The following is a 47,290-nucleotide window of genomic DNA, read 5'->3' as shown; positions in this document are numbered from 1 at the left end:
ACATCCTCTAACCGCGGTCTGTCTTCCGAGAAAGTACGTCGATAGACGTTTTTCTTATGGTTTCGTGAAAATATTGGGAGATCATGTGTCCTGTACGGATAATCGTCCATACCAAATAGCCCTTGGGATAATAAGCTATAATCATCAACGGAAAGGAGATGCAAAAAACATGTCTTGTCATAAAGAAAATCCATGTCCTCCTGTGTCACCGATTGTGTGCGAGCCGATCGTTGTCGTTAGAGACCACTATGTACCGCAAATCGTACCCGTTATTCATCCGATTAAAGTGGTGGATAAGATTCACTGCGTACCTGTAGAAAAACATATATACACGTACAGCGAAGAAGAAGTTGTGAGCGACAATGGAGGCTACGGTGGAGTTACGGTCTCCGGTAAGCGTTCGAAGAAAGCTGCAGTACGTACTAGCCGTTCTCGCCGGAAGAAATAAATGTAAGAGCTCCTTGCCTCCGAGATGAATAAATAAAGCAGCTACGCGATCGAGGCGGAAGCTGCTTTATTTCGTGTATTTTATTCGTTGGGACCGTTTAATTTGCGAAGCTCCTGCTCCAGATTTTGCAGCGTTTGACCCGGCCACATTTGAAGAGGGACTTCAGGTGCGCCAACTGCTTTCAAGGATTGGAAAATATCAATCTGACCATGACCGTAATATTTATCTTTTCCTTTATCGCCAAGATCGACCGTTTGGTTTATCATGACGTCCATGACTTCCTGATTGGTCAGGTCAGGGTTAAGGGAACGAATGAGACCCGCCATGGCAGCTGCATGAGGGCTGGCCATGGAGGTTCCGGATAATGCCGCATATTGATTCCCAGGAAACGTGCTCGCAATATTGGTCCCGGGAGCAGCCACATCGATATAATCGCCGTAGTTGGAGTATTCCGCCCGCTTCTGATTGGAATCCGTTGCGGCGACAGCCAGCACTTCCGGATAGGCAGCAGGATAACCAGGGCGCTCCGTGTTGTCATTGCCTGAGGCAGCAACAAGAACAACGTCGCGATCATAAGCATATTTCACGGCATCGTGCAGAAACTGGGAGTCCGCATAGTTGCCGAGACTCATATTGATCACCTTGGCTCCGTGATCCGTGGCCCAAATTATGCCTTCTGCCACGGCATAGGTTGTTCCTGAGCCGGATCCGTCAAGCGCTTTGACCGGCATGATTTTGTTGTACCAGCTTATCCCGGCAACACCTTCACCGTTGTTGACCAGGGCACCGATGATCCCGGCTACATGCGTCCCGTGCCCCACATCATCCAGCGGCTGCTTGTCCTTCTCAACGATGTTGTATCCTTCTACCAATTGTCCATCCAAATCGGAATGCTGAAGATCCACACCAGTGTCAATAACGGCGATGATGACATCTTCACTGCCTTTGGACAGATCCCAGCCCCGGTTCGTCTCAATGACGGGCAGATTCCACTGATATTGAGAAAACAGCAAATCATTCGGGATATTGACCTGCGCGTTCGCTCCATCCGGCAAGGAATCCGAGTTGATTCTGGATTGAGGCGGGCGGTCATTGGTTAAATAGATGTAGTGAGGCTCAGTATACTTCGTTTTCCACTTCTGCTCGAAATAGGAGCGGAGTTTATGGTAGTCCATATCCTTGGAACGAAAAACATAGGCATAACCAAGTTTCCTCGGAGTTTCACAAGATATCTCCTTAGAGATGTTGAGGAGCTGCTGCTTAGACGGCTCATTTTGAAAGGACACCACAATTTCATTTTCGTAAAAGTGACTGGCCTTTTCATTATCGTGTCCGGTTTTGACGGTAATATCGGAGAGGGTATCCGCATGAATGGATTCGACCTTGAATTTACCTTCCTTCGGGTACGGAATTAAGCGAAGATTCCGCTTCTGGTGATTGCTTACTTCGTGCAGTACGCCTTGATTAACCAAAGCGGCGGCGCCATATTTGCCATCCTTGGACGGCTCGGCAACAACAAAATAAGGCTGCCCCGCGACATTGAACTTGGGTGAATCGTAAGATTCTCCCCGTTTCAGCTTTTGCTGTGCCATTTGGAAATGATGGGTGATCAGATTTTTATCTTTTTTGTTCAGTTTGGGAAGCAGACCCTGTACATCCGTCATTTTGTTTTGCTTGAGGTTATACCACCGTACTTGCTGAAAATGCTTGTGCAGCTTTTGTTCTTTTTGCGTATAGGCTTTTATTTGACCCGAACTGCGCAAAGCGTTATTGTTCAGCATTTTGCGCAGGTGACCTTTTGCATCAAGACGGTTGAGTTGATCCGTCGCATGGAGATCGCTTTGCATGGTAAAGTGTTTAGCCTTGTTCTCCTGCTGGGGCCTTAAAGGCTGTGTTGGTTCAGCCGTGGGAGCAGGCTGTTTTGAACCGGGGATGAACAGTAAGATCAGAAGCGCGCCAATAACTGACGCTGCACCTAAGATGCTCCACAGGGTACGAGATTTCACAAGTTTTCCTCCTCGCCGCGTTCATGATTGAAGTAGTCTTAGCGTGGGGAGAGTGAATCCTTTTTATGCGTTCCATATCATGAGTAAAACGGAGGGGAAGGCGCAAAATGAAAAGTACTAAAAATAACCTTGTAAGTGTATTCATGATAGGGATTTCGTTATCCCAAAATTTGTGTTAGGATAGTACATATTATAACGACCATCAGGCTATATAACCTGTAGGTCACGACCATTTAAGGGGGATCTATCGTAATGCCAGCAGACAATCTTCAGAATTTATGCTCGGAGTCCAGAGAAAAGTTGAAATCTGCTATTTCGATTATGGAAACGTTTTTGAATGAACATGCTTTATCTCAATTGGTAACGGAACAGGACGAGGAAACCGTTCGTTTTTACAAAGGATTTCTGTCGGATGTTCGCCATTTGCTTGTGTTTTCTGAAGTTTCCTATGAGAAGCTGGGTGTTGTACAGCGTCGCCCTAATTTTGATATCGATTTTGCCGAGAAGGCTTTGTATAATTTGTATCACCGCTGTGTCAACAGTTTCTTCTATCCCAAAAATGAAAGTTATTCCGAAGATGGTCGTTACGCCTATACCGGACAGGATGCGATTCGTTTCCGGAAGAAGCCGGTTCGTCCTGCCCGTGATGTCATTATGAACATTACCAAGATTTATGAAGAGCTCCGCGATGATCTTGCTTACTACGAAAGCGACTATTTGACGGAACGCCGCATGCAATCAGAGAAAAGACACGCATAGCATATTAAGGAACATTCAAGAGATGCCAACCATTGGCATCTCTTTTTGCGTTTCGGGCCTGAGGCACCAACTGACAATCGTTCTTGTGCATACCGGCAGTAAACTAAGGAAAAAATGTTGACGAGGTGATGCTAAAATGGCCAACGAAGCCAAACCATTAGTGAAGTGCAGTGTCAGCAATTGCCATTACTGGGGAGAACAAAACCTATGTCATGCCGAGATGATCATGATCGAAATTGACCGTCATGCAAATGTAAAACTCAATGAAGAGTATGGAGCAGAGCCTTATGTAGACGACCATCAGGATATTGCTGACAAGTCTTCCGAGACCTGCTGTTTGACCTTCAAGCCGAAGGGCTGACGGGATATAAGCCGGATAAAGTCCGGGTGCCGGGCACTTTAGGATGATGGAAATGGAGGAGGCTAGTTTATGGATAAAAAACATCGCAAGCATAAAATGAAGGTTGTTGAGGGCAAGCGAAACAGGGTAGACTTCCCGCGCAAGGATCACCGTGAAGAATATGCTGCCGAGGTGGCTCCCCCTGTCGATGCATCGGCACGAAGAGTGGGCGAGGATAAGGCAGACGTCTCTACCGGTCGCACCGTCGGATATGTGGGCTTGGTATTAGGCATCGCCTCCTTGTTCATGTGGTCGGTAATCCTGGGACCCATCGCAGCGGTTGTTGGATATTATGCCTACAGCAAAGGCAGCAAAACGACAGGCGCGTGGTCGATCGGTCTCGGCATATTGGCAACGCTCAGTTATTTTATCTTGATTCCTTTCAGTAGATAATTCATTAAATTATGGTGAACATAGGGCGGGTCAACCTGAACAGTTGATTCGCTTATTTTTTTGTCGAAGAGGTATAGCAGATTGTTCCAGTTCCATGATAAAATAAGGGACAAGTTTGAAATTTTGCTGCAGAAAGTGAGTTAAACGATGCAAATAGATCCGATATCATGGAAGCAAATGACGGATGTACCACAGATGAATACGAATTCCACCGAGTCGGCAACCGGATTTGTCAATGTGCTAAGCAGCCTGCTTACCGATGATTCCACCTCCAAGCCGGTCGAACGTTCGATTACACAGCTTGCGCCTGGCGTAACCTTTAAGGATGGGCTGTTATGGCAGCAGCTAGGGGCTGCAGATGAATCTGCTTCGTCTCTGCCACTGGAGGGGGTCGTGCATGACACAGGAGCAACAAAGCCAACGACCTTTGAGGATTTAATTACGGCGGCCGGGGAACGCTATGGCGTGCCGGTATCGCTGATCAAAGCGGTCATTGATGCGGAATCTTCCTTTAATCCGAACGCGGTGTCCTCTGCAGGTGCCAAGGGGCTGATGCAGCTGATGGATGGCACAGCAAGGGGACTTGGGGTAAGCAACTCTTTTGATCCGGCTCAGAATATCGAAGGTGGTACTAAATACCTATCCAATCTGATTCAGCGGTTTGGCGGAGAAATGGCTATGGTACTTGCAGCGTATAATGCAGGTCCAACCCGTATCGCGAATATGGGTGTATCCAGTGATGAAGAGCTGATGTCCGTTGCTCATGAATTACCCGAGGAAACCCAGGCATATATCGCTAAAGTTCTGAATGCACAATCAAAGTACACGTTATAAACCCGCATGGGGATAAATAGGAAGTTGATAGAAGATCAAACGATACGCGCCGCTTTCCGGTCTAAAGACGGAGTGCGGCTTTACCGTTTGGTCTTTTTGTGTAAATATAAAGGTCTGGAATAAGTTTTACAACGTGCGATGCGTATGATGGAAAGGGGAAATTACCTTGATATATTGGGATCACGCTGCTACGACCCCTCCCTATGATGAAGTAGTGGATACGTTGGCAGAAGTCATGAAGATGCACTATGCGAATCCGTCAGCACTTCATCGTTCAGGCGAGGCTGCCGCTAAACTGCTGAAAAAGGCAAGAGAGGTGTGCGCAGCCGCGCTGGACGTTCAGCCGACGGAGATCGTATTCACTTCCGGGGCAACCGAAGGCAATAATATGGCGATTAAAGGGGCTGCGATGCAGTACAGCAGCCGGGGCCGGCATATCATCACCACGGGAACAGAGCATCCTTCCGTATATGAAAGCTGCAAGCAGCTGGAAACACTTGGATGGGAAGTGACTTATCTGCCGGTCAATGCCGACGGCGTGGTGGATCTGGCTGCCTTGACGGAAGCTGTGCGCAAAGATACCGTGCTCGTCAGCATCATGCATGTGAATAATGAGACCGGGGCTGTCCAACCGCTGACTGAAGTGGGGCGTATCGTTAAGGAGCGAAATTCACGAACGCTGCTTCATATCGATGGGGTGCAGGGATTTGGCAAATTGCCGGTGACACTTTCCCGGTGGCAGGCCGACTTATACAGCCTGTCTGCCCATAAATTTAACGGTCCGAGAGGAATGGGCGTGCTGTATGTTAAGCAAGGCGTGCAATTGTTCCCGTTGGTATCGGGCGGATCGCAGGAGAATGGACACCGGGCAGGAACGGAGAATGTTGCCGGAGCGGTAGCGATGTCGAAGGCCATGCGATTATCCAGAGAACGCCAGCCGGAATTTTATGCAAGGGTTACGGAATTAAGGGAGCTTATGGTTCAGGGCATCCGCAAAATCCCGGGATTGGTGTTAAACAGCAGCGAGCAACATGCGCCTCATATCATTCATTTTTCGTATCCGGGACTAAAACCTGAGGTGATGGTCCATGCTCTGGAAGAGATGGGCATGCTCGTATCGACCAAATCCGCTTGCTCTTCTAAATTAAGCGAGCCCAGCCGGGTCCTGTTAGCGATGGGGAAGGACATGGACGTTGCTTCCTCCGGAATTCGCATCAGCCTCGGCAAAGAGCATCAGCTCAGCGATGCAGCGCGGCTTGTCGAAGTCTTGGCAAAAGTTTGCGGGAACCTGCGTCCCGTTATAGAAAGAGAGGGTAACCGAAGATGACTTACGATAAACTGCTGCTTCGCTTTGGCGAATTTACTCTAAAAGGCAAAAACCGCAACCGATTCGAGAGATCGGTCTTGAATCATATTCGAAGCGTGCTCAAACCGTTTCCGGGAGCGACAATCGTTAAGGAATACGGCCGCTTGTACGTCGAGCTTAACGGAGAATCTCCAGAGGCCTTGATCCATGTCCTTAAAAAAGTATTTGGCCTTGTTTCCATCAGTCCCGTTCGTGTATGTCCTTCCGAGCTTGAACGTATTATCGAAACCGCGGTTGATTTTGTGGGACAGAAGGAACTGGCTGACCCGTCGACCTTCAAAGTCAATGCGAGAAGGGTGTGGAAACAATTCCCTCATTCCTCGCAAGAGATGAATCATTTAGTCGGATCGCCCTTGCTGCGAACCTATCCTCAGCTTAAAGTAAAGGTGAAGCAGCCCGATATGGAGCTTCGGGTGGAAATACGGGAGAACGAGACGTATTTGTATTATGAAGTGATTCCCGGCGCCGGGGGATATCCGATTGGTACGAATGGGAAGGCCATGCTGCTTCTCTCGGGGGGGATCGACAGTCCTGTTGCGGGCTGGTCGGCCATGCGCAGAGGACTTGAAATTGAGTGCGTACACTTCTACAGTTTTCCCTACACCAGCCAACTTTCGAAGGAAAAGGTAATGGAGTTAACAAGGCTGTTATCGGGCTACACAGGAAAAATCAAGCTGCACCTCGTTCCGTTCACCGATGTACAGACTTCATTTGTCGGTATCGGCCAGGATAATCTGATCATTACGTTTATGCGCAGAGCGATGCTGCGGATTGCTTCCTCGCTTGCTGAGCGGGAAGGGGCATTGGCGATCGTGACGGGTGACAGTCTCGGACAAGTTGCCAGTCAGACGCTGCCCAGCATGAATGTGATCGGCAGAGCCACCGAGCTGCCGCTGCTGCGGCCGCTCGTTATGATGGATAAAAACGATATCATCAACATTGCGATGGACATTGGCACATTCGAGACATCGATATTGCCTTATGAGGATTGCTGTACGCTGTTTGTGCCTAAATCGCCCACAACCAATCCGAATTTGAAGATCATCGAGAAGGTGGAGGCCTCCATTCCCGAGCTGCCTGCACGGATTCAAGCAGCCATTGAAGGTACGAAGACGGTGGTTATTACCCCGGATAGTAACATCGGCGAGCTTGAAGAAAAGCATGCGGAGCCCGTGGTAAACGAAGACTGGTTTTAATCGAGCATCAAGCGAAGGTAGAAGGTAACAGCGGGTTGAATAAGCGGACGAGTGTGCGCCGTTTTAACAATAACAACACCCCCAAGGCTAGAAAGCCTTGGGGGTGTTGTTATTTAACCTTGCGTATGGAGCTTTATTTATGACTGGCTGGATGACTGGCGGCGTCCGGCAGATCTTTTTTTCAGATGTCCTGCAGTCAGCACACCGACAATGATGGCAGCAATGAAGAGATATTTAATGATCTGATGCGCTTCGAAATATCCCATAAAATGCTTCTCCTCGGTAATCATGGAGGATGCCGTGTACGCAAGTACCGCAGAACCTACATAGATAATCCATGGGAAACGGTTGATCAGTTTGATAAACAGCGTGCTGCCCCATACCACGATAGGTACGCTGATGAGCAGGCCGAGCGTTACAAGGATCATATTGTGTTTGGCCGCGCCGGCCACGGCAATGACATTGTCCAGGCCCATCGCGGCATCCGCTACAATAATCGTACGAATAGCAGCGCCTAGGTTTTTTCCGGCTTTGATACTGCCATGGTCATTATTGTCGTCGGTCATCAGCTTGTAAGCAATGCCAATCAGGAGAACGCCTCCCACAAGCAGTAACCAAGGGATGTTAAGGAGCCAGACAACGAGAATGGTGGCGATGATACGAAGAATAACGGCTCCGGCAGTGCCGTAGATAATTGCTTTTTTCTGGGTTTCCTTCTGAAGATTGCGTGCTGCAAGACCGATAACAATGGCATTGTCCCCGGCCAAGATCAGATCCAAAAATACAATGTTGATTAATGCAAGAAAAAACTCAGCGGCTGTGGTTTCCATGAATGTCACTCCTCTTAGAATACGGTTCCACCATTAAACAAAAGTGGATTTATTATAGGCCTATTTTTCCCGATGTGCAAGCATAGCCTGGACAATGTCCACATATGTGTAAAGTGGGGGGTGTTGTTTTAGTGGAGACGATTTTTTTGTTGGGACAAATATTGATGATCAATCTTGTACTCAGTGGCGACAATGCACTGGTCATTGCGATGGCCAGCAAAGACCTTCCCGAAATACACCGCAGACGGGCGGTCTGGATCGGGACTGCGGGGGCTGTTCTCTTACGGTGTATTCTGACTTTTTTGGCGGTTTTACTGCTGAAAATTCCTTTTTTGCAGGCTGGCGGCGCCTTGCTGTTGATCTGGATCGCAGTCAAACTCATGATGCAAAAGGAGCATGACCATGCAAACTTGGCCAAAGCTTCAACGATATGGGCCGCAGTCAATACGATATTGATTGCCGATTTCGTGATGAGCCTGGATAATGTCTTGGCCATTGCGGGGCTTGCCAAAGGCGATCTCGCCTTGATTGTCATCGGAATATTATTAAGCATTCCCATCGTTGTATGGGGAAGCGGGATGATCTCAAGCCTGCTTCACAAGTTTCCCGTGCTGCTTTACATAGGTGCCGGTATTCTAGCTTTTACAGCAGGCGAAATGCTCATACAGGATTCCCGCGTAGGGCTTCTCCTGGCTTACTGGATGCCTTATGCCCACAGTCTGCTGCCGATTGTCGTTGCAGGTGCCGTCGTCCTCATTGGCGGATTACAGACGGTAAGGCGGCCCTTGTAACGGGTATTTATTTTAACAACGCTTTGGCATAAGTGGATAGATTAAGGGAAAATGGATGACTGCCCGGTGCAGTCGTCCATTTTTTGTTGGGTCCATACAGGTATATGGGACGGGGCAAGGTTATTTCAAGTGGAACAAGCTCGGGATATGGTTTTTTTTGTCGGTTTGGGCTAAAATTAACGTAACTGCTTCTTTTAGAAACCGCTATTTTTGGTGATACATATATTGAAGAGAGGGTGATCAAATGTCCTCCAGAAAAGATTTGGCGCTGGGTATTTTCATCGTTGCTGCTGGAGTCGTTATTTTGCTCGGCAAGCTTGGTGTATTTGGGTTTTTGGGAAGAACGTTGTGGCCTCTCATCCTGCTGCTGCCGGGCATTTTTTTGCATCTCATGTTTTTTGGTCGCCGTGCCACTGCCGCGGTTCTCATTCCGGGCGGTATTCTGACGGTGTACGGCCTTCTGTTCTTCATATGTATTATTGGGGGATGGGGACTGATGGCTTCATTATGGCCTGTGTTAATTCTCGGCGTGGCCGTCGGCCTGTATGAATATTATCTGTACGAGAGCCCGCGACCAGGCGCTGCGCTGCCGGTTGCGCTTGGACTGACGGTGCTTTCCGTTTTGATTTTCTTCTTCACCTGGCTTGAGACGGGAGCGTTCTACATTATTGCCCTGATCTTGATCGCAGCGGGCGTTTGGATGATCTTCGGGCGCAATCGTTCCGGGCGCAATAATAAATGGAGCAGAGGCTGGTAATTGGTAAGAGGTAAAAGTTGCTGGAAGTTTTCTGAAAAGACTTGATTTTCCCGCTCGTTTACCTATATTATAGGATGTATGTTGAAGCGTCGGCATGTCGTCCGGCGCTTTCTTTGTGGCTCATTCGAATAGAAGGGATTTGAGATATATTTATGCAATCAAGAGATCAGATTCGCAACATTGCCATTATTGCTCACGTTGACCATGGCAAAACAACACTTGTAGACCAACTGCTGCAGCAGTCCGGTATTTTCCGGGAGCATGAGACGCTGCAGGAACGCGCGATGGATTCCAATGATTTGGAGCGCGAACGCGGAATAACCATCCTAGCCAAGAATACGGCTATTACGTATAAAGATTTCTTGATTAACATCGTGGATACACCGGGACACGCCGATTTCGGTGGTGAAGTTGAGCGTATTATGAAAATGGTTGACGGCGTTCTGCTCGTTGTTGACGCTTATGAAGGATGTATGCCTCAGACCAAGTTTGTGCTAGGTAAAGCTCTTGCACATAACTTGACTCCTATCGTCGTTGTGAACAAGATTGACCGTCCCGCCGCCCGCCCATCTGAAGTGATCGATGAAGTGCTGGATCTGTTCATTGAGCTTGGAGCGAATGACGACCAATTGGACTTCCCCGTTGTATATGCATCTGCCCTAAACGGTACTTCCAGTATGGATCCTGAGAAGCAAGATGATAACATGCTTGCACTTTACGAGACCATTATTGACCATATCCCTTCCCCTACAGAGAAAGTGGACGAGCCTCTCCAGTTCCTCGTTACCTTGATGGATTACAATGAATATCTTGGACGTATCGCCGTCGGACGCGTGAACCGCGGTGTCATTAAGCAAGGCCAACCGGTTACCGTTATGCTTCGTGACGGCTCGACCAAGAATGCTCGTATCGAGAAGCTGTTCGGCTTCCAGGGATTGAAGCGGATCGAGGTTGCCGAAGCAGGCGCAGGCGACATCGTGGCGATTGCAGGGATCAAAGACATTAACATTGGAGAGACCATTGCAGATCCACAGCATCCGGAGGCATTGCCTGTCCTTAAAATTGATGAACCAACCCTGCAAATGACGTTCCTTGTTAACAACAGTCCTTTTGCCGGACGCGAAGGCAAATGGGTAACATCCCGTAAGCTGCGTGACCGCCTCTTTAAAGAACTGGAAACGGACGTAAGTTTGAGAGTGGATGAGACGGACAGCCCTGATGCTTATATCGTATCGGGACGCGGTGAGCTTCACCTCAGTATATTGATTGAGAATATGCGTCGTGAAGGTTATGAACTTCAAGTCTCCAAACCTGAAGTTATCGTTAGAGAAATTGATGGCGTCAAAATGGAGCCGATCGAACGTCTTTTGATCGATGTACCAGAAGAAAGCATGGGTTCAGTTATGGAAAGCCTTGGAACACGCAAAGCCGAAATGGTGAACATGGTGAATAACGGAAATGGCCAAGTGCGTCTGGAATTCTTGATTCCTGCTCGCGGACTTATCGGTTACCGTACCCATTTCCTGACCCTCACACGCGGTTATGGCATTATGAACCACGCGTTCGACAGCTACGGTCCGCTTATCGGCGGGCAAGTGGGTGGACGTCACCAAGGCGTGCTGGTTTCCACGGAGAACGGATCTTCAACGTTCTATGGCATGATGTCGGTGGAAGATCGCGGTACCCTGTTCTTGGAACCGGGGACTGAGATTTATGAAGGTATGATCGTCGGGGAGCATACCCGAGATAATGATATCGTCGTTAATATTTGTAAAGAGAAGCAATTGACCAACGTTCGTTCGGCAACGAAGGACGACACGGTTAAATTGAAAACACCGGTTATTTTCTCGCTGGAGCAAGCTCTTGAATACTTGAACGACGACGAGTATTGCGAGATTACGCCGAAGTCCGTTCGTCTTCGCAAGAAGATTTTGAACAAGAGTGAGCGCGAACGCGCAGAAAAACATCGTAAAATGGCGCAAGCAAATCTATAATAGATAGAGATCTACTTGTCCAAAAGGAGTGAACCTATCATGCAAGAATGGTTTGCCTCGCACCCACTCATCTCTTATATCGTGATTTTTGTGCTGATCACCTACGTTTACAACAAGGTATTCCGGGTGAAGCAGAAGCTCCCTCTGATGAAGGAGATTCTCCTGTATATCTTGATGGCCTTGGGCTCGGCGATACTGCTTGTGTTTCAGATTGATAAGCTGCCGATTATCCAGTGCTTGTTAGTAGCAGTGGCATTGATGCTGATGGTGCGTATTCGATATTTTGTTGAAGATCGTCAGAAGAAGAAGGCTCAGACCGAACCAAAATCATAAGTTGATGTAGAGTTTTAAAAAAGTGCCAAGTTATTGAATCCGGCAACTTTTTGTCAATCCCCTTCGTTTATAAGAGAGAGATGTTAACCATGGTCCGGTAAATGCTTCGTATTTTGAAGCGTTTATCGGACATTCATCTAATTTGAATGAAATCAGGTGTTATGATATGAATCCTAGTCATACCAATCTCCCTCCGAGAGCCAAAAGTGGGGGGAAGGGCAAGAAACAGCCAGTTCCGAAAAAGAAAAAAAGCGCATGGAAATCATTTTTTAAATTCATTCTTATCGTCTTGTTACTCGCAGTTCTGACTGCAGCAGGTTACGCCGGATATTTGTACTTCAAGGGCAATGAGATCATTGAAAAAAGCGGGATCGACAAACCTGTAGCTCCCGGCCAATCCGCAAAAGAAAAACCGATCACGGTGCTTCTCTTGGGAACGGATCATCGCCCGGAAACGGGAACTTACTTGACGGATGTGGTCATGGTCGCTACCATGCATCCGGAAACCAATACGTCGACGCTGGTATCTCTGCCGCGGGATACGCTCATTGAACTCGATGGATATAAAGCGACGAAGCTGAACGCTTATTACCCAAGGTTTAAAGCGGCTTACAATGCTGCGGAAAAAAAGGAACCGGGCAGCGGCATTCCGGCTGAAGAAGAAATGAAAGTCATGATGAGCAAGTATCTTGGCGTTAATATCGACTATGTAACGGTTATCGATTTCCAGGGTTTCCGTGATGTGGTGGATACTTTCGGCGGCGTAGATGTTAACGTTCAATACAATATGTGTTACCGCGATACTGCAGACGGGACCGACATTAACCTCACGGTGGGTCCTCAGAAGCTGGATGGCAAGAAGGCGCTGGATTATGTTCGTTACCGTAAATCCAGTGATAGCTGTTCGCCGAGAACGAAGGAGTCAAGCGATTTTGAGCGTAATGCCCGCCAAAGCGAAGTACTGCATTCCCTGCTCGATAAGATGAAATCGCTCGGAGGCGTTGCGAAGGTGGGCAATGCTCTGGATGCGGTCAGCGATAACATGACCACCGATTTCGAGCAGGAGCAGATCCGAAATTTGATTGCGACTTATTATGATATCGGAAAAGATGATGTGAAATTCATGCCGGTTACAGGCAATTGGAAGAGCCCTTACGTATATATAAGCAGCAGCGAGCTGGATGCAGCCAGACAAGCGCTGCAAGACGAGCTTGCCGGCAAGCATAACGCGGGCGAGCAGGGGACAGAAGCGGATTCTGCAGCAACTCCGTGACAATTGAAGGCAAGTTTTATTGTATGCTATAATACAATGTATCAGATGGAGATCATTGTACAGGAGGCCGAAGGCATGTCCTACCTTATGATGCATACGACACACCCATTGATCTGTATTCGGCAGACGGATTACCCTGCCCATGGATTTGTGGTAGCAGATTCCATGTGGGGATGGGAACCTTTCCAATGCCATCCTTCTGATTCCATGTCTTCTGAGACGTGTTCATTCGACATGGCTGCCAATTCCACACCGAACAGGCTACAAAACTCTGAATATGATACGGGTCACGACGTCTCTGTCGAAGCAGAAATGTTCGCTAATGGCGTTGTTATGACCTTGAAAAAAGCCCAGTGAGCTTCACTGGGCTTTTTTTGTATAAAATTTGGAGACAGGTGACGGACAAACTCGGGTTATGACAGGATTTGTCTTCTAGCCTATTTATTACGGTGCGGGTTGGCTGGTGCATTACCTCGATTATTCGGATTTACCGTTTGTGCACCGTTATCTTGTGCATTACCATCACGAGGTGTAACATCTTTAGGCAGCTGAGGAATGATTCGGCCTACGATGTCAGCGAGTTCACTGGCAAGTCCTGAAACCGGATTTCCCTCCTGAATATGCCGGCCAAGATCGGCAATCCGGTTCGTAACGTCTAAATCAGCCGTAACAAGTGCATTAGCACCTGCCGGATCGGATTGAAGGGCTTCCGCGACTGTGTATTTAATGGTTCCGACTTCTGCACGATCTAAATTTCCATCTACATTAAGTCCAACAACAGCCGTATTTCCCATGACAACACAGTTTGCGTTTTTAACGCCGGGCACACTCTCTGCCAGTGATTTCAGGTGATTTGCGGTTGTAGCGTCAACTTGTCCGTTGTTATCATTTACGTTGCCAACCTGTCCCGTATTCGTGTTATCCGGAGTCCAGCCGTCTACATTGTTAGTGGTATAACCTCTGTTTCCATTCATATTCTGAACATTGTTAGCAGTGGTTCCATTGCTTTGATTACGAGGAGAGGGTGATGCATTGTTATTAGCGGTCCCGCAGCCTGCGAGCAACAACACCGCTAGCATGATGGATAGAGCAGCTCTCATGGATTGATCTGTCCTTTCGTAGTAGAGTTCGCTAAATTACTCCAGTCGCTACGCTTATTATGTCCGGGACGGAAAGGTTTATGTGTGTACCTGATGAAGAAGCAGTGGAGGGATAAGATGAAAAAAATATTTGTGCTGGATACGAACGTATTGCTGCATGATCCTCAGTCGATCTATGCATTCGAGGAGCATGAAGTCATCATTCCTGCGGTGGTTCTTGAAGAGATTGATTCGAAGAAGCGAAATGCGGATGAAATCGGCCGCAATGCCCGCACGGTCTCCCGATTGCTCGATGGGTTAAGAGAACAAGGTCATCTTCATGACGGAGTTCTTCTGGAGAACGGCGGGACGTTGAAGGTTGAGCTGAATCATCGCAGCTTCGTCAAGGTACAGGAGTTATTTAGCGAAGCATCCAACGACAACCGAATTTTGGCTGTCGCGTTAAATTATAAATTGGAGGAGGAGCCGAAGGAGCACGGAAGACCCGTTGTTCTGGTCAGCAAGGATGTGCTTGTTCGAATTAAAGCGGATGTGCTCGGACTCACCACCCAGGATTATTTATCGGACCGTACAGCCGATCCAAGCGAGTTGTATCCCGGTTTCTCTACCTTAAAGGTACATCCTTCGGTAATCGATGAATTTTACAGCTATCGTTATTTGCCGATTAAACCTCTTCAATTGTCTTATCCGCTTTATCCGCATGAATTTGTTATTCTGAAGGATGAGATGGGAACAGGAAAGTCAGCTCTCCTTCATGTGAATGAGGATGCAACCAGATTGGAGCCGCTCCATTTAAGCAACGAACCTGTATGGGGCATCAGCGCCCGCAACGCCCAACAGCGTATGGCGATTGAGCTTCTATTAAACGACGATATTCCGCTAGTCACCATTACCGGGAAAGCCGGAACGGGAAAAACCTTGCTGGCATTGGCAGCAGGCCTATCCAAGGTGGAGGATGAGCATAAATACAAAAAACTGCTCATTGCGCGTCCGGTCGTTCCGATGGGGAAGGATATCGGTTATTTGCCTGGCGAAAAAGAAGAGAAACTAAGACCGTGGATGCAGCCGATATATGACAATCTGGAGTATTTATTCGACACCAAAAAATCGGGTGATATCGATAAAATATTGATGGGGCTCGGCAGCATCCAGGTGGAAGCACTGACTTATATCCGGGGCCGCTCGATACCAGGCCAGTTCATCATTGTGGACGAAGCCCAAAACTTATCCCGTCATGAGGTCAAGACGATTGTTTCAAGGGCGGGAGAAGGGAGTAAAGTGATTCTCATGGGAGATCCGGAGCAAATTGATCATCCCTACCTGGATGCTGTAAGTAATGGGTTGACCTATGTGGTGGAACGATTCAAGCAAGAAAATCTGAGCGGGCATATAACGCTGACTAAAGGGGAACGCTCCAAGCTGGCTCAGCTGGCTGCCGACTTGTTATAACCATGTATTTCCCGAGAAATGATTCCTTAAAATAAATCGTAGGTTTAAGACTGTTCCAGATTCATAGGACAGTCTTTTTTCCTTCTCATCGTTACTAGTAAAATCTGGACTAGATAATTAACAAAAAAGATAGGACAAGAGCACTAGAAGTTTGGTAAAATAAGGGCATGCGACGATTGAAGGAGTGAAGAGGGGATATGAAGCGGAAGAAATATTGGTTCTTATTTGCCATTTTACTGTTGTCTTTATCCAGTTTATCTCCCAGCTTTGACTTCACTCATCACACTAGACGAGAGCCCCCGGGGGATGAGCCTAATCCTCCGCAGCAAAGACCGGAGGTACCGGAGACCGATCTGGGTCCGATCAAGGTCGGTGTTCAGGTAAAGCCGGATGAACTGAGACAACTAAAAGCTCTTAATGAGCGTTTTATGGAAGAGACCGGTGCTGAGGTTGAAATTTCGCCCCTGGAAACGAGTGAAACACATAAAGAGTCGTTTCTGCTCGAGATGTCTCTAGGTGAAGGACCTGATATTGTTTTAACGGATTCACACTATATTAAAGCGCTTGCAATGAGCGGATGCTTACTGCCTGTTGATGCTTCTCAGGGCACGCTGCCGGGCGAAGACATCTTGAAAGGCCTTCTGCCACCGCTGCAGTGGAACGGGTATCAATGGGGAATGCCCTTTGATATAGACCCCTATATTATGACCTGGCAGACCAAGGGGAAGGGCGGCGAACCTTTTAAAGTGCCACAGGGCCGTCAGGGATGGCAGGAATATTCGGAGCTGCATAAAGTAAGCCCTTTCCTCTCATTTGATTCGAATGATCCTTACGCTTTCGGCGCGGCGGTACATTTGCTCGAAGGCGATCCTTCCAAGCCTGATCAAGAGGTGCTTCATATGCTGATTCGCAATCAGGGAAGGTGGGCAGAATCAGCGCAAGGCGCCATGGAAACACAGGTTAATGACCAAGAGTTGACCACCTCCGACAAAACGGAAGCAGCAGTGGTCATCAAGCCGTATTCGAGCTTATCAGATCAAGATGACAACGGAATGTCGCTTGCACTTGCAATGGGGAAAGCCCGACTGGATACGCCGGTTGTCCGAACCCGAAGTTTTGCTGTAGCCGCCCACACGGAATCATCGGCTCTTGCCATGAAATGGATTGCATATATGACTGGCAAAGAGATGCAGCGTGAATGGAGCAGATCGGCGGGAACGCTTCCCGTGGTTTCAGAGCTGTATGTCACAGGTACGAACCTAAGTGACCGGGGCATTTGGCAAAAGGCGGCCGTTCCAGCCCAAATGCTGCTCTCCAGAAAGGAGCCGGCTGCATTGGATTTTGGGGAGTCGGAAGGTTTCCAAACGTATGGCGAAGCAGCGAATCGATTGCTGCTTGGGGAAATCACGATAGAAGAATATATGAAAATGTACACGCCTTCTCATCCATAAAAAGAAAGAGCTGCCCAAACGAAGGGCAGCTTTTTTCTATAAATCCAGCTCCATTTTGACCACTAATCTTTGATCTTGGCTGGATACCTGCGTTGCTTTTAAGAAAGACACCAGCTGCTTGGGATAAAAGTTCATGTCGAATTCTTCCTGCAGCGCTTTGCGCGTGGTGTCAGGCAATTCCAGCCGATTGAACACAAGTTTGTCGACTTGGAACATGATGGCATTCTCCGGTTCGTTAATCACGGCGTATGTTCCTTCAATCAGCAGCGAGAGATTTCCGCTCTCACCCGAAGCGATTACTTTTCCATCGTCAAAATGGAAAGCAAAGCTGTTAAAGATTTCGTCTTCGGATCTTAAAAATGCGTTGAGATCATCCTCATGGATATCGATGGTGTACACCTTGCCGTTTGTTTTCAGCATATTCTTGCTTCCCTGAACAAATTGCGGCAGATTCTCCATAGCGCTGGCTAAAGCCTGGAAGTGACGCTTTACCTCGTACAGGCCCACATTCTCCCAATAAAGGGTGAACTCTTCAATCAACTTCTTCATGGCATCCGGGTTGCCGCTGGCTGTCAGTGCTCCGTCAACCTGCCGTTCAAGCGCCAGCACCCGTTCACGCTGCTTGACAAGGCTGTCCTTTACTTCGGCGAGATGAGAAGCATTGCGCTCGGCTTCGGCCTTGGCAGAGGCAAGGGAGCGGTACTGGTGGTTATATTCCGCAAGTGTATCCTCATCATTTTGAATAATCATATCGTAAAAGTCCATGATCCGGAAAAAACCGGCTAAGTCTTTTGCAGACAACAGCATGAAGAATAAATGATCCCTCTCACCCATGTAATAAGAACGAAGAACAGCTCCTGCACGATCACGCCGGTCTTCGATCCGCAAGCCCATATCCTGAATTTTAATTTGCAGTTCGCTCTGGAGCTGCTGCAATTCGGCGATACGTTTGGTTATCCGCTCGATTTCATGATCGATCTCCACAATGGAGAGGCTGTCCTCCAGAAGCTTGCGCGCCTCCTCCGTATCAGGCATAACCGGGCTTGCATCCTGCTCGGAATATACGGAAATTGGAGCCCCTATGAAGCAGAACAACAGGGTTATACACAGCATGAACGGGAGGAAAGGTAGTTTTATTCGTACATTCAAACGGGAGTCCTCCTTGAATGGTTGTTAGTCGAAAGGAATCCAACCGCTGTCTGTCCCTTCATTTTAACCAATATATGACGTATACGACTCAAATATCAACCTTTGGACATTAAAAAAGCGATCCGGCAGCTAAAGCACCTGATCGCTCTTTTAAGTACTCTCATTCTCTAATCGCAAGGAAAATCCACCAGCGAGCCCCTGTTTGTCCAGGTTGAGCGCTGGCGGATCACAAACATCGCTTGCATGGTTTACCTATTAGAGTGGTTTGCCCATAATGAAGACCGTCCAATAGCTAAAGCCTGTGAAGGTCACGATCATATAAGCCCAGAAGAGAAGAATATAGGTTCTCTCCGTGAATTTCAAATATCCCAGGATCACGAAAAATGCAGTCTGCAGGAAGAAAAGCAGTGCCATTTCAATATGATCTCCGGCAAAGGCCATCAACCCGATAGTCAGGGTGAAAAAGCCAAGGACTCGAAACATCCGTGCCACGATTATATCCTCCTCTCGTATGTACGCACATAATGCTGCTATGAACATTATAGCGTTATGGTAAAAACGTGTAAACGCCTAACTCAAGAAAACCCTTTATTTTTTATTATTAACCAGAAGCAGGACATTGAATTCGTGAATAATTTGGACAAATCTTCCCTTTTGCCTTCGTAAGAGTATGATCTGTAATCAAAATGGAAATACATTTTAGTATCAAATAGATTCTATGAACTCTATGAGAGGCATAGAAATGAATTAAGCAGTTTTTATACCCTATTCAGCAGCCGATTTACGGTATTGAAGACGGTTATTTTAGGATGTCGTTAGGAGGGTTTTATGGTATGTCAGCAGTGAGACAGGATGCATGGAGTGCAGAGGACGACCTAATACTGGCGGAGGTGACCCTTCGTCATATTCGTGAGGGCAGCACCCAATTGGCTGCCTTTGAGGAAGTGGGAGAAAGAATCGGCCGGACATCGGCGGCTTGTGGATTTCGTTGGAATAGCTGCGTTCGCAAGAAATATGAGGATGCTATCAGCTTGGCGAAATCTCAGCGTCAAAAGAGAAGTTATTATAAAAAACAGCCTTCGGTAAGCGGACCGCAGGTTGCCGGTTTGGCTGCTCCGGAACTGGAGCACGATGTCTATAAGAATGATGGTGCAAGCGAAGAAACACTGTCCATCGATGCCGTTATCCGTTTCCTTCGTCAGTGGAAGGGCGGGCTTCAGGAAAGTTCACGTCAGTATAAATTGCTTGAGAAGAACTTGCGTGAAAAAGAGGAAGAGCTTTCAAGACTCCGCAGTGAGAATCAGAGGTTATTGAAGGAAGTCAGCGAAGTGAAAACGGACTATCATGTGGTCAATGACGATTATAAGGCACTGATTCAGATTATGGATCGGGCACGCAGACTTGCGTTTTTAAATGAAGAAGACGAGGAACTTAAAACACGCTTTAAAATGGACGCTAACGGTAATCTGGAACGAATCGAATAGGTAAAGGTTATCTTGCTCCAGCCATAACCCGCATTAGTGCATTTCATGCGCTTTGGCGGGTTATTTGTGCGTATAGGAGATGATTCTGATATATACTAGGACTATTACAATAATGGGGGATGATCATGAATATCCATATTATCGGAGGCGGCTCATTGGGGCTGTTATATGCGGGCAAACTTGCGGATTCAGGCTGCCGTGTCACGTTATGGTGCCGAAGCGAGGAGCAGGCGGACAAGCTTCGGGCTTCCGGCATAACCATCGAGGAGACGGACCGGCACCAGGTCATTGACGCCCATGCTTTCTCGGTCAGCTCATGGTCATCCTTTGCCGAGTCGGGCGGCGGGGCCGATGCGGATTATCTTTTCCTCATGCTGAAGCAGCAAGGGATCGAAGAGATAGCAGCGGAGATGCTGGCTCTATTTGGGGAAGATCACCGCAGACTCCTATGTTTTCAGAACGGTACAGGCCATCTGGAGCGGCTTCAGGACCTGCTGCCGATGTGGACGATCTACGCCGCGATTACGACGGAAGGGGCGAAGCGTACAAGCAGCGTCTCCGTTTTGCATGCCGGCCGCGGAACGACGACAATCGGCAAAATGATGCCCGACGGAAGCTCATTAGATGCTCTCTCGCAGGAAACTCATGAAATTAAGCTTGTAAAACAGCTGAATAGAGCAGGATTTGAAGCTTTTTTGTCGAATGAAATGGATGAGATGATTTATCGCAAACTGCTGATAAACGCAGTCATTAATCCTTTGACTGCATTGTGGCGGATTCCTAACGGAGAGCTGTTAACTTCCCCTGAACGAGTCAGCCTTATGAAGCAGTTATATAATGAAGGGATCGCCGTATATGAAGCGGCTGGCATTCCTTATGGAAGCGGGCTTTGGGAATGGATCCTATCCGTCTGTCAATCAACTTCGAGTAACACGTCTTCCATGCTTAAGGATGTAATGGAAGGCAGAACGACGGAAGTTGCCTGGATTAACGGTAGCATTGTCCGTTTGGGTCAAAAATATGGCATTTCTGTGCCAATACACGAGCTGATCACGCAGCTCATCGAGGGGATGAATACATAGGGGGTCTTTAGCATGGGTTTCTTGCAGGGGCTGTTTCACACATTAAGCCTGTTTCCGTTCATTCCGTTTTTACTGGTGTATTTCATTGTCTTGCAAAGAAATAAAAATCGAAAGCAAGCGCTGGAGCTGGCCATGGATGTGACCACATTTTTCATGCTGTTTTCGGTCTCCGCCTTGTTTAATAATACATTCCAGTCCAAATTCGGTTTCTATCTTATTCTCCTCATGCTGCTCATTGCAGCGGGGTTGATCGGCAGTGCGCAGAACCGCTGGAAAGGCAAGGTTAACGGCAAGAGGCTGCTGCGCGCCGTGTGGCGTCTCGGTTTTGTCAGCATGGGTTTTGGCTATATAGTTTTTACATTTTTTGGTCTCCTCTCCTACATAATTAAGGTGATGTAAGTACAATCTAATAACTAGTATTATATGATAAATCTGTTCGATCTCTGGGTCAGGCAGATTTTTCAATTTATTGATTTCTGGATTTTTTTGACCACTGGTTGTATAATCGATAAGCATATACCTAAAATCTACGAGGGGGATACCGCAAGATGAAGAAACAAAAGAAATTACTGCTTCTCATGACGCTAATTCTTGCTTTCAGCTCGGTTTTGGCAGCGTGTGGAGCTGATAAGAACGATGGCGCCAATAACGGTGGAACGGCGGACAAGCCTAAAGAGCAAGTCTTCCGCATGAACCTTGCTTCCGACCCTCCTACACTGGATCCGGGCTTGGCTCAGGATAACACGTCGAATACGGTAATTAGTGCTGTATTTGAAGGTTTGGTCCGCAAGGGCGCAGATGGCTCTGAAGAGCCTGGCGTAGCCGAAAAATGGAAAATTTCTGAAGATGGATTGAAATATGTCTTCACCCTTCGCAAAGATGCCAAATGGAGCAACGGCGATTCAGTAACGGCAAAAGATTTTGAGTATGCATGGAAACGCGTACTTGATCCGAACTTTACTCCTGCATCACCATATGCGTATCAGCTCTATTACATCAAAAACGCTGAAGCTTACAATCTTGGAGAGATCAAAGACGCCAATGAAGTCGGCGTAAAAGCAACCGATGATTATACGCTCGAAGTTACGTTGGCAAACCCAACGCCATACTTCCTCAGTTTGATGTCATTCCAAACCTACTTCCCGATTCACAGCTCCGTTGAAGGTAATGCTTCTTGGGCAACCAAACCTGAAACATTGATCGGCAATGGTCCGTTCAAGGTTTCACAAATGACTAAAGGTCAAAAGATCGAGCTTGTGAAGAACGACCAATATTGGGACAAGGATGGAATCAAACTTGAAAAAGTTCAAATGAGTATCGTAAACAGCTCGGCAACTGAACTTTCAAGCTATCGTAACGATGAATTGGATTATGCAGGACATCCAACAGGAAATATTCCGACGGATCAGCTCAATGCGATCAAGAAGGAATTGGGCGATGAACTGATGATCAAAGGGATCTCATCGACGTATTTCTATATCTTCAACACAACAGAAGAACCATTTGACAATGTGAACATTCGTAAAGCGTTTGCCATGGCGATTGATCGTCAGGCGATCGTAGAGAAAATCACGCAAGGTGGACAACTTCCAGCACACGGCTTTGTTCCTCCTGGCATCAAAGGTGAGTCCGACGAGTACCGTAAAGAGGTGCCGGATACTTACTTCGATGAAAATCTTGAAGAAGCTAAGAAACTGCTCGAGCAAGGTATGAAGGAAAAAGGCTATACCACATTACCGGAAGTTACTTTGATCCATAACTCCGATGACAACCACAAGAAAATTGCGCTTGCTATTGCAGATATGTGGAAGAACAACCTCGGCGTTACTGTGAAGGTACAAAACCAAGAGTGGGGCGTATTCCTGAAGAACCGTACGGATCTCAACTATCAAGTTGCGCGTTCCGGCTGGGGAGCAGACTATAACGACCCGATGACTTATATCGATATGTGGACATCCAACGGCGGTAACAACGATACTGGCTTCAAGAACGAAGAATATGACCAACTTGTGAAGGATGCTTATGCCACTAGCGATAACGCTAAACGCATGGAGCTGATGTCCAAGGCTGAGAAAATTCTCGTTGAAGAAAACCAAGTTGTAATGCCGATCTACTATTACTCCAGCGTGTCCTTGGTTAAACCATGGGTGAAGAATCTTCATCTGGATTATAAGGGTGATATCGATTTCACACGTGCATATATCGAGTAGTCTTTTGTAAAACCATTTATAAAAGGTTACGGTTCGGGATATATATGTGGGGCATAAACCTCATATATATCCCGATTTTTTTGTATGAGCACAAGGTTTCCAAATCTTGTGTCCGTTGGTGAAAGTTAAGGGATGCCATGTCCGTTCTAGAATACTACAATTATATAGACGGCTTGGTTTAGAACAACTGATCAGGAGGCTAGCGAAATGCTGAGGTATGTGGCGAGTAAGTTTTTTTACATGCTTGTATCGTTGTTCATACTGATCTCAGCCACTTTTTTTCTTATGAAAGCCATACCGGGAGATCCGTTTATGGGAGAGAAAAAGCCATCGCCTGAAATTTTGGCGAGGCTGATGGAGCAGTATGATTTAGATAAACCGGTATTTCAGCAATATACGAAATACTTAGGCAATATCGTTCAGGGTGACTTTGGTTTGTCTATGAAGAAACAAGGACAGTCCGTCACTGATATTATTGTTGACACATTTGGCCCTTCACTCCGATTGGGTCTTATCGCGATCGTTGTGTCCGTAATCGTGGGTGTGCTGCTAGGGATGCTTGCAGCGCTGTATCACCGCAAGCTGATTGACAACATCGCCATGATTATCTCGGTTCTCGGCATCGCAGTACCGAGTTTCGTACTTGCGTCATTGTTGCAATACGTTCTCGCAGAGAAAGCGGGCATTTTCAACGTTATGGGCTTTGAAGGACCGCTCGACTACGTGCTTCCTGTTATGGCCCTGTCAGCTCAACCGATTGCATTTATCGCACGATTAACGCGATCCAGCATGCTGGAAGTTCTGCATTCGGATTATATCAAGACGGCTAAGGCTAAGGGTCTCAACTGGTTCGCCATTATGTTCCGTCACGTCATCCGTAACGGCATCTTGCCAGTCGTAACGTACGTCGGTCCAATGACAGCGAACATCATTACCGGTTCGGTCGTTATTGAACAGATCTTCGGCATTGGCGGCATTGGCAAGCAGTTTGTTGAAAGTATCACAAACCGCGATTACACAGTCATTATGGGGATTACCATTTTCTACGGCATCTTGCTGATGCTGGCGCGTTTCGTTACAGATATCGTATATGTATTTGTGGATCCGCGCATTAAATTGACCGGCGGAAAGGAGAGGTAGACATGGAGAAAGAACAAAGTATGCCTCATCCTGCGGCACTAAACTTAAAGCCCGAAGACTTTCAGAAAATTGGTCCTGATGAGAAACAATCCGAAGTAATACAGCGTGAAAGTTTGTCCTCCTGGAGAGATTCCTGGGAAAGATTGCGCAAGAACAAGCTTGCTATGACGGGCTTGGTTATTATGATCCTGATTGTCATCATGGCCATTGTCGGTCCGATGATCTCGAACTATGATTATGAAACGAATGATTTGATGAATACGAATATGCCGCCTTCATCAGAACATTGGTTTGGAACCGACGATCTGGGCCGCGACGTTTTTGTTCGTACCTGGATGGGAGCTCGGATATCCTTGACCGTTGGTCTTGCAGCAGCTGCGATTGACTTGATGATTGGTGTAATATATGGTGGCATCATGGGTTATTTCGGTGGCCGCGTCGATGAGTTCATGAATAAGTTTGCAGAAATTTTGTATTCCATTCCGTATCTGCTCGTTACGATTTTGCTGCTGGTTGTATTCGAACCAAGTTTAGGAACGATCATACTCGCCTTAACCATCACCGGGTGGATTAACATGTCCTGGATTGTCCGGGGCGAGATTATGCAGCTGAAGAGCAGAGAATATGTCCTCGCCTCACGTTCGATGGGAGCGGGAACCGCTCGCCTGTTGTTCCGGCATTTGATTCCGAATGCGATGGGTCCGATTATCGTTACCTTGACCCTGTCGGTTCCAAGCGCGATCTTTGCCGAGGCATTCCTGAGCTTCCTGGGTCTTGGAGTTCAAGCACCTGTTGCTTCTTGGGGCTCCATGATTAATGATGCCCTGTCCGGATGGATGTACTATCCATGGCGGATGTTGTTCCCTGCTCTATTTATCAGCTTGACGATGTTAGCATTTAACATTTTCGGTGATGGATTGCGTGATGCGCTTGATCCGAAATTGAAAAAATAGGAGGTGGGAAGGTATGGAACCGATCTTGCAGGTGAAGGACCTCAACGTATCGTTTCGTGTTCGCGGCGGTGAAGTAAAGGCAGTCCGCGGCATGAATTTTGAAGTCGGCAAGGGGGAGACGGTTGCCATCGTCGGTGAGTCCGGAAGCGGTAAAAGTGTTACTGCCCAGACCATTATGCGATTGATTCCGTCCCCGCCCTCAGAAATAAAAAAGGGTGAGGTCATTTTCCAAGGACAAGACCTTCTCAAAAAAACGAATAAACAGATGGAAGCGATTCGGGGCAAGGATATCGGGATGATCTTTCAGGATCCGATGACGTCGCTGAATCCCACCATTAGAATAGGCAAACAAATCACGGAGGTGCTGATCAAGCACCAGGGGATGTCTTTCTCCGAAGCCAAAAAACACGCTATAGAAATGCTGAAGCTGGTAGGCATCAAAAATGCGGAGGAGCGCTTCAATCAGTATCCGCATGAGTTCTCCGGCGGTATGCGTCAGCGTGCGATGATCGCCATTGCGCTTGCATGTAAGCCGACCCTGCTGATTGCGGACGAACCGACAACGGCACTCGACGTGACCATTCAGGCACAGATTATGGACGTTATGAAGGAAATGCAGGAACGTTTGGGCACATCGATCATTCTGATTACGCATGACCTCGGCGTTGTTGCCGGCATGTGTGACCGTGTCATCGTCATGTATGCAGGTGAAGTGGTGGAAACGGGAACGAAATGGGAGATTTTCAAAAATCCGCAGCACCCTTACACCAAAGGTTTGCTTCGTTCCATGCCGCGTCTGGATCAGAAGAAAGACGAACCGCTCATTCCGATTATCGGAACACCGCCGGATCTGATTAAACCACCTGTAGGCTGTCCATTCGCTGCTCGCTGTGACGAGGCTATGCGAATTTGTGAACGGATGGATCCGGGCGCAACGGAATTCAGCGACACGCATATGGCGCGCTGCTGGAATCTGCATCCGATGGCGAAGGAGGCGCAAGGTTCATGAAGGATAACCACTTGATTGAGGTAAAAGGCCTGAAGAAGTATTTTAACGTGGGCAAAGGCCAGGTTCTTAAAGCGGTTGACGATCTGAATTTCTTTATCCGTGAAGGCGAAACGCTTGGCATGGTGGGAGAGTCGGGTTGCGGTAAATCCACTGCAGGACGGACGATTCTCCGCCTTTATGAACCTACGGCCGGGAGCGTTAATTTTAACGGAACGGATATTTACAAGCTGTCTCCGGGCAAAATGAAGGCGATGCGCCGCGATATGCAGATGATCTTCCAGGATCCGTATGCCTCGCTGAACCCAAGATTCACGGTGTCGGATATTATCGGGGAAGCTTTGGATATTCACGGTATGGCCGGCAGCCGCGCCGAACGCAAGAAGCGGATTGAGGAGCTGCTGGATATGGTCGGCTTGAATAGTGACCATTCGACGCGCTACCCTCATGAATTCTCGGGCGGTCAGCGTCAACGGATCGGGATTGCCCGCGCTCTCGCGGTAAATCCTAAATTCATCATCTGTGACGAGCCGATCTCAGCGCTTGACGTTTCGATTCAGGCGCAGGTTGTTAACCTGCTTAAAGATTTGCAGGACCGACTTGGCTTAACCTATCTCTTCATTGCGCATGACCTGTCCATGGTTAAGCATATCAGTGATCGGGTAGCGGTTATGTATTTGGGTAAAATGGTGGAGCTGGCAGACAGTGAAGAACTGTATGCCAATCCGATCCATCCTTACACCAAAACCTTGTTGTCCGCGATTCCGATTCCGGACCCGGAAATTGAGGCAAACAAAAAGCGGCTCAAACTGGAAGATGATATGCAGGGGCCGATTTCAGCTGCCAAAGGCGAAGACGGAACGGTTCAACTGGACGTGAAGGATTCCGAATTGGTTGAAGTGTCCAAAGGACACTGGGTTGCAAAAGCCTACGCTTGAATAAACGGACCTCAGTATGAGGAAGCACCTTCAAGAATAGCCGCTGGCATCGTGCCGGCGGCTATTCTTTTCCTTTGACGCAGAATGCCAACATTCGGTACAATCAAGGAAGGCGCAATAATATAGAAGAAATTAAATTTAAGCACAATCTAGATTTGGTTGCGACGTAGAATAGGAGGCATACCTCATGAATATCGTTCCGGAACCATTATCCCTCGCTTCGCGTCTCGCTCAGGATTATATTCATCATTTCGACCGGGTAAGCGGGTTCTACGGTGAAGATTACCGCGGCGAGAACAGCTTTGCAGAGCGGGTACAATGGCTGGATCATTCCGAAGACAAACGAGTTCAGCGTAAAGCGCTGGCAGATTGTCTTCGGACGTTCAATAAGAAACACAATGATCACCCCGCTGTACATAAATCACTCCAACTTCTGGAGCAGCCAGGAACGGTTACGATGGTTGGCGGACAACAAAGCGGTTTGTTCACTGGACCTCTGCTTGTCATATATAAAGCAATTACCGTTATCCAAGCGGCTCGCGAGGCGGAAGAGCGCTTAAAACGTCCTGTCGTGCCTGTATTTTGGATCGCCGGGGAGGATCATGATTGGGATGAAGTGAATCATACGTACTTCCTGAATCAGGATCTGCAGCTTTCCAAGATCAAGCTTGATGCCAAGGACGCACTCAGGACGTCAGTTAGTTATACTGACGTTGCTGAGGAAGATTGGAATGCAATGCTGGCAGAGCTTCAGATTCAATTGGCAGACAGCGAATATAAGGCAGATCTGCTGATGATGGCGAAGGAATCGCTGAACGGTTCGGCGGGGCTCAGCGAGGCATTCGCTAAACTGCTCAGCTATATGTTCGGCAAATATGGGCTGATCCTCCTGGATTCGGCAGACCCGGGACTTCGGGCGTTGGAAGTACCCATCTTCGAATCTTTGATTACCCGCAACGAACAAATGGGACTTTCGTACCAGCAGGCTGCGAGGGATATCGCGGGTCGGGGTTACGAAGTCCAGGCCGATGTATCCGAGAATGGGGCTAACTTGTTCTACTTGCATGAAGGCAGACGCTTGCTGCTTTACCGGGAAGGATGTGTATTTTCAGACCGGAAAGGCATCGTTTCGCTGACGGAAGATGAACTGCTTCGAGATTTGCATCAGCACCCTGAACGCTTCAGCAACAATGTGTTGACCCGTCCAATCATGCAGGATTCGCTGCTGCCCGTGCTCGGGACGATACTCGGTCCAGGCGAGATTTCCTACTGGGCGATTACGCGTTATGCATTCTCCGACTTGGGTTTGCAGATGCCGCTGATCATCCCAAGAATGTCATTCTCCATCGTAGATGGAACCGTCCATAAGCTGATGGAGAAATACGGACTGTCCTTCGAGGATGTCCAGCTTCGCTTGTCTGAGAAGCGTGAGGCTTGGCTTGCCAGCCAAGACGAGCTGAATTTGGAAGCACGATTCAGTCAAACCCGGGAACAATTTGAAGCATTATATCGGCCTTTAATAGAAGATCTTGGCAAAATGCAAAGTGGACTGTTAAAATTAGGTCTAACCAATAAAGATAAAATATTGGAGCAGATGGATTACCTGTTAAGTAAATCCCGGAATGCCTTGGAACAGCAGCATGAGGCCGCGCTGGCACAGTGGAGGCGCATTGAACAGACGTTGTTGCCGGAAGGGAAACCTCAGGAGAGGGTATACAACATCCTGGAATACATGAATCGTTATGGATTGAATCTGGTGGATCGCCTGATGGAAATCCCATACGCTGCTTCGGGCATTCACAGGGTCGTTTACGTATAACGATCAGGAATTCAAACATCAGATCATAGGAGGCCGTTAAATGAGCTCATCATCCATACAAACCAGCAATATTACCGACTTGAAACTGGCACCGGAAGGTCATTTGAAAATTGATTGGGTCCAGGCGCATATGCCGGTATTGAACCGGGTGCGTGAACAATTCGAGAAAGAACAGCCATTCAAAGGGTTAAAAGTCGCCATCTCGTTGCATCTGGAAGCCAAGACCGCTTATCTGGCAAAAGTCATTCAGGCCGGCGGCGCTGAGGTGACCATTACGGGCAGTAATCCGCTGTCAACGCAAGATGATGTATGTGCCGCATTGGTGGAAGACGGGATCACGGTGTTCGCCAAGTATAATCCGGATCCTAAGGAATACAAGCAGCATCTCATTTCGACACTGGAGACCAGACCGGATCTGATCATCGACGATGGCGGGGATCTCGTTACGATCCTGCACTCCGAGCGTACCGATCTCCTTGAAGGAATTCGGGGCGGAGCGGAAGAGACAACCACGGGCATCCTGCGCCTGAAATCTTTGGAGAAAGAAGGCTCTCTGAAATTCCCGATGGTTGCCGTGAATGATGCATACTGCAAATACTTGTTTGATAACCGTTACGGTACAGGACAATCGGTCTGGGACGGAATTAACCGGACGACCAACCTGGTGGTTGCAGGCAAGACGGTTGTTGTCGTAGGGTATGGCTGGTGCGGCAAGGGCGTGGCCATGCGTGCCAAAGGTCTTGGTGCCAACGTTATCGTGACCGAGATTGATGCGATTAAGGCCGTTGAGGCTTATATGGACGGCTTCCGCGTTATGCCAATGCGTGAAGCGGCCAAATTGGGAGACTTCTTTGTAACCGTCACGGGTAACCGCGATGTCATCAGCGGGGAAGACTTTGATGTCATGAAGGACGGAGCCATCTTATCCAACGCCGGTCACTTCGATGTGGAAGTCAATAAACCGGATTTGTCAGAACGGTCTCAATCGGTTCGGACGGTTCGGCGGAATATCGAAGAATATCACCTGAAAGATGGCCGTAAGATTTATTTGCTTGCCGAAGGCCGTTTGGTGAATCTGGCGGCAGGTGACGGACATCCGGCGGAAATTATGGATATGACGTTTGCGCTCCAGGCACTGTCGCTCAAACATGTGAATGATCAGTACGAGAATATCGGTAACCGCGTTGTAAATGTTCCTTACGAATTGGATGAACAGGTTGCCTTATATAAATTGGAAAGTCTAGGGATTACAATCGACAGCCTGAGCGCTGAGCAGAAGTCTTACTTGGACAGCTGGGCTCAGCACTAAACAGCAGCAGCTTTAGATCATTTGCAAACCTCCTTTCCATCCCCGAGCGGGATGAAAGGAGGTTTTTTGTGCGAATGTTCTGAGAGAAAGTTCCAAAAAAACAAATGCTCGTTAGAAGGTATTTGATTCTTGACGCCGAATCTATTATCCTAAAGTGGTGGAAAGTGGTGCAAAGTGGGGAATCGGGGTTAAGGGGTGGAGTGCCTGATGTTTATGGGGGAGTTTCAACATAGCATCGACGATAAGGGGAGAATCATTATCCCTGCTAAGTTTCGCGACCTCCTGGGCACCTCTTTTATCGTAACCCGCGGATTGGACAATTGCCTCTTTGTATACCCCAAAGATGAATGGGCCATCATGGAACAGAAGCTCAAATCCCTGCCGCTCATGAAGTCGGATGCACGCGCATTCACCCGGTTTTTTTTCTCCGGGGCGACGGAATGTGAATGGGATAAACAGGGAAGGGTAAATTTGCCGGGCAATTTGCGCGAGTTCGCCAAGCTCGAGAAGGAATGCGTCGTCATCGGCGTATCGAGCCGAGTGGAGATCTGGAGCAAGGAGCAGTGGCAGAATTACTATCAGCAGTCGGAGGAAGCATTCAATGACATTGCTGAGAAGCTGGTGGATTTTGACTTTGATTTATAACCAGCTGGGAACATCGTATTGAAATGGACAAGTTACACTTAAAATCATGAATGAGACACAATGGAGGGCTGCAGCTTTGTTCCATCACATCACAGTGCTTAAGCAAGAAGCGACAGAAGGGCTGCGCATCAAACCAGACGGTATATATGTTGACTGTACGCTCGGGGGAGCAGGGCACAGCTCGCTGATTGCTTCCCAACTAAGTTCGAAAGGTCGGTTAATCGCGTTGGATCAGGACGACTGGGCACTGAATAACGCCCGGGAAGTCATGAAGCCGTATGTGGACCGGATCACGCTCGTCAAAACCAATTTTCGCGATTTGGAGGAGGTGCTCCGAAACGAAGTGGAGGTTGACGAGAACGGGCAGCCGCAAGTTGACGGTATACTGTTCGATTTGGGCGTATCTTCTCCGCAGTTTGATGAAGGGGAGAGGGGGTTCAGTTACAATCATGATGCCCCGCTGGATATGCGGATGGATCAATCCGCCGAGCTCACCGCAGCCAAAATCGTAAACGAATGGCCGGAACAGGAAATTGCGCGAATATTGTATGAATACGGCGAAGAGAAATTTTCAAGGCGGATTGCCAAAGTCATTGTTGAAAGAAGGGCACAGAGCCCTATTCAGACAACAGGCGAGCTTGTCGAGATGATTAAGGAAGGGATTCCGGCCGCAGCTCGGAGAACGGGCGGCCACCCGGCCAAACGAAGTTTTCAGGCGTTTCGTATTGCGGTCAATGATGAGCTTGGCGCATTCAAAGACGCGCTTCACCAGGCCGTGCGATGTCTTGCACCAGGTGGAAGAGTCTCGGTAATCACGTTTCACTCGCTCGAAGACCGGATATGCAAACAGATTTTAAACAGTTACATTCCCAAGTGTACGTGCCCTCCAGATTTTCCGATGTGTGTATGCGGAGGCGGCCAAGGTGATTTGAAGTTGGTAAATCGCAAACCGCTTATCCCTTCTGCGGAAGAGATTGAAAGTAATCCAAGGGCGCGTTCGGCGAAGCTGCGGATTGCGGAGAAACTGTAGAAACATCAAATCCCTGAAGAAGGAGAATCAGCCATGGCTTACACGCGCGGCAATTTAGCCGTACAGGAGAGACAGAAGGAAACGCAGCAGTCCGCTTATCTCGAGAAGACAAAAGTTGTCAAGCGTCGTTCCCAGCTTCCACAAAAGGAAAAGCTGCTGTATTTGTTGTCCGTGGTGTTTGTGGTTGCCGTCATGGGCGTCATTGGCATGAGCCATGTTCATTCCTATGATCTGAATCGGCAAATCCAGTCGACGGAGAATAACATAGTCGAAGCTAAACGAAGTATCAATCAGCTTCAGGTGGAAAAGCAAACGCTGGAAACGCAAATATTGGACAAGGCGAAAGAGCTGGGTTATGTGCCTATTGATGACAGCAATATGATCCACCTATCACCCGTCTCGGGGTCATCCGAGACACAGAATTCGGACTCGGGACAAAATGATTGAAGTGTGAGGTTTTGACCGATGATAAAAAAAATCAAACTGCGTACCGTGCTAATAGGGGGATGTATAACCCTCTTTTTTGCTTTATTGATTGGTCGGGTGTTTTGGCTGCAGGTGATCGATAACGACTTCTGGAAAGAACAAGCTTTATCGAAATGGTCGCGTAAACAGGATCTTCCGGCCACGCGAGGGACGATTACGGATCGGGACGGCGATATTCTTGCCATGGATGCGCCTGCCTTTACGGTCATTGTGAATCCTGCGGTCATTCAGGCGAACGGCATGGAGAACGAGGTCGTTAAAGGACTGCATGAGATTCTCGACAAGGATGAGGACGAACTCCGAGAGCTGGTTAAAGCTAAAGACGATAAGGGCGAATACCTCAAGGGCCGCGAAGTCCGCAGCGAGGGATGGAAGATCGACCAGGAGAAGATGGAAGAGGTTAAAGCGTTTAGTGAAAGTTTAAATCAAAAATTAAAGGCAATCGGCAAAGTACCCGATTCGGGCATCGGCTTTCAGCGAGAGTCAAAACGATTTTATCCACAAAAGACAGTGGCTGCACATATCTTGGGATATACCGATCGTCAGGGCAAGGGTATCGGGGGCATTGAGCAACGATATGACGAGATCCTTAAGGGAACCGACGGATTCGCTTCGTACAAGAGTGATAAGAAAGGGGTCAAGCTCCCGAGTGAAGACGATTTATACCAGCCTGCAATAAATGGGAAAAATTTAGTACTGACGACAGACGATACAATCCAGTATTATATCGAGGAAGCGATGCGCGACACGTATAACCAATATAAACCAATCAGTATGACGGTAATCGCAGCGGATCCGAACACGATGGAAATACTGGGGATGGCCAATATGCCGACTTTTGATCCCAATACATACTCGGAATGGAATCAAAAGAATTTCATCAATCATGCCGTGCGGTCCATCTATGAGCCGGGATCAACTTTCAAAATTGTTACGCTGGCCAGCGCGGTGCAGGAAAAGCTGTTTAGCCCTGGTGCTATTTATCAATCCGGATCGATAAGAGCGGGTGGAAGAACCCACCGGGACATTAACAGCGTAGGCTGGGGCCCTATTACCTACCTCGAAGGCGTGAAAAGGTCGAGTAACGTGGCATTTGTAAAACTGGGATACGAAATGCTCGGCAAGGAGCGATTTACCAACTATATTCGGGATTTTGGGTTTACGCAGAAAACGGAAATTGATCTTCCCGGGGAAATTCTCGGTACCTTGAATATGACTTATGACTCCGATATTTCAACCATGACCTACGGTTACGCCGTATCCGTAACGCCTATTCAACAGATTGCTGCCATTTCAGCCGTTGCCAACGGAGGAAAGCTCATGCAGCCTCATATGGTCAAGCAGATCGAAGACCCCAACACGGGCAAGGTTGAGGAAATCCAACCGAAAGTCGTACGTCAGGTCATATCTCCTGAAGCCGCAAGAGAAACGGGGACTTACCTTGAGCAAGTTGTAGCTGACCAAGTAAATGGTACAGGTAAGAATGCGTATATTGAAGGCTACCGGGTTGCGGGCAAAACCGGTACCGCGATAAAATCCGGCGGCGGATATAAAGACCGTACGAAACAAGTGGTTTCATTCATCGGGTACGCTCCCGTCGAGAATCCGAAAATAGCCGTGCTGGTCATTATCGATGAACCGAACGTTGAAAAAGGCGGCGGTGCGTTGGCGGCACCTATTTTTAAAGAAATTGTGTCCAAGACATTGAATTATTGGGGCGTTCCCAAATCGAATGCAAAGCAGGATAAAGAACAGTCGAATTCAGAAACGACGCTGAAGGATTCCCTGAAAGCACCGGATTTTACGGGGTTGAAGCTGAGTGACGTAAAAGCCAAGCTGCTGAAGGATGGAGTGGCGTTTGAGACCTTGGGCAACGGAAACACGGTGAAGGAGCAATACCCGCCTGCCAATGCGATCATTAGTGCAGGTCAACGGATTTATCTTCTTACAGAGGATAGTCCAACGATGAAAATCCCGAATTTAGAGGGTGAATCGCTTAGGGACGCCATGGAAGTGCTCACCTTGATGAAAGTAAAGGTTAATGTTCAGGGCGAAGGCTACGTTGTTTCCCAATTGGAAGCCAAGGAGAATGGTCAGCGAATTGTGCAGTTAACGCTGAAATCGGCACAAGAGTTGATCACGGGAAGCAGCGGCTCTGATGAAACATCATCCAATGGCAGCGAGGAAACCAGCGAAGATGAATCCACCGATGAGGAAACAGAAGCAACAGGCAAGACCGAAGGGGAATAGCTTGTTCTAACCCGGGTTTGTCCCGAATACTCATGTGAAGAACGCATATCATGAGCTTTCGGGTTCAAACAGGGAGGGAAGCTTAGGTGAAAGTATCCAAGGTATCGCAGCGGAGAAGGCTGCTCTGGAGCCTGCTGCTGCTGCTCCTGCTGTTCTCAGCACTAATTATCAGACTGGCTTATGTGCAGATTGGGAAAGGCGCGGAGCTGTCGGCGAAGGCGGAGGATCTCTGGCGCCGCGACATACCGTTTGCGGCACAGCGTGGTGAGATTTTGGATCGTAACGGAACCGCATTGGTTACGAATATAACGACACCGACCATTTGGGCGATTCCTGTACAAATCAAAGATCCGGACCATACGGCCGAAACCTTGGCCGGGCTTATCAACATGGACAAAGCCGATATCAAGAAAATCATTACGAAACGTTCGAGGTTGGAACGGATAAATCCCGGTGGACGAAAAATTACGATGGAGCTGGCTCAGGAAATTCGTGATTTGAAGCTGCCGGGTATCGTTGTTGCTGAGGATAACAAACGGTATTATCCCTATGGCGATCTCGCAGCCCATATTTTGGGGTTCACGGGGGCCTACAGTCAGGGACTTACCGGCTTGGAAGCCATGCATGACGACAAGCTGAAGGGCTTCGAAGGCGGAATATCCTATCTGTCGGATGCAGGCGGGAGAATCATGCCGGGCTCCTCGGAGAAATACGTAGAGCCCCGAGACGGTCTGAATCTGGAGCTGACGATCGATAAATCGATTCAGTCCATAATGGAGCGGGAGCTTGATCAAGCCATGGTGAAATATCAGGCGAATGGGGCTTGGTCGATTGCCATGAACCCCAAGACGGGCGAGATTTTGGCAATGGCCAGCAGACCCGGGTATTCTCCTGCCAATTACCAGGAGTTTTCAGCCGAGACGTACAACCGCAACCTGCCGATCTGGATGACCTATGAACCAGGCTCTACGTTCAAGATTATTACGCTTGCCGCTGCCCTTGAAGAGGACAAGGTTGACCTGAAGAACGACCACTTCTTTGACAGCGGGGCGGTAGAGGTCGGTGGAGCGAGACTGCGCTGCTGGAAAAAAGGCGGCCATGGCAGTCAGACCTTCATGGAGGTTGTCCAGAATTCCTGCAACCCGGGCTTCGTGGCGTTAGGTCAGAAGCTGGGCAAGGAAAGCCTGTTTCAGTATATCCGCGATTTTGGCTTCGGGGCAAAGACGGGCATCGATTTGAATGGGGAAGAGAATGGGATCCTGTTCAAACTCGACAACGTCGGTCCCGTTGAACTGGCGACAACGGCATTTGGGCAAGGGGTATCGGTTACGCCGATCCAGCAGGTTGCTGCAGTGTCCGCCGCCATTAACGGCGGCAAATTGTTTAAGCCGCATGTGGCCAAGGCGTGGGTCAATCCAGAAACGGGAGAGACGGTCGAGGAAATCAAGCCGGAGCTTGTGAGACAAGTGATCTCGGAGGAAACATCCAAGCAAGTACGCGAGGCGCTCGAGAGTGTTGTCGCCAAAGGGACAGGACGCCCGGCCTTCATCGACGGCTATCGAGTCGGAGGGAAGACGGGAACCGCCCAGAAGGTTATTAACGGCCGGTACTCATCGACCGAGCATATCGTATCGTTCATCGGATTCGCGCCTGCCGATGATCCTGAGATTGTGGTGTACACGGCGGTAGATAATCCGAAGGGCATTCAATTCGGCGGTGTCGTGGCTGCTCCAATCGTGCAGAACATCCTGGAGGATGCGCTGCATTATATGAATGTTCCGCCGCGTAAAGACCAGCTTGCCCGTGAATACAAGTATGGTGAGACACCAACCGTGACTGTACCGAACCTGGTCGGAGCTACGGTTCAGGATCTGTATGAGGATCTGAATATGAATTTCATGCTGGCCAAGTCCGGGACCGGCAACACAGTGATTTCCCAGGCGCCGAAGCCGGGAAGCCGGGTAGAGCGAGGGTCTACCATTCGGATCTATATGGGCGAAGACCCCGAGTTAACCAAGCACGAACATTAAGGCATCATCCGATTCGGGAGCGAGGGCGGATGATGCAGATATATAGAGAGAGGGATAACAATGAAATTGAAGCAATTATCATCCGTATTGGCGGCTGCTGTTATCGAAGGATCCGGAGAAGTTGAAATCACGGGGATTGAAACAGACTCGAGACAAGTGAAAGCGGGGGATTTGTTCATTTGTCTGCCGGGCCATACGGTAGATGGACACCAGTTTGCAGCCCAGGCCGCTGACCAAGGCGCTGCGGCATTGGTCGTTGAGCGAAAGCTTGAGGTCGACCTTCCGCAAGTCATCGTGAGGGACAGCCGCTTTGCAATGGCGGGTTTGGCGAACTCCTTTTATAATCAGCCGAGCTCCCGCATGAAGATGATTGGCGTAACCGGAACGAACGGCAAGACTACGACAACGTATTTGATCGAGACGATCATGAACGATTACGGCTTGAAGACAGGATTGATCGGCACGATTCAGATGAAATACGACGGCCGGTCCTTCCCGATGCCGAGAACGACGCCCGAGGCGCTGGAGCTTCAGCGTTACTTGAACGATATGGCGAACGCAGGCACCGAGTGCTGCGTGATGGAGGTATCCTCGCATGCGCTAGAGCAGGGGCGGGTGAAGGGAACGGACTTCCGAACGGCCATATTCACGAATCTGACGCAGGATCATCTGGACTACCATCATACGATGGAAGAATACCGCGGCGCAAAAGGGTTATTTTTCTCCCGGCTGGGCAACGCTTTTGCCAAGGATGAACCATCTCGAAAATATGCCGTCCTGAACGCGGATGATGAGGCTTCGGCTTATTTTGCCAAGCAGACGGCGGCGGAAGTGATTACCTATGGTTTGGGAAAAGATGCGGATATACGGGCAAGCAACATCTCGATCACCGCTCAAGGCACCTCGTTCCATGTGGATACCTTCCGCGGTAGTGCGGATATTTCGATTCGAATGGTAGGGAAATTCAACGTGTATAATGCCATGGCCGCGATCGCTGCCGCGCTTCTTGAAGGAATTCCCCTCGAGAATATCAAGAACAGCCTGGAGTCCGTGCCCGGAGTTGACGGCCGCGTGGAGGTCGTGGATGAAGGTCAGCCGTACGCCGTGATCGTGGATTATGCGCATACGCCGGACGGACTCGAAAATGTGCTGCGTACCGTTAATGAATTCGCTGAGGGCCGGGTGCTCACGGTATTCGGCTGCGGCGGCGACCGGGATCGGACCAAACGGCCGATCATGGGTAAAATTGCTGCGAAATATAGCGATGTTGTATTGGTGACTTCCGACAATCCCCGCACGGAAGATCCGGATTTGATCCTGAAGGATATCGAAGCCGGCTTGATTGAGGACGGAGTGTCAACCGAAAGCTACAAGCTCATCGTTGATCGCCGGAAAGCGATTGAAAAGGCTATTGAAATGGCAAGCCCGGGCGATGTAGTATTGATTGCGGGGAAAGGTCATGAGACCTACCAGCTGATTGCGGGCGAAGTGCTAGATTTTGACGACCGCATCGTAGCCAAAGACGCGATAAGGGGCAGACAATAGTGATCCATAAATCATTAAAGAGCATCGCCGACATGTGCGGCGGGACGCTCTCACGTAACCAAGATGACAATATTTTCATTCAAGGGGTCGGTACCGACTCCCGAACCATACAGCCGGGAAACTTGTTTGTTCCGATTGTTGGCGAGAAATTTGACGGGCATGCGTTCGCGGAGAGCGTGCTAGCCAGCGGAGCCGGCGCCGCGCTCTGGCAGATAGATCATCAACCGATTCCCGACCTGCCGCTCATTCTCGTGGAGGATACGTTAACGGCGCTCCAGTCGCTTGCGGCGGCCTATTTGTCCGAGAGCAGCGCCAAGGTGGTGGGCATAACCGGCAGCAACGGAAAAACCACCGTGAAGGACATGGTGTCCGCACTGCTTGAAACCACGTTTAACGTTCACAAGACGCAGGGCAATTACAACAATCATATCGGTCTTCCGTTAACCGTACTGGCAATGAAGGAAGATACCGATATCGTCGTGCTTGAGATGGGCATGAGCGGGCGTCACGAGATTGAACTCCTTTCGACCATTGCTCGTCCGGATATGACGGTGATTACCAACGTGGGGGAAGCGCATCTGCTTCAGCTCGGTTCGCGCGAAGAAATTGCCCGCGCCAAGCTGGAAATTATTAGCGGCATGAAGCCGGGCGGCTTGCTGATCTACCATGGGGACGAACCGTTGATCCGCCAGGTGCTTGCTGAAGAAACTACGGTGAAGCCAGAAGGGCTTCGAACATTTACGTTCGGCAATCAAGAAACCAATGACGATTATCCGACGGGACTTATGTTCCATGCAAGAGGAATCATCTTCACTTCGAGCCGGCATGCGGGCGAAGGCTTTAGCTTGCCGCTTCTCGGGCGTCATAACGTAGTCAACGCGCTTGCGGCGATGGCTGTAGCAGCCCATTTGGGAATCGGCGATGAAGCTATTCGCAGCGGGTTTGCCAATCTGAAGCTGTCGAGCATGCGGATCGAAGCCGTGGAGACCGCATTCGGGGTCACCGTGCTGAACGACGCTTATAATTCGAGCCCTACCGCGGTCAAGGCGGCATTGGACGTGCTTGGTGATATGAAAGGATACCACCGGCGAATTGCCGTTCTCGGGGACATGCTGGAACTTGGTCAGCGTGAAGAGGAATTCCATGCCGAGATTGGAGATTACCTATCACCGGACAACGCGGATCTTGTGTTCACCTTCGGCCCATTGTCCCTTCACACGGCTGTGAAAGCGAAAGACCGCTTTCCTGAAGGGACAGTGATTCCGTTTACGGATAAAGAAAAACTGATCGAAGCCTTGCTGGAGCGGGTAACGGAGAAGGATATCGTATTGGTGAAAGCCTCGCGCGGCATGAGGCTGGAACACGTGGTTGACGCCTTGAAGGCCCTGCCTGGCGGCAACAACGGAGTGAGGGGGTGAGCTGATGGACTTTCAATTGCTGTTGTTGACAATCGGTGTAGCGTTTGTGCTTGCGGTGATATCGGCTCCGCTGCTCATTCCGCTGCTGCGGCGGATGAAGTTCGGCCAGCAGGTTAGGAACGACGGTCCGCAGAGCCATTTGAAAAAAGCAGGAACGCCAACGATGGGCGGCGTTGTGATTTTGCTTGCTTTTACACTGACTTATATTAAATTTTCTCCTGTCGATACTGATTTCTATGTGATGATCGTAGCGACGCTCGGTTTCGGTTTGATCGGCTTTCTTGACGACTATATTAAGATCGTATTTCGCAGATCATTAGGACTCACGGCCAGGCAGAAGCTGTTTGGACAGCTTCTGTTTTCCGGCATTATGTGCTGGCTGCTGATCTCCAACGGCCATAGCACCGCGATAAGCGTTCCAGGTATGGATTGGTCCTTTGATTGGGGGCCGTGGTTCTATTATCCGTTTATCGTAGTCATGATGCTTGCGGTCACCAATGCGGTCAATTTTACCGATGGAGTGGACGGTCTGCTGTCCGGTGTCAGTGCGATTGCCTTTGGCGCTTATGCCATTGTGGCGATCCAGTCTACGTCGTTCGCGGCGGCATTCTGCGCAGCGGCGATGATCGGTGCGGTACTCGGTTTTCTGGTATTTAACGCTCACCCTGCTAAAGTGTTCATGGGAGATACAGGGTCTTTAGGAATCGGGGGCGCTATTGGCGCCATAGCGATCGTAACCAAGAGCGAGCTGCTGTTCCTCATTATTGGCGGGGTATTCGTCATAGAAATGTTATCCGTTGTGCTTCAGGTGGTTTCCTTCAAAACCAGAGGCAAGCGAATATTCAAAATGAGCCCGATCCATCACCATTATGAATTATCCGGGTGGTCGGAGTGGCGCGTCGTCTTTACATTTTGGACCGTGGGACTGATACTTGCGGGACTCGGACTTTATATCAACAAGGGGTTGTAACATATGAAGCAGCTAGAAGATTATCGGGATAAGCATATCGTCGTACTGGGATTGGCCAAGAGCGGGGTACAGGCAGCTAAAGTGCTGCATCAAGCCGGAGCCTCCGTCATTGTGAACGACAGAAAGGAAAGAGAACAGTGTCCTGAAGCTTCGGAGCTCGAGGCTTTGGGTATTTCTGTTATTTGCGGTGGACATCCCGATGATCTTATTCATCCCGGTGTAACGCTTCTTGTCAAAAATCCCGGAATTCCGTATTCCGCCCCGCCTGTTCAAAAGGCGCTGGAGCTTAAGATTCCTGTCGTGACCGAAGTTGAAATCGCCTATCACCTGTGTGAAGCACCGATCATCGGCATTACAGGCTCCAATGGCAAAACAACGACGACTACCTGGGTCGGCGAGCTGCTGGAAGACGCTGGTCTTTCCCCGATTGTAGCCGGAAATATCGGCACGCCTCTATCCGAGGCTGCAGCAGAAGCAACGGAAAACAATTGGATGGTCGTTGAGCTGAGCAGCTTTCAATTAAAAGGGACAGTGGAGTTCAGGCCGCGTATTGCCTGCCTTCTCAACATTGCGGAAACGCATCTTGATTACCATGGCGGGATGGATGATTATGTTGCATCCAAAGCCAAGCTGTTCGCCAATCAGACTGCAGATGATACCGCTGTGCTCAATTGGGATGATCCCGTGTGCAGAAACCTTGTTCCGTATATCAAGGCGCGCATCGTGCCTTTTTCGATGAGTGAGAGCCTTCGTGAAGGGGTTCACGTAATGCCGCCATATGTTGCCGGTACCCAGGACTCGGACGACGACGATCAGGGGCGTACGCTGATCTATACAGATGGCGAAGGGTTTACGCATGAGATCATCCGTGTGGAGAACATCGGACTGCCCGGAAGATTTAATGTAGGGAATGCATTGGCTGCTTGTGCGATAGCCATAGCGGCCGGCGTTGCCCCCGATAAGCTGGAAGGAGCTTTATCCAGCTTCCGCGGCGTTGAGCATCGCCTGGAATACGTTGCCGAACTGCAGGGCGTATCCTATTACAATAACTCGAAGGCAACCAATTCCAAGGCGACGCACATGGCATTGACTTCGTTCAAGGAGCCTATCGTATTAATCGCAGGCGGGCTTGACCGCGGGTCGGATTATGAGGAATTGATTCCTTCCTTGCAAGGACGGGTAAAAGCCGTCGTGCTTCTTGGCGAAACGAAGGAGAAAATCGCGAAGGCTGCAGCCAAAGCCGGATTAAAGGACATCTTCCTCGTCGATAATGGGAAGGACGCCGCCGCGACCTTGACCTCGGCTGTCCAGAAGGCTGCCGGGCTCGCAGAGAGCGGGGATATTGTTCTACTATCTCCCGCATGTGCGAGCTGGGACATGTTTCCTTCCTTCGAGGATCGAGGACGCATTTTTAAAGAGGCGGTGCATAACCTTTAAGTAGGGGGGTGGATAAGCCCCTACTAAGGATGTACGAGGTGGCCTTTCCATGAACAAGAACCGCCAGGCGCCCGATCTGTGGCTGCTGATCTGTATTTTGGCCCTGCTGGCCATCGGAATCGTCATGGTATACAGCGCAGGATCCGTCCTCGCATTTCATGACTATGGCGATAAGTTTTATTTTGTGAAGCGTCAGCTGTTTTTTGCCTGTTTGGGGCTTGCTGCCATGTACTTCACATCGAGGACCGACTATCGGGTTTGGAAGAAATACAGCAAGCTTGCATTGCTGGTCTGCTTTTTTATGCTGATTATCGTACTTATTCCAGGGATCGGCGTTGTTCGCGGCGGGGCCAGAAGCTGGCTCGGCATCAGCTCGTTCGGGATTCAACCCTCCGAGTTTATGAAGCTGGGCATGATTCTGTTTCTGTCACGCTGGCTCAGTAAGCAAGATTATGATATTACGTCTTTTACCAGGGGGCTTTTGCCGCCGCTTGGTTTAATCGGACTGGCATTCGGATTGATTATGCTGCAGCCTGATTTGGGTACGGGTGCCGTTATGCTCGGAGCTGCGATGATGATTGTTTTTACCGCAGGGGCACAGATGAAGCATCTGGGCTTTCTCGCATTAGGCGGGGTTGCGGGTTTCATTGGCTTGATTCTGACAGCCCCCTACCGGCTGAAGCGGATAACCGGGTTTCTCGATCCATGGTCCGATCCGCTTGGCGCAGGCTATCAGATCATCCAATCTCTCTATGCCATAGGGCCGGGCGGACTCGGCGGGCTCGGGCTTGGCATGAGTCGTCAGAAGTACGCTTATGTACCTGAGCCGCAGACTGATTTTATTTTCTCGATCTTGGCCGAAGAGCTTGGATTCATTGGCGGTTTGATTGTATTGCTCTTGTTCGCTGCCCTGGTCTGGCGGGGCATGAGGGTGGCCATGACGGTATCCGACGGCTTTGGAAGTCTGCTGGCTGTTGGGATCGTGGGCATGGTCGCCATACAGGTCGTTATCAATATCGGTGTCGTTATCGGTTTAATGCCGGTGACAGGGATTACGCTGCCGCTCATCAGTTACGGAGGCAGCTCACTGACGCTGATGCTGACGGCGCTGGGCATTCTATTAAATATTTCCCGTTATGCGAGGTGAAGGGTATGCGTGTCGTATTGACCGGCGGCGGAACGGGGGGGCATATTTACCCCGCCGTTGCCATTGCAAGACAATGTGAAAAGGAAGATCCGAAAACGGAGTTTTTATATATCGGAGGCAAGCGAGGACTCGAAAGCAAGCTGGTACCCCAGGAGAAGCTGCGGTTTGAGAGCATCGATATCACGGGGTTCCGGCGCAAGCTGTCTCTGGAGAACGTGAAGACGATCATGCGTTTTTTCAAAGGCGTGAAGCGATCGAAGGCCCTGTTGAAGGAATTTAAACCCGATGTCGTGATCGGTACCGGAGGTTATGTGTGCGGTCCGGTGGTTTATGCAGCGGCCAAGCTCGGAATACCAACCATGATTCATGAACAGAATGCGATTCCCGGCCTCACCAACCAGTTCCTCAGCCGCTATGCGGATACGGTGGCGGTCAGCTTTGAGGGATCGGAGTCTTCTTTTCCTAAAGCCAAAAGAACGGTATATACAGGAAATCCACGTGCGACAACGGTATTATCCGCCAATCGTGAACGTGGATTTGCTACGCTCGGCATTCCGGTGGACAGCCAGGTCGTACTGATCGTCGGCGGAAGCCGGGGTGCCAAGGCGATCAATAACGCGATGATCGGGATGGCGCCGTTCATACAGAAACTGCCGGGCGTGCATTTCGTGTTTGTTACGGGCGAAACTTATTTTGAGAACACGCGGGAATCCATTCTGTCCCAGCTCGGTACCATGCCGAATCAACTTCATATCGTGCCATACGTTCATAATATGCCGGAAGTGCTTGCGGCTACTTCGCTGATTGTAAACCGTGCGGGAGCTTCATTCCTGGCGGAGATTACATCCCTTGGCATTCCATCCGTACTTATCCCTTCACCTAACGTCACCAATAACCATCAGGAGGCGAATGCGAGGCAATTGGAGGAAGCGGGTGCGTCCAGCATGATTCTTGAAAAGGATTTGACGGCGGAATCGCTGTTCGCAAAGCTTGAGGAGATCATGACCAGTCGTACTTCCAGAGAGGCGATGTCCGCGGCTGCGAAAAAGCTCGGCAAACCGGATTCTGCTTCCATTATGGTTCAAGAAATCCGCCGGTTAACCGGCAAACGCTAAATCGGCTGGGCGATTGTCACACACCTATGGAGCCTGACATAAGATACTCTATAATCGTGACACACCCATGAGGCCGGCATTACTGACAGCGGCCATCTCTTCATTCAGTTGAAGGAATGGCCTTTTGGTTTTGAAAGTCAAGGGGAGGTTTATTTAAAATGCAGCAGTGGAAATCGCTACTATCAGAGGCCAATATCGGAACAGTGTTATGGAATGAACCGCTGGCAAAATATACGACGTGGAAAATAGGCGGACCAGCCGATTGCCTGATTATACCTGAGAACAAGGAACAGCTCAGGGAACTGGTCACCCTTCTCCATGCCCATCACATACCTTGGACACAATTGGGCCGCGGTTCAAACATGTTGGTTGCCGATAAAGGCATTCGGGGAGCGGTCATCAAGCTGGGCCAGGGATTTGAGGCACTTCATTTTGACGGAGAGACGGTAACTGCAGGCGGCAGTCTGTCTTTTGTCAAGCTCAGTGTTCTGGCCGGAAAAGAAGGATTATCCGGTCTTGAATTTGCCGGAGGCATTCCTGGATCGGTCGGAGGGGCCGTCTACATGAATGCAGGTGCCCATGGGTCTGATGTGTCACGCATATTCAAGTCCGCTGACATTGTACTGGAAACAGGGGAATTGGTTACGTATGCTGCGAAAGATATGGCGTTTGATTACCGACACTCCATTCTGCATGAACGAAAAGGGATTGTGACTGAAGCGGTATTTGGGCTCCGTCAAGGAGACCGCAAAGAAATTTCAGCTGTTATGGCCTCCTACAAGGACCGTCGCCGGCGTACACAGCCGCTCCAATCCGCAACGGCAGGCAGTGTTTTTCGCAACCCGCCCGGTGATCATGCCGCGAGGTTGATCGAGGCTGCCGGTCTTAAGGGCCTGCGGATCGGGGGCGCAGAAGTTTCTTTACAGCATGCCAATTTCATTGAGAATACCGGTCAAGCGACAGCAGAGGACGTGCTCGCTTTGATGGAACGTATTAAGGAAACCATCTCGGAAAAGAACGGAATTCATATGGTGCCTGAGGTGTACGTTCTGGGCGAGCGGTAAACTCGGAGGTGATACATTGGACAAATTGGTGATTGAGGGTGGAAGGCCCCTATCTGGAACCATTCGTATCCATGGAGCAAAAAATGCAGCTTTACCTATTCTAGCAGCCAGTCTTCTGGCAGAAGGGACTGTAAGATTAAGCAATGTCCCGCACCTGCTGGATATTGAAGTGATGCTCAGCATTCTCAGCCGTCTTGGCTCCAAATGCAAGCATGAGCTGGAGACGGTAACCGTGGATACCTCGTCTGCCAATTCGTTTCATGTCCCGGAAGATTTAATGAAGCAGATGCGATCCTCCATCTTTTTGATGGGACCTCTGCTGGCCCGTTTTGGTGAAGTGACGATCTATCAGCCGGGGGGCTGCGCGATCGGAGAACGCAAGATCGACCTCCATCTTCAGGGATTGCAGGCGCTTGGTGCGGAAATCGAGGAGAGTAACGATATGATCCATTGCAGGGCAAGCCGGCTGGTCGGAACGGATATTCATCTGGATTTTGCCAGCGTAGGGGCAACGGAGAATATCATGATGGCAGCAGCAACGGCGCTTGGCACAACGGTGCTCACCAATGCCGCGAGAGAGCCTGAAATTCAGGATCTTCAGCATTTCCTGAACAAGATGGGAGCGAACATTATCGGCGCAGGAACGGATACCATCACGATCCATGGCGTGGATCGCCTGGAGCCCTGCGAGTACGAGATCATACCCGACCGGATCGTAGCCGGCACCGTCATGATCGCAGCGGCCGTCACCCGCGGTAGTGTAACGCTTACAAAGACCAATCCATCTCATTTAACTTCCCTTATACATGTGCTAAAGCGCGCCGGTGTTCAAACCAGTATATGCAATGATATAATAAACATAAGCTGTATGAGCCGTCCTAAAGCGGTGGAACGTATCGTGACTTCACCGTATCCTTCGTTCCCGACTGATTTGCAATCTCAGGTCATGGTCTTGCTGTCCTTGGCGGACGGATTTAGCGTGATGAAAGAGACGGTATTCGAAGGACGATTCAAGCATGTGGAGGAACTCTCCCGTATGGGGGCGGACATTTCCACGGATCTGAACTACGCGTTTATACGCGGTGTTCAGAGAATTTATGGAGCTACGGTGGAGGCAACCGATCTTCGGGCTGGAGCGGCGCTCGTCATTGCCGGTTTGGCCGCGCAGGGAACGACCGTGGTGGAGCAAGTTCACCATATTGACCGCGGTTATGATCGTATTGAAAACATGTTCCAAGGTTTAGGCGCACGGATCTATCGTCAATCTCCGGTGCCAAAACCGCTTGATTTAGCCAATTGAGGTCCTGGGCTTCCCCTCCGAACAAGGAGGGGATAACAGGTCTTTATGGAGAGAGTGGATATGTCCAAGACACATATGCCTGTCCTGAAGCAGGACAAGCCCAAACCGAAAACAGCCAAAAAAATCATATGGATACTTTTGCTGCTGTTCGTAGCCCTGCTGACGATTCTGTTTTTCCGGTCGTCAGTCAGCCAAGTTACCGAGATTCATTTTACAGGCAATACGTTTAATAGCAATGAGCAGCTTATCAAGCAAAGCGGACTCCACATCGGGGACCAGTACTTTGGCGTTGAGCCGAAAGTTGTGCAGGAACGCCTGATGAAGCTCGGAACGATTAAGTCGGCTGAAGTGGTCAAAAACTTTCCGGGCGAAGTCAGCATCGT

General features: G+C 49.2%; 44 protein-coding genes (1 of these 44 only partly in view). 39 read left to right on the top strand and 5 right to left on the bottom strand.

Going from position 1 to position 47,290, the window contains the following annotated elements:
- The first annotated feature begins 169 nt into the window (after positions 1-169).
- Positions 170-448 (top strand): hypothetical protein, encoded by a 279-nt coding sequence (locus tag DP091_RS04630; RefSeq protein WP_113057245.1) that lies wholly within the window; start codon positions 170-172, stop codon positions 446-448.
- An 80-nt stretch (positions 449-528) separates the two neighbouring features.
- Here DP091_RS04630 and DP091_RS04625 read toward each other — a convergent pair whose 3' ends face one another.
- A complete protein-coding gene (locus DP091_RS04625) occupies positions 529-2,454 on the bottom strand; it encodes a S8 family peptidase (RefSeq protein ID WP_113057244.1) in 1,926 nt (641 codons plus the stop codon).
- A gap of 252 nt (positions 2,455-2,706) precedes the next feature.
- Between DP091_RS04625 and DP091_RS04620 the strand changes: the two genes are divergently transcribed.
- The 6 genes from DP091_RS04620 (at position 2,707) to thiI (ending at position 7,402) form a co-directional block, all read left to right on the top strand.
- Entirely contained in the window at positions 2,707-3,213 is a 507-nt protein-coding gene (locus tag DP091_RS04620; protein ID WP_113057243.1) for a YpuI family protein, read from the top strand.
- A 136-nt stretch (positions 3,214-3,349) separates the two neighbouring features.
- Complete coding sequence (locus DP091_RS04615; RefSeq protein ID WP_113057242.1) at positions 3,350-3,574, top strand: DUF1540 domain-containing protein; 225 nt, start codon at positions 3,350-3,352, stop codon at positions 3,572-3,574.
- A gap of 69 nt (positions 3,575-3,643) precedes the next feature.
- Positions 3,644-4,006, top strand: coding sequence for a hypothetical protein (locus DP091_RS04610; RefSeq protein ID WP_113057241.1), 363 nt, complete (start codon positions 3,644-3,646; stop codon positions 4,004-4,006).
- A gap of 147 nt (positions 4,007-4,153) precedes the next feature.
- Positions 4,154-4,840, top strand: coding sequence for a lytic transglycosylase domain-containing protein (locus DP091_RS04605; RefSeq protein ID WP_113057240.1), 687 nt, complete (start codon positions 4,154-4,156; stop codon positions 4,838-4,840).
- A 166-nt stretch (positions 4,841-5,006) separates the two neighbouring features.
- Positions 5,007-6,167 (top strand): cysteine desulfurase family protein, encoded by a 1,161-nt coding sequence (locus tag DP091_RS04600; RefSeq protein WP_113057239.1) that lies wholly within the window; start codon positions 5,007-5,009, stop codon positions 6,165-6,167.
- Positions 6,164-7,402, top strand: a complete 1,239-nt coding sequence (thiI, locus tag DP091_RS04595; RefSeq protein ID WP_113057238.1) for a tRNA uracil 4-sulfurtransferase ThiI — start codon at positions 6,164-6,166, stop codon at positions 7,400-7,402. The genes DP091_RS04600 and thiI overlap by 4 nt, the downstream gene beginning before the upstream one ends.
- A 137-nt stretch (positions 7,403-7,539) precedes the next feature.
- Here the strand turns inward: thiI and DP091_RS04590 are convergent, their stop codons facing one another.
- On the bottom strand, positions 7,540-8,232 hold the full coding sequence (locus tag DP091_RS04590; protein ID WP_113057237.1) for a TerC family protein: 693 nt from the start codon (positions 8,230-8,232) through the stop codon (positions 7,540-7,542).
- 131 nt (positions 8,233-8,363) lie between these two features.
- Between DP091_RS04590 and DP091_RS04585 the strand changes: the two genes are divergently transcribed.
- From DP091_RS04585 to DP091_RS04560, 6 genes are all read left to right on the top strand, one after another.
- The gene (locus tag DP091_RS04585; protein ID WP_113057236.1) at positions 8,364-9,023 is read left to right on the top strand and encodes a TerC family protein; all 660 of its coding nucleotides are present in this window, start codon (positions 8,364-8,366) and stop codon (positions 9,021-9,023) included.
- A gap of 244 nt (positions 9,024-9,267) precedes the next feature.
- On the top strand, positions 9,268-9,780 hold the full coding sequence (locus DP091_RS04580) for a hypothetical protein (protein WP_113057235.1): 513 nt from the start codon (positions 9,268-9,270) through the stop codon (positions 9,778-9,780).
- A 152-nt stretch (positions 9,781-9,932) separates the two neighbouring features.
- Positions 9,933-11,774: a translational GTPase TypA gene (typA, locus tag DP091_RS04575; RefSeq protein WP_113057234.1), complete on the top strand. Its 1,842-nt coding sequence runs from the start codon at positions 9,933-9,935 to the stop codon at positions 11,772-11,774.
- A 39-nt stretch (positions 11,775-11,813) separates the two neighbouring features.
- Entirely contained in the window at positions 11,814-12,107 is a 294-nt protein-coding gene (locus tag DP091_RS04570; RefSeq protein WP_113057233.1) for a YlaH-like family protein, read from the top strand.
- Between the two features lie 166 nt (positions 12,108-12,273).
- Entirely contained in the window at positions 12,274-13,380 is a 1,107-nt protein-coding gene (locus tag DP091_RS04565) for an LCP family protein (RefSeq protein ID WP_113057232.1), read from the top strand.
- A 75-nt stretch (positions 13,381-13,455) separates the two neighbouring features.
- Positions 13,456-13,737, top strand: coding sequence for a hypothetical protein (locus tag DP091_RS04560; protein ID WP_113057231.1), 282 nt, complete (start codon positions 13,456-13,458; stop codon positions 13,735-13,737).
- A gap of 80 nt (positions 13,738-13,817) precedes the next feature.
- Here DP091_RS04560 and DP091_RS04555 read toward each other — a convergent pair whose 3' ends face one another.
- A complete protein-coding gene (locus DP091_RS04555; RefSeq protein ID WP_113057230.1) occupies positions 13,818-14,480 on the bottom strand; it encodes a YhcN/YlaJ family sporulation lipoprotein in 663 nt (220 codons plus the stop codon).
- Between the two features lie 117 nt (positions 14,481-14,597).
- On the opposite strand from DP091_RS04555, the gene DP091_RS04550 reads away from it, so the two are divergent.
- Both DP091_RS04550 and DP091_RS04545 read left to right on the top strand, forming a co-directional pair.
- Positions 14,598-15,929: a PhoH family protein gene (locus DP091_RS04550; RefSeq protein WP_113057229.1), complete on the top strand. Its 1,332-nt coding sequence runs from the start codon at positions 14,598-14,600 to the stop codon at positions 15,927-15,929.
- A 197-nt stretch (positions 15,930-16,126) separates the two neighbouring features.
- Positions 16,127-17,380, top strand: coding sequence for an ABC transporter substrate-binding protein (locus DP091_RS04545; protein WP_113057228.1), 1,254 nt, complete (start codon positions 16,127-16,129; stop codon positions 17,378-17,380).
- 36 nt (positions 17,381-17,416) lie between these two features.
- Here the strand turns inward: DP091_RS04545 and DP091_RS04540 are convergent, their stop codons facing one another.
- Positions 17,417-18,529 (bottom strand): coiled-coil domain-containing protein, encoded by a 1,113-nt coding sequence (locus DP091_RS04540; RefSeq protein WP_113057227.1) that lies wholly within the window; start codon positions 18,527-18,529, stop codon positions 17,417-17,419.
- Between the two features lie 255 nt (positions 18,530-18,784).
- Positions 18,785-19,021, bottom strand: a complete 237-nt coding sequence (locus tag DP091_RS04535) for a DUF2626 domain-containing protein (RefSeq protein WP_006209059.1) — start codon at positions 19,019-19,021, stop codon at positions 18,785-18,787.
- A 341-nt stretch (positions 19,022-19,362) separates the two neighbouring features.
- Between DP091_RS04535 and DP091_RS04530 the strand changes: the two genes are divergently transcribed.
- From DP091_RS04530 to DP091_RS04415, 24 genes are all read left to right on the top strand, one after another.
- A complete protein-coding gene (locus DP091_RS04530) occupies positions 19,363-20,013 on the top strand; it encodes an RsfA family transcriptional regulator (protein ID WP_071222968.1) in 651 nt (216 codons plus the stop codon).
- 125 nt (positions 20,014-20,138) lie between these two features.
- Positions 20,139-21,095, top strand: coding sequence for a ketopantoate reductase family protein (locus DP091_RS04525; protein ID WP_113057226.1), 957 nt, complete (start codon positions 20,139-20,141; stop codon positions 21,093-21,095).
- A gap of 12 nt (positions 21,096-21,107) precedes the next feature.
- A complete protein-coding gene (locus DP091_RS04520; RefSeq protein WP_113057225.1) occupies positions 21,108-21,494 on the top strand; it encodes a DUF3397 domain-containing protein in 387 nt (128 codons plus the stop codon).
- Between the two features lie 149 nt (positions 21,495-21,643).
- Positions 21,644-23,305: a peptide ABC transporter substrate-binding protein gene (locus DP091_RS04515; protein WP_113057224.1), complete on the top strand. Its 1,662-nt coding sequence runs from the start codon at positions 21,644-21,646 to the stop codon at positions 23,303-23,305.
- Between the two features lie 207 nt (positions 23,306-23,512).
- A complete protein-coding gene (locus DP091_RS04510) occupies positions 23,513-24,445 on the top strand; it encodes an ABC transporter permease (protein ID WP_071222972.1) in 933 nt (310 codons plus the stop codon).
- A 2-nt stretch (positions 24,446-24,447) separates the two neighbouring features.
- A complete protein-coding gene (locus DP091_RS04505) occupies positions 24,448-25,398 on the top strand; it encodes an ABC transporter permease (protein WP_113057223.1) in 951 nt (316 codons plus the stop codon).
- Between the two features lie 13 nt (positions 25,399-25,411).
- The gene (locus tag DP091_RS04500; protein ID WP_113057222.1) at positions 25,412-26,407 is read left to right on the top strand and encodes an ABC transporter ATP-binding protein; all 996 of its coding nucleotides are present in this window, start codon (positions 25,412-25,414) and stop codon (positions 26,405-26,407) included.
- On the top strand, positions 26,404-27,342 hold the full coding sequence (locus DP091_RS04495; RefSeq protein ID WP_071222975.1) for an ABC transporter ATP-binding protein: 939 nt from the start codon (positions 26,404-26,406) through the stop codon (positions 27,340-27,342). The genes DP091_RS04500 and DP091_RS04495 overlap by 4 nt, the downstream gene beginning before the upstream one ends.
- Before the next feature lie 187 nt (positions 27,343-27,529).
- A complete protein-coding gene (bshC, locus tag DP091_RS04490; protein ID WP_113057221.1) occupies positions 27,530-29,161 on the top strand; it encodes a bacillithiol biosynthesis cysteine-adding enzyme BshC in 1,632 nt (543 codons plus the stop codon).
- Between the two features lie 40 nt (positions 29,162-29,201).
- Positions 29,202-30,470, top strand: a complete 1,269-nt coding sequence (locus tag DP091_RS04485) for an adenosylhomocysteinase (protein WP_113057220.1) — start codon at positions 29,202-29,204, stop codon at positions 30,468-30,470.
- Between the two features lie 207 nt (positions 30,471-30,677).
- Positions 30,678-31,115 carry a division/cell wall cluster transcriptional repressor MraZ gene (mraZ, locus tag DP091_RS04480; RefSeq protein WP_009590832.1) on the top strand — a complete coding sequence of 146 codons (438 nt, stop codon included), beginning with the start codon at positions 30,678-30,680 and terminating at the stop codon, positions 31,113-31,115.
- A gap of 76 nt (positions 31,116-31,191) precedes the next feature.
- Positions 31,192-32,145: a 16S rRNA (cytosine(1402)-N(4))-methyltransferase RsmH gene (gene rsmH / locus DP091_RS04475; RefSeq protein ID WP_113057219.1), complete on the top strand. Its 954-nt coding sequence runs from the start codon at positions 31,192-31,194 to the stop codon at positions 32,143-32,145.
- Positions 32,146-32,178: 33 nt separating this feature from the next.
- Positions 32,179-32,592, top strand: a complete 414-nt coding sequence (locus DP091_RS04470; protein ID WP_113057218.1) for a cell division protein FtsL — start codon at positions 32,179-32,181, stop codon at positions 32,590-32,592.
- An 18-nt stretch (positions 32,593-32,610) separates the two neighbouring features.
- The gene (locus DP091_RS04465; RefSeq protein WP_113057217.1) at positions 32,611-34,881 is read left to right on the top strand and encodes a penicillin-binding transpeptidase domain-containing protein; all 2,271 of its coding nucleotides are present in this window, start codon (positions 32,611-32,613) and stop codon (positions 34,879-34,881) included.
- A gap of 86 nt (positions 34,882-34,967) precedes the next feature.
- Positions 34,968-36,911 (top strand): stage V sporulation protein D, encoded by a 1,944-nt coding sequence (locus DP091_RS04460; RefSeq protein WP_113057216.1) that lies wholly within the window; start codon positions 34,968-34,970, stop codon positions 36,909-36,911.
- A 60-nt stretch (positions 36,912-36,971) separates the two neighbouring features.
- Positions 36,972-38,456 carry a UDP-N-acetylmuramoyl-L-alanyl-D-glutamate--2,6-diaminopimelate ligase gene (locus tag DP091_RS04455; RefSeq protein ID WP_113057215.1) on the top strand — a complete coding sequence of 495 codons (1,485 nt, stop codon included), beginning with the start codon at positions 36,972-36,974 and terminating at the stop codon, positions 38,454-38,456.
- Positions 38,456-39,874: a UDP-N-acetylmuramoyl-tripeptide--D-alanyl-D-alanine ligase gene (locus DP091_RS04450; RefSeq protein WP_113057214.1), complete on the top strand. Its 1,419-nt coding sequence runs from the start codon at positions 38,456-38,458 to the stop codon at positions 39,872-39,874. Before DP091_RS04455 ends, DP091_RS04450 begins: the two co-directional genes overlap by 1 nt.
- Before the next feature lie 4 nt (positions 39,875-39,878).
- Positions 39,879-40,844: a phospho-N-acetylmuramoyl-pentapeptide-transferase gene (mraY, locus tag DP091_RS04445; protein WP_113057213.1), complete on the top strand. Its 966-nt coding sequence runs from the start codon at positions 39,879-39,881 to the stop codon at positions 40,842-40,844.
- Between the two features lie 3 nt (positions 40,845-40,847).
- Positions 40,848-42,281, top strand: coding sequence for a UDP-N-acetylmuramoyl-L-alanine--D-glutamate ligase (gene murD / locus DP091_RS04440; RefSeq protein ID WP_113057212.1), 1,434 nt, complete (start codon positions 40,848-40,850; stop codon positions 42,279-42,281).
- A 49-nt stretch (positions 42,282-42,330) separates the two neighbouring features.
- Entirely contained in the window at positions 42,331-43,428 is a 1,098-nt protein-coding gene (spoVE, locus tag DP091_RS04435) for a stage V sporulation protein E (protein ID WP_071222986.1), read from the top strand.
- A 5-nt stretch (positions 43,429-43,433) separates the two neighbouring features.
- A complete protein-coding gene (gene murG / locus DP091_RS04430) occupies positions 43,434-44,543 on the top strand; it encodes an undecaprenyldiphospho-muramoylpentapeptide beta-N-acetylglucosaminyltransferase (RefSeq protein ID WP_113057211.1) in 1,110 nt (369 codons plus the stop codon).
- Positions 44,544-44,701: 158 nt separating this feature from the next.
- Positions 44,702-45,607 carry a UDP-N-acetylmuramate dehydrogenase gene (murB, locus tag DP091_RS04425; protein WP_113057210.1) on the top strand — a complete coding sequence of 302 codons (906 nt, stop codon included), beginning with the start codon at positions 44,702-44,704 and terminating at the stop codon, positions 45,605-45,607.
- A 16-nt stretch (positions 45,608-45,623) separates the two neighbouring features.
- Entirely contained in the window at positions 45,624-46,907 is a 1,284-nt protein-coding gene (murA, locus tag DP091_RS04420; RefSeq protein ID WP_113057209.1) for a UDP-N-acetylglucosamine 1-carboxyvinyltransferase, read from the top strand.
- A 60-nt stretch (positions 46,908-46,967) separates the two neighbouring features.
- Positions 46,968-47,290, top strand: the start of a protein-coding gene (locus DP091_RS04415) for a cell division protein FtsQ/DivIB (protein WP_113057264.1). It continues 433 nt past the right edge of the window; the window shows 323 of its 756 coding nt (coding positions 1-323); its start codon is at positions 46,968-46,970; its stop codon lies off the right edge, out of view.

Origin of the sequence: Paenibacillus sp. MDMC362 (genome assembly GCF_003269305.1) — a bacterium.
Taxonomy (GTDB): domain Bacteria; phylum Bacillota; class Bacilli; order Paenibacillales; family Paenibacillaceae; genus Paenibacillus_AQ.
This window is presented reverse-complemented; position numbering and strand designations above follow the sequence as displayed.

Coding starts and splice junctions, on each gene's coding strand:
- DP091_RS04565 (WP_113057232.1), top strand. CDS start 12,274: ATGAATCCTAGTCATACCAATCTCCCTCCGAGAGCCAAAAGTGGGGGG.
- DP091_RS04605 (WP_113057240.1), top strand. CDS start 4,154: ATGCAAATAGATCCGATATCATGGAAGCAAATGACGGATGTACCACAG.
- DP091_RS04520 (WP_113057225.1), top strand. CDS start 21,108: ATGGGTTTCTTGCAGGGGCTGTTTCACACATTAAGCCTGTTTCCGTTC.
- typA (WP_113057234.1), top strand. CDS start 9,933: ATGCAATCAAGAGATCAGATTCGCAACATTGCCATTATTGCTCACGTT.
- mraZ (WP_009590832.1), top strand. CDS start 30,678: ATGTTTATGGGGGAGTTTCAACATAGCATCGACGATAAGGGGAGAATC.
- DP091_RS04590 (WP_113057237.1), bottom strand. CDS start 8,232: ATGGAAACCACAGCCGCTGAGTTTTTTCTTGCATTAATCAACATTGTA.
- bshC (WP_113057221.1), top strand. CDS start 27,530: ATGAATATCGTTCCGGAACCATTATCCCTCGCTTCGCGTCTCGCTCAG.
- DP091_RS04495 (WP_071222975.1), top strand. CDS start 26,404: ATGAAGGATAACCACTTGATTGAGGTAAAAGGCCTGAAGAAGTATTTT.
- DP091_RS04530 (WP_071222968.1), top strand. CDS start 19,363: ATGTCAGCAGTGAGACAGGATGCATGGAGTGCAGAGGACGACCTAATA.
- DP091_RS04615 (WP_113057242.1), top strand. CDS start 3,350: ATGGCCAACGAAGCCAAACCATTAGTGAAGTGCAGTGTCAGCAATTGC.
- DP091_RS04505 (WP_113057223.1), top strand. CDS start 24,448: ATGGAGAAAGAACAAAGTATGCCTCATCCTGCGGCACTAAACTTAAAG.
- DP091_RS04510 (WP_071222972.1), top strand. CDS start 23,513: ATGCTGAGGTATGTGGCGAGTAAGTTTTTTTACATGCTTGTATCGTTG.
- murB (WP_113057210.1), top strand. CDS start 44,702: ATGCAGCAGTGGAAATCGCTACTATCAGAGGCCAATATCGGAACAGTG.
- DP091_RS04580 (WP_113057235.1), top strand. CDS start 9,268: ATGTCCTCCAGAAAAGATTTGGCGCTGGGTATTTTCATCGTTGCTGCT.
- DP091_RS04515 (WP_113057224.1), top strand. CDS start 21,644: ATGAAGAAACAAAAGAAATTACTGCTTCTCATGACGCTAATTCTTGCT.
- DP091_RS04570 (WP_113057233.1), top strand. CDS start 11,814: ATGCAAGAATGGTTTGCCTCGCACCCACTCATCTCTTATATCGTGATT.
- DP091_RS04555 (WP_113057230.1), bottom strand. CDS start 14,480: ATGAGAGCTGCTCTATCCATCATGCTAGCGGTGTTGTTGCTCGCAGGC.
- DP091_RS04560 (WP_113057231.1), top strand. CDS start 13,456: ATGTCCTACCTTATGATGCATACGACACACCCATTGATCTGTATTCGG.
- DP091_RS04465 (WP_113057217.1), top strand. CDS start 32,611: ATGATAAAAAAAATCAAACTGCGTACCGTGCTAATAGGGGGATGTATA.
- DP091_RS04500 (WP_113057222.1), top strand. CDS start 25,412: ATGGAACCGATCTTGCAGGTGAAGGACCTCAACGTATCGTTTCGTGTT.
- DP091_RS04525 (WP_113057226.1), top strand. CDS start 20,139: ATGAATATCCATATTATCGGAGGCGGCTCATTGGGGCTGTTATATGCG.
- DP091_RS04630 (WP_113057245.1), top strand. CDS start 170: ATGTCTTGTCATAAAGAAAATCCATGTCCTCCTGTGTCACCGATTGTG.
- DP091_RS04620 (WP_113057243.1), top strand. CDS start 2,707: ATGCCAGCAGACAATCTTCAGAATTTATGCTCGGAGTCCAGAGAAAAG.
- DP091_RS04470 (WP_113057218.1), top strand. CDS start 32,179: ATGGCTTACACGCGCGGCAATTTAGCCGTACAGGAGAGACAGAAGGAA.
- DP091_RS04610 (WP_113057241.1), top strand. CDS start 3,644: ATGGATAAAAAACATCGCAAGCATAAAATGAAGGTTGTTGAGGGCAAG.
- mraY (WP_113057213.1), top strand. CDS start 39,879: ATGGACTTTCAATTGCTGTTGTTGACAATCGGTGTAGCGTTTGTGCTT.
- spoVE (WP_071222986.1), top strand. CDS start 42,331: ATGAACAAGAACCGCCAGGCGCCCGATCTGTGGCTGCTGATCTGTATT.
- DP091_RS04550 (WP_113057229.1), top strand. CDS start 14,598: ATGAAAAAAATATTTGTGCTGGATACGAACGTATTGCTGCATGATCCT.
- DP091_RS04455 (WP_113057215.1), top strand. CDS start 36,972: ATGAAATTGAAGCAATTATCATCCGTATTGGCGGCTGCTGTTATCGAA.
- DP091_RS04485 (WP_113057220.1), top strand. CDS start 29,202: ATGAGCTCATCATCCATACAAACCAGCAATATTACCGACTTGAAACTG.
- thiI (WP_113057238.1), top strand. CDS start 6,164: ATGACTTACGATAAACTGCTGCTTCGCTTTGGCGAATTTACTCTAAAA.
- murG (WP_113057211.1), top strand. CDS start 43,434: ATGCGTGTCGTATTGACCGGCGGCGGAACGGGGGGGCATATTTACCCC.
- murD (WP_113057212.1), top strand. CDS start 40,848: ATGAAGCAGCTAGAAGATTATCGGGATAAGCATATCGTCGTACTGGGA.
- DP091_RS04545 (WP_113057228.1), top strand. CDS start 16,127: ATGAAGCGGAAGAAATATTGGTTCTTATTTGCCATTTTACTGTTGTCT.